This is a genomic window from Streptomyces sp. NPDC058773 (genome assembly GCF_042746015.1).
Lineage (GTDB): Bacteria > Actinomycetota > Actinomycetes > Streptomycetales > Streptomycetaceae > Streptomyces.
Map to the genome: position 1 here is coordinate 1 of NZ_JBHYPE010000047.1, position 52,185 is coordinate 52,185.

At 73.5% G+C, this 52,185-nt stretch carries 47 protein-coding genes and 1 riboswitch; of the genes, 22 read left to right on the forward strand and 25 right to left on the reverse strand.

Annotated features, from left to right (window positions below; translation table 11 throughout):
• Positions 1-61: 61 nt before the first annotated feature.
• Together ACFW5B_RS29270 and ACFW5B_RS29275 are read right to left on the reverse strand one after the other, a co-directional pair.
• Positions 62-1,699 (reverse strand): cation acetate symporter, encoded by a 1,638-nt coding sequence (locus ACFW5B_RS29270; RefSeq protein ID WP_386445956.1) that lies wholly within the window; start codon positions 1,697-1,699, stop codon positions 62-64.
• Positions 1,696-2,040 (reverse strand): DUF485 domain-containing protein, encoded by a 345-nt coding sequence (locus ACFW5B_RS29275; protein WP_386445959.1) that lies wholly within the window; start codon positions 2,038-2,040, stop codon positions 1,696-1,698. Before ACFW5B_RS29275 ends, ACFW5B_RS29270 begins: the two co-directional genes overlap by 4 nt.
• Before the next feature lie 573 nt (positions 2,041-2,613).
• On the opposite strand from ACFW5B_RS29275, the gene ACFW5B_RS29280 reads away from it, so the two are divergent.
• Positions 2,614-4,128, forward strand: a complete 1,515-nt coding sequence (locus ACFW5B_RS29280) for a S8 family serine peptidase (RefSeq protein ID WP_386445962.1) — start codon at positions 2,614-2,616, stop codon at positions 4,126-4,128.
• A 135-nt stretch (positions 4,129-4,263) separates the two neighbouring features.
• On the opposite strand, the gene ACFW5B_RS29285 is transcribed toward ACFW5B_RS29280, so the two are convergent.
• The 7 genes from ACFW5B_RS29285 to ACFW5B_RS29315 form a co-directional block, all read right to left on the reverse strand.
• Entirely contained in the window at positions 4,264-5,991 is a 1,728-nt protein-coding gene (locus tag ACFW5B_RS29285; RefSeq protein WP_386445965.1) for a TIGR03086 family metal-binding protein, read from the reverse strand.
• A gap of 103 nt (positions 5,992-6,094) precedes the next feature.
• Positions 6,095-6,802 carry a lysoplasmalogenase gene (locus tag ACFW5B_RS29290; protein WP_386445967.1) on the reverse strand — a complete coding sequence of 236 codons (708 nt, stop codon included), beginning with the start codon at positions 6,800-6,802 and terminating at the stop codon, positions 6,095-6,097.
• Complete coding sequence (locus ACFW5B_RS29295) at positions 6,799-7,710, reverse strand: sterol desaturase family protein (RefSeq protein ID WP_386445969.1); 912 nt, start codon at positions 7,708-7,710, stop codon at positions 6,799-6,801. The genes ACFW5B_RS29290 and ACFW5B_RS29295 overlap by 4 nt, the downstream gene beginning before the upstream one ends.
• A gap of 306 nt (positions 7,711-8,016) precedes the next feature.
• Positions 8,017-9,246 (reverse strand): amidohydrolase family protein, encoded by a 1,230-nt coding sequence (locus tag ACFW5B_RS29300; protein ID WP_386445971.1) that lies wholly within the window; start codon positions 9,244-9,246, stop codon positions 8,017-8,019.
• A complete protein-coding gene (locus tag ACFW5B_RS29305) occupies positions 9,246-10,568 on the reverse strand; it encodes an amidohydrolase family protein (protein WP_386445973.1) in 1,323 nt (440 codons plus the stop codon). The genes ACFW5B_RS29300 and ACFW5B_RS29305 overlap by 1 nt, the downstream gene beginning before the upstream one ends.
• Positions 10,569-10,579: 11 nt before the next feature.
• Positions 10,580-11,473: an SDR family NAD(P)-dependent oxidoreductase gene (locus ACFW5B_RS29310; RefSeq protein WP_386445976.1), complete on the reverse strand. Its 894-nt coding sequence runs from the start codon at positions 11,471-11,473 to the stop codon at positions 10,580-10,582.
• Between the two features lie 82 nt (positions 11,474-11,555).
• Positions 11,556-12,353, reverse strand: a complete 798-nt coding sequence (locus tag ACFW5B_RS29315) for an acetoacetate decarboxylase family protein (protein ID WP_386445979.1) — start codon at positions 12,351-12,353, stop codon at positions 11,556-11,558.
• Between the two features lie 126 nt (positions 12,354-12,479).
• Here ACFW5B_RS29315 and ACFW5B_RS29320 point away from each other — a divergent pair, with 126 nt between their 5' ends.
• The 6 genes from ACFW5B_RS29320 (at position 12,480) to ACFW5B_RS29345 (ending at position 18,385) form a co-directional block, all read left to right on the forward strand.
• Positions 12,480-13,136 carry a TetR/AcrR family transcriptional regulator gene (locus tag ACFW5B_RS29320; RefSeq protein WP_386445981.1) on the forward strand — a complete coding sequence of 219 codons (657 nt, stop codon included), beginning with the start codon at positions 12,480-12,482 and terminating at the stop codon, positions 13,134-13,136.
• Between the two features lie 245 nt (positions 13,137-13,381).
• Entirely contained in the window at positions 13,382-14,413 is a 1,032-nt protein-coding gene (locus ACFW5B_RS29325) for a DEDDh family exonuclease (protein ID WP_386445984.1), read from the forward strand.
• A 63-nt stretch (positions 14,414-14,476) separates the two neighbouring features.
• Entirely contained in the window at positions 14,477-14,710 is a 234-nt protein-coding gene (locus ACFW5B_RS29330; protein WP_006606380.1) for a hypothetical protein, read from the forward strand.
• A gap of 177 nt (positions 14,711-14,887) precedes the next feature.
• Positions 14,888-15,784: an SURF1 family protein gene (locus ACFW5B_RS29335; protein ID WP_386445988.1), complete on the forward strand. Its 897-nt coding sequence runs from the start codon at positions 14,888-14,890 to the stop codon at positions 15,782-15,784.
• A gap of 55 nt (positions 15,785-15,839) precedes the next feature.
• On the forward strand, positions 15,840-17,624 hold the full coding sequence (locus ACFW5B_RS29340) for a glycoside hydrolase family 15 protein (protein ID WP_386445991.1): 1,785 nt from the start codon (positions 15,840-15,842) through the stop codon (positions 17,622-17,624).
• Between the two features lie 5 nt (positions 17,625-17,629).
• Positions 17,630-18,385, forward strand: a complete 756-nt coding sequence (locus tag ACFW5B_RS29345; RefSeq protein WP_386445993.1) for an SDR family oxidoreductase — start codon at positions 17,630-17,632, stop codon at positions 18,383-18,385.
• 125 nt (positions 18,386-18,510) lie between these two features.
• On the opposite strand, the gene amaP is transcribed toward ACFW5B_RS29345, so the two are convergent.
• The 5 genes from amaP to ACFW5B_RS29370 are packed head-to-tail and all read right to left on the reverse strand — an operon-like array spanning position 18,511 to position 20,895.
• Positions 18,511-19,110 (reverse strand): alkaline shock response membrane anchor protein AmaP, encoded by a 600-nt coding sequence (amaP, locus tag ACFW5B_RS29350; RefSeq protein ID WP_386445996.1) that lies wholly within the window; start codon positions 19,108-19,110, stop codon positions 18,511-18,513.
• 7 nt (positions 19,111-19,117) lie between these two features.
• Complete coding sequence (locus ACFW5B_RS29355) at positions 19,118-19,810, reverse strand: DUF6286 domain-containing protein (protein ID WP_386445999.1); 693 nt, start codon at positions 19,808-19,810, stop codon at positions 19,118-19,120.
• A complete protein-coding gene (locus ACFW5B_RS29360) occupies positions 19,807-20,199 on the reverse strand; it encodes a hypothetical protein (RefSeq protein WP_386446002.1) in 393 nt (130 codons plus the stop codon). Before ACFW5B_RS29360 ends, ACFW5B_RS29355 begins: the two co-directional genes overlap by 4 nt.
• Before the next feature lie 6 nt (positions 20,200-20,205).
• The gene (locus ACFW5B_RS29365; protein WP_386446004.1) at positions 20,206-20,400 is read right to left on the reverse strand and encodes a hypothetical protein; all 195 of its coding nucleotides are present in this window, start codon (positions 20,398-20,400) and stop codon (positions 20,206-20,208) included.
• A gap of 36 nt (positions 20,401-20,436) precedes the next feature.
• Positions 20,437-20,895, reverse strand: a complete 459-nt coding sequence (locus ACFW5B_RS29370; RefSeq protein ID WP_386446006.1) for an Asp23/Gls24 family envelope stress response protein — start codon at positions 20,893-20,895, stop codon at positions 20,437-20,439.
• Positions 20,896-21,113: 218 nt separating this feature from the next.
• On the opposite strand from ACFW5B_RS29370, the gene ACFW5B_RS29375 reads away from it, so the two are divergent.
• Positions 21,114-21,848 (forward strand): hypothetical protein, encoded by a 735-nt coding sequence (locus ACFW5B_RS29375; protein WP_386446009.1) that lies wholly within the window; start codon positions 21,114-21,116, stop codon positions 21,846-21,848.
• Positions 21,849-21,927: 79 nt separating this feature from the next.
• Here the strand turns inward: ACFW5B_RS29375 and ACFW5B_RS29380 are convergent, their stop codons facing one another.
• From ACFW5B_RS29380 to ACFW5B_RS29405, 6 genes are all read right to left on the reverse strand, one after another.
• Entirely contained in the window at positions 21,928-22,707 is a 780-nt protein-coding gene (locus ACFW5B_RS29380; protein ID WP_386446012.1) for an enoyl-CoA hydratase/isomerase family protein, read from the reverse strand.
• A 113-nt stretch (positions 22,708-22,820) separates the two neighbouring features.
• Positions 22,821-23,042: a helix-turn-helix domain-containing protein gene (locus ACFW5B_RS29385; protein WP_176604217.1), complete on the reverse strand. Its 222-nt coding sequence runs from the start codon at positions 23,040-23,042 to the stop codon at positions 22,821-22,823.
• A 335-nt stretch (positions 23,043-23,377) separates the two neighbouring features.
• A complete protein-coding gene (locus ACFW5B_RS29390) occupies positions 23,378-24,976 on the reverse strand; it encodes an ABC-F family ATP-binding cassette domain-containing protein (RefSeq protein ID WP_386446016.1) in 1,599 nt (532 codons plus the stop codon).
• Positions 24,977-25,469: 493 nt separating this feature from the next.
• Positions 25,470-26,915 carry a hypothetical protein gene (locus ACFW5B_RS29395; RefSeq protein WP_386446019.1) on the reverse strand — a complete coding sequence of 482 codons (1,446 nt, stop codon included), beginning with the start codon at positions 26,913-26,915 and terminating at the stop codon, positions 25,470-25,472.
• Between the two features lie 266 nt (positions 26,916-27,181).
• The gene (locus ACFW5B_RS29400) at positions 27,182-28,309 is read right to left on the reverse strand and encodes an alpha/beta hydrolase (protein ID WP_386446022.1); all 1,128 of its coding nucleotides are present in this window, start codon (positions 28,307-28,309) and stop codon (positions 27,182-27,184) included.
• Positions 28,310-28,449: 140 nt separating this feature from the next.
• Positions 28,450-29,118: a class II aldolase/adducin family protein gene (locus ACFW5B_RS29405; protein WP_386446025.1), complete on the reverse strand. Its 669-nt coding sequence runs from the start codon at positions 29,116-29,118 to the stop codon at positions 28,450-28,452.
• Between the two features lie 402 nt (positions 29,119-29,520).
• Between ACFW5B_RS29405 and ACFW5B_RS29410 the strand changes: the two genes are divergently transcribed.
• A complete protein-coding gene (locus ACFW5B_RS29410) occupies positions 29,521-30,780 on the forward strand; it encodes an inorganic phosphate transporter (RefSeq protein ID WP_386446028.1) in 1,260 nt (419 codons plus the stop codon).
• 21 nt (positions 30,781-30,801) lie between these two features.
• The gene (locus ACFW5B_RS29415; protein WP_386446030.1) at positions 30,802-31,038 is read left to right on the forward strand and encodes a hypothetical protein; all 237 of its coding nucleotides are present in this window, start codon (positions 30,802-30,804) and stop codon (positions 31,036-31,038) included.
• 46 nt (positions 31,039-31,084) lie between these two features.
• Here the strand turns inward: ACFW5B_RS29415 and ACFW5B_RS29420 are convergent, their stop codons facing one another.
• Genes ACFW5B_RS29420 through ACFW5B_RS29430 form a run of 3 tightly spaced genes read right to left on the reverse strand, consistent with a single transcriptional unit; the run spans position 31,085 to position 35,540 of the window.
• Positions 31,085-32,479: an extracellular solute-binding protein gene (locus tag ACFW5B_RS29420; protein ID WP_386446033.1), complete on the reverse strand. Its 1,395-nt coding sequence runs from the start codon at positions 32,477-32,479 to the stop codon at positions 31,085-31,087.
• Positions 32,476-35,097, reverse strand: a complete 2,622-nt coding sequence (locus ACFW5B_RS29425) for a caspase family protein (protein WP_386446036.1) — start codon at positions 35,095-35,097, stop codon at positions 32,476-32,478. The genes ACFW5B_RS29420 and ACFW5B_RS29425 overlap by 4 nt, the downstream gene beginning before the upstream one ends.
• Positions 35,098-35,102: 5 nt before the next feature.
• On the reverse strand, positions 35,103-35,540 hold the full coding sequence (locus ACFW5B_RS29430; protein ID WP_386446039.1) for a hypothetical protein: 438 nt from the start codon (positions 35,538-35,540) through the stop codon (positions 35,103-35,105).
• Positions 35,541-35,743: 203 nt separating this feature from the next.
• Positions 35,744-35,895: riboswitch (cobalamin riboswitch) on the forward strand.
• 153 nt (positions 35,896-36,048) lie between these two features.
• Between ACFW5B_RS29430 and ACFW5B_RS29435 the strand changes: the two genes are divergently transcribed.
• From ACFW5B_RS29435 to cobC, 8 genes are all read left to right on the forward strand, one after another.
• Positions 36,049-37,059, forward strand: a complete 1,011-nt coding sequence (locus ACFW5B_RS29435; protein ID WP_386446042.1) for a cobalamin biosynthesis protein — start codon at positions 36,049-36,051, stop codon at positions 37,057-37,059.
• Positions 37,056-38,675, forward strand: a complete 1,620-nt coding sequence (locus ACFW5B_RS29440) for a cobyric acid synthase (protein WP_386446045.1) — start codon at positions 37,056-37,058, stop codon at positions 38,673-38,675. The genes ACFW5B_RS29435 and ACFW5B_RS29440 overlap by 4 nt, the downstream gene beginning before the upstream one ends.
• A 55-nt stretch (positions 38,676-38,730) precedes the next feature.
• Positions 38,731-40,842, forward strand: coding sequence for a putative cobaltochelatase (locus tag ACFW5B_RS29445; protein ID WP_386446048.1), 2,112 nt, complete (start codon positions 38,731-38,733; stop codon positions 40,840-40,842).
• Positions 40,842-41,438, forward strand: coding sequence for a cob(I)yrinic acid a,c-diamide adenosyltransferase (gene cobO / locus ACFW5B_RS29450; protein ID WP_386446051.1), 597 nt, complete (start codon positions 40,842-40,844; stop codon positions 41,436-41,438). Before ACFW5B_RS29445 ends, cobO begins: the two co-directional genes overlap by 1 nt.
• Positions 41,439-41,454: 16 nt before the next feature.
• Positions 41,455-42,852 (forward strand): cobyrinate a,c-diamide synthase, encoded by a 1,398-nt coding sequence (locus tag ACFW5B_RS29455; RefSeq protein WP_386446054.1) that lies wholly within the window; start codon positions 41,455-41,457, stop codon positions 42,850-42,852.
• A 97-nt stretch (positions 42,853-42,949) separates the two neighbouring features.
• The gene (locus ACFW5B_RS29460) at positions 42,950-43,555 is read left to right on the forward strand and encodes a cobalamin biosynthesis protein (RefSeq protein WP_386446057.1); all 606 of its coding nucleotides are present in this window, start codon (positions 42,950-42,952) and stop codon (positions 43,553-43,555) included.
• Positions 43,552-44,454, forward strand: coding sequence for a sirohydrochlorin chelatase (locus ACFW5B_RS29465; protein WP_386446060.1), 903 nt, complete (start codon positions 43,552-43,554; stop codon positions 44,452-44,454). The genes ACFW5B_RS29460 and ACFW5B_RS29465 overlap by 4 nt, the downstream gene beginning before the upstream one ends.
• 2 nt (positions 44,455-44,456) lie before the next feature.
• Positions 44,457-45,536, forward strand: a complete 1,080-nt coding sequence (gene cobC / locus ACFW5B_RS29470; protein ID WP_386446062.1) for an Rv2231c family pyridoxal phosphate-dependent protein CobC — start codon at positions 44,457-44,459, stop codon at positions 45,534-45,536.
• Positions 45,537-45,725: 189 nt separating this feature from the next.
• Here the strand turns inward: cobC and ACFW5B_RS29475 are convergent, their stop codons facing one another.
• Both ACFW5B_RS29475 and ACFW5B_RS29480 read right to left on the reverse strand, forming a co-directional pair.
• Positions 45,726-46,718, reverse strand: a complete 993-nt coding sequence (locus ACFW5B_RS29475; RefSeq protein ID WP_386446076.1) for an SCO1860 family LAETG-anchored protein — start codon at positions 46,716-46,718, stop codon at positions 45,726-45,728.
• Between the two features lie 287 nt (positions 46,719-47,005).
• Entirely contained in the window at positions 47,006-48,097 is a 1,092-nt protein-coding gene (locus ACFW5B_RS29480) for an amidohydrolase family protein (RefSeq protein ID WP_386446079.1), read from the reverse strand.
• A 608-nt stretch (positions 48,098-48,705) separates the two neighbouring features.
• On the opposite strand from ACFW5B_RS29480, the gene ectA reads away from it, so the two are divergent.
• From ectA to thpD, 4 genes are all read left to right on the forward strand, one after another.
• Positions 48,706-49,272, forward strand: coding sequence for a diaminobutyrate acetyltransferase (ectA, locus tag ACFW5B_RS29485; protein ID WP_386446065.1), 567 nt, complete (start codon positions 48,706-48,708; stop codon positions 49,270-49,272).
• 135 nt (positions 49,273-49,407) lie between these two features.
• Entirely contained in the window at positions 49,408-50,676 is a 1,269-nt protein-coding gene (gene ectB, locus ACFW5B_RS29490; RefSeq protein WP_386446067.1) for a diaminobutyrate--2-oxoglutarate transaminase, read from the forward strand.
• Positions 50,677-50,731: 55 nt separating this feature from the next.
• Complete coding sequence (locus tag ACFW5B_RS29495) at positions 50,732-51,148, forward strand: ectoine synthase (protein ID WP_386446070.1); 417 nt, start codon at positions 50,732-50,734, stop codon at positions 51,146-51,148.
• 91 nt (positions 51,149-51,239) lie between these two features.
• Positions 51,240-52,139, forward strand: a complete 900-nt coding sequence (thpD, locus tag ACFW5B_RS29500; RefSeq protein WP_386446073.1) for an ectoine hydroxylase — start codon at positions 51,240-51,242, stop codon at positions 52,137-52,139.
• The last annotated feature ends 46 nt before the right edge of the window (positions 52,140-52,185 follow it).

The following is a 52,185-nucleotide window of genomic DNA, read 5'->3' on the forward strand; positions in this document are numbered from 1 at the left end:
GTCGTAGGGATCTACGACGCCGCCCCGCCCGGCCCTGGAGGGACGCCTCAGCCGGAGTGCCTCAGTGGGCGCCGGTCCCGGTCAGCGAGCGGACCTCCAGTTCGGCGTACTTCCCGGCGTCCGGTTCCTCCTTCGACAGCAGCGAGCCCAGCCAGCCGAGCAGGAAGCCCAGCGGGATGGAGATCAGCCCCGGGTTCTCCAGCGGGAAGAAGCCGAAGTCCGCGCCGGGGAACATCGAGGTCTCCTTGCCGGAGACGACCGGGGAGAAGAGCACCAGGAAGACCGAGGAGGCGAGGCCTCCGTAGATGGACCACAGCGCGCCCCGGGTGGTGAAGCGCTTCCAGAAGAGGCTGTAGAGGAGCGTCGGGAGGTTGGCGGAGGCGGCGACCGCGAAGGCGAGCGCCACCAGACCGGCGACGTTCAGTCCGCGGGCGAAGACGCCCAGCACGATCGCGACCGCGCCGATGCCGACGGTCGCCCAGCGGGCCGCGCCGACCTCTTCCTTCTCGGTGGCCTCGCCCTTGCGGAGGACGTTGACGTACAGGTCGTGGGCGAAGGACGAGGACGAGGCGAGGGTGAGGCCGGCGACCACCGCGAGGATGGTGGCGAAGGCGACGGCGGAGATCACGGCGAGCAGGATGGCGCCGCCGGTGGAGCCGGCACCGCCGCCGATCGCCTCGGCGAGGAGGGGTGCCGCGGTGTTGCCCGCCTTGTTGGAGGCGGTGATCGTCTCCGGCTTCAGAAGGGCCGCGGCGCCGAAGCCCAGCGCGATGGTCATCAGGTAGAAGACGCCGATGATGCCGATCGCCCAGTTCACGGACTTCCGGGCGGCCTTGGCGGTGGGGACCGTGTAGAAGCGGATGAGGATGTGCGGCAGGCCCGCGGTGCCCAGGACGAGGGCGAGGCCCAGCGAGATGAAGTCGATCTTCGAGGTGGCGGTGGCGCCGTATTTGAGGCCCGGCTCCAGGAAGGCGGCGCCCTTGCCGCTGTTCTCGGCGGCGGCGCCGAGCAGCGTCGAGAGGTTGAAGTGGAACTTCAGCGCCACCAGGAAGGTGATCAGCAGGGTGCCGGCGATCAGCAGCACCGCCTTGACCATCTGGACCCAGGTGGTGCCCTTCATGCCGCCGATGGTGACGTAGAGGATCATCACGATGCCGACGAGGACGACGACCAGGATCTTGCCCGCCTCGCTGGTGATGCCCAGGAGCAGGGTGACCAGGGCGCCCGCACCGGCCATCTGGGCGAGCAGGTAGAAGATCGAGACGACGATGGTGGAGGTCCCGGCGGCCGTACGGACCGGGCGCTGGCGCATCCGGTAGGCAAGGACGTCGCCCATGGTGAACCGGCCGGAGTTGCGCAGCGGTTCGGCGACCAGCAGCAGCGCGACGAGCCAGGCGACCAGGAAGCCGATGGAGTACAGGAAGCCGTCGTAGCCGAAGAGGGCGATGGCGCCGGCGATGCCCAGGAAGGACGCGGCGGACATGTAGTCGCCGGAGATGGCGAGCCCGTTCTGGAATCCGCTGAATTGCCGGCCGCCGGCGTAGAAGTCCTCCGCGCCCTTGGTCTGCCGGCCGGCCCAGACCGTGAGGCCGAGGGTGACGGCGACGAAGGCGGCGAAGAGGGTGATGATCAGGGTCCGGTGCTCGCCCGCCCCGCCGGCCGCGAGCTGCTGCACGAGCGGCTGCTGAGTGAGGTTCATGCGTCGCCCTCCAGGCGGGACTTGATGGCCTCGGCCTTCGGGTCGAGCCTGGCGGCGGCGTGCCGGGAGTACCACCAGGCGATGAGGAAGGTCGTCGCGAACTGGGCGATGCCGAGCACGAAGGCGACATTGAGGTGGCCGGCGACCTTGATGGCCATGAAGCCGCCGGCGTAGCTCGACAGCAGCACGTAGCCGAGGTACCAGAGGACGAAGGCGACGGTCAGCGGGAAGGCGAACGAGCGGTGTGCGCGGCGGAGTTCATCGAATTCCGGGCTCGACTGCACCTGGCGGTAGTCGGGCGGCTCATGCGTCCCCGGGTCGAGGGTCGGTGCGGCACTCACGGGCTCTCCTGACACGAAGGGGCGGATTACCGGGGACCGGTCGGGGGCCGCGCGGGCGGGCCGGACCGGCCGTAAGGCACAGACGAGTGATCTGGATCACGCATCGTAGAGGTGTGGCTCACGATCCGACAGGGGGGTGTTGGTTGAATCCCAGAAGAAACCGGGGGAATGCCCGCACCGGCCGCCACCGCGCGCGGGGCGCTTCGTTGTGCCCGGTGTGAATCCGCCGCCCCAGCAGGCCCCGCAGCCACCCGGTCCCCGTCGGCGCCCGTACGGCAGCATCCGGCTGCCGGCGCCGCTCGCCGTCCCCCCGTCCGAGCCCCGGCCGGGGACCGCCACGGCCGCCCGCCGCTGGTACGGCCCACGGGTCGCACTGCCCCCGCTGAGCATCACCACCCTCCGGCGTCACGGCTGACGCACTGTCAATTCCGGCCCGCTGACAGGTTTTCGCCCCGCTTTTTTCCACTTTCCATTGCTGTCCGCGAGTGATCGCCGATAACTTCACGTCTCACTGCATCCGCCCGTGCGCAATCCGTGCCCGGGCGGTCTCACGGATGATGTGGAGTCTTATCCATGGCACATCCCCGATCCAGACGCGTGCGGGCGCTGGCCGTACCGCTCGGACTGGCTCTGACGGCGTCGCTCGGATTCCTGCCGAACGCGGCCACCGCCGCGCCCCAGGACTCCGCCCCGGCCGCGGCGGCCTCGGCCGACGGCCCGCTGCTCTCGTACGTCGTGAACACCACGCCCGGCCACGCCACCGTCGGCAAGGTCCAGAAGGCGATAGCCCACGCCGGCGGGAAGGTGGTCACCGCCCATGAGCAGATAGGTGTGATCGTCGTCCACTCTGCCGACCCGCAGTTCGCCGCCACCATGCGGACGGTGCCGGGTGTGCAGTCGGCGGGCGCGACCCGTACCGCGCCGCTCAAGGCGCAGGGCACCACGGACATCGGTAAGCCGCAGAAGGTCGATCTGCCGAAGTCCCAGCTCAAGGCGGCCGGCCGGGCGGCGAAGGCGAACGGCGAGGAGCCGCTGGAGCCGTTGCAGTGGGATCTGCCCGCCATCAAGGCCGACAAGGCCGCGAAGGTGAACCCGGGCAGCAAGAACGTCACCGTCGCCGTCATCGACACCGGCGTGGACGACACCCACCCCGATCTGAAGCCCAACTTCTCCGCGAAGCAGTCCGCCAACTGCGTGGGCGGCGTGCCCGATACGTCCAAGGGCTCCTGGCGCCCCTGGAACCCGGACGAGGACTACCACGGCACGCATGTCGCGGGCACGATCGCCGCGGCCCGCAACGGCGTCGGCGTGGCCGGGATCGCCCCGGGCGTGAAGATCTCCGCTCTCAAGGTCAGCGAGCCGGAGACGAGCCTCTTCTACGCGGAGAGCGTCGTCTGCGCCTTCGTCTTCGCTGCCGACCACGGTGTCGAGGTCACCAACAACAGCTATTACGTCGACCCGTGGATGTTCAACTGCAAGGACGACGCCGACCAGGCCGCGATCATCGACGCGGTCGGCCGGGCGGCGGGCTACGCCCAGCGCAAGGGCGTGATCAATGTCGCGGCGGCGGGCAACTCCAACATGGACCTGGGGGCCGCCAAGCTCACCGACAGCTCCAGCCCGAACGACACCACGCCCGTCGAGCGCACCGTCACCCCGAAGACCTGCTGGGACGTGCCCACGCAGCTCCCGGGCACGGTGACGGTCGCGGCGACCGGCGTGCAGAAGCTCAAGTCGTACTACTCGAACTACGGCCTCAACCAGATCGATGTGGCCGCGCCGGGCGGTGACTCGAAGCAGGTGCCCGAGCTGCCCGCCAAGCACGGCAACATCCTCTCCACCATGCCGGGCGGCGACTGGGCCTACCTGGCCGGCACGTCCATGGCGAGCCCGCATGTCGCGGGTGTCGCGGCGCTGCTCAAGAGCGCCCACCCGAAGGCGAGCCCGCAGGAGCTCCAGTGGCTCCTGAAGGAGCAGGCGGACAACCCCGGCTGCCCCACGGGTGACACCACCTGCACCGGCACCAAGCATGTCAACAGCCACTTCGGCTACGGCATCGTCGATGCGCTGGATGCGGTGAAGAAGTAACTCCCCGCCGGTGACGGCAGGTGGGAGGAGGGCCGGGTGAGCGGCACCCGGCCCTCCTTCGTGTCGTCCGGGGGCGGGCCCCCGGTGGGCCGGTCAGACCAGGCTCGTGGGCCGTCAGGCCGGAGCCGTCGCCCGTCAGGCCGGGTCGCGGCCGAGGAAGGCGGCCAGCCGGTCCGTGGCGCTCGCGCCGGGCGGGGCGGGGCGTTCCGGGGCGAACGAGCTGCCCTCGGTGCGCGGTGCGGCGTCGTAGATCCGGTGCGCCGCGGCCAGGGTCTCCTCGGCGGCCTCCGGGGCCAGCGCGGTGGGGGCACCGGTCGCCCGCGCCAAGTCCCAGCCATGGGCGAGGAGTTCGACCACGACCTGCTGGACGATCATCGCGCCGGGCGCCTCGTACGGCCCGTAGGTGCGATGCAGCATCCCGGTGCCGGTGAAGGCGGCGCGGGCGGCGCGTACCGAGTCCGCGAAGGCGGCGGCGTGGTCGTCGCCGAGGTGGTCGGCGGTGTGGTCGCCGCGCGGTGCGTCCTCGGCGATGGAGGCGGCCATCAGGTTCTCCCACACCATGTGGTCGAGCAGCTCCCGTACGGTCCACCCCGCGCACGGGGTCGGCAGCGCGAGATCCTCGGGCCGTACGGCGGCGACCAGGGCGGCGACGTCCCGGGTCACCGCCTCGTAGGCGCGCAGCACCCGGTCCGGGTCGGTGCCGTCGAACGCGGAGCGGTCCAGCGCGTACGGCCGGGGGTGAGCACGCAGCGCGGCCGTCGTCCAGGTGCCCGCGGTGCCCCAGCGGGGCGGCGCGGGGCGGCCGGTGACCGTGCACAGCAGCTGCCAGTAGCGCTCGACCGCCGGCTCGGCGGCGGCCTCCAGCTGCTCCCGCAGCCGGGCGCGGGCCGCCGGGCCGTCCTCGGCGGGCGGGTCGGCGGTGCCGGTCTGGGTGGGAAGCCAGGCGGCGACCAGTTCGGCGATGACGGGCTCGGCGGCCGGGGAGTCCGGGGCGATCCCGGCCGCGACGGCCGCTTCACCGCGTACCCGCATCAACTCCGCGACCCGCACGGCGTCTTGCTGCTGAGCGGCCGGGCCGGGGGTGCCGGTGGCGGGTGTGCGCTCAGGGGCGGGCGGCCCGCTCGTGGCGTCCGGAGCCCCGTTCGCGGGCGGCCCGCTCGTACCGTCCGCCGCCGCGTTACCGGGCGGCTCCCCGAGGGCGGCCGGCGCCGCCACCCCCGGTGCCGTACGCGCGCTGTACTCGGCCAACCGGCGCAGCGCCGCCCGTGGTTCCGGCTCGCGGACCAGGGCGGCCAGTTCGATCCAGGCGCCGATCTGCTCGGGGGTGGGGTCGTCGGGGAGGTCGGGGGTGGCGGCCAGCAGACCGCTGCGGTAGGCGGGGGCGTCCACCCCGTCGAGGGCGTCCTCGACGAAGTCCGTGATGATCCGGCGGCGCTCCCGGGCCGACAGCCGGGCCAGTGCGGTCATGTGCGGCAGCTCCTCTGCTGCGCTGCCCCGCGCGGCCACCGAACGCAGCACGGCGGACTGCAGCCGCAGGGTGCGGATCTGCGCGTCCAGCGCGTCCGCCCACTGCGCCGCCGTCTCGGCGAGCGATGGGGGTCCCCCCATGCCGTTCGGACCATGGGGGAGCTCGCGGTGCAGCACGGACCGGATGTCCGCCAGGCCGACGCCCAGTTCGCGCAGGCTGCGCACGATCTCCAGGCGGGCCGGGGCGTCCGGGCCGTAGAGCCGGTAGCCCGCGGGGGTGCGGGCGGCGGGCGGCAGCAGGTCCTGGTCCGACCAACTGCGCAGGGTCTTGACCGTGACACCGGTCAGCCGTGCCAGTTCGCCGATGGTGAGCAGGCCTGTGCCGTCCTCGTTCATGCCCTCACTCTCGGGTCTCCCCCGGAGGGAGACTCAAGCCGCGGTCGGTCCGGCGGCCGACGGGCACGCCGTCCGCGGGGCCGGGCCTACGCCCTACGTGCCTTCACGGGGCGCCCGCCGCCCGGAGTTCCCGGTTCCGCGCCGGCGTGGGCCGTGGAGCCGCGGCGGCGGACCGCAGCACCCCGTCGGCCAGCGCCCACTGGGCCGCGACATAGGTGAGCATGATCCAGAACTGCGGGGCCGGGAGCTGCGGCCAGTGCGCGATACCGCTCGCGATCAAGGTGTCGGAGAGCAGGAACAGCAGCCCGCCCGCCGCGGCCCACACGCCCGCCCGGAGCGCGCCGAACGCCATCCCGGTGAGCAGCAGGCTGTAGCCGGCGACCGGAATCCGCAGGTCCGCCGGGAGGTCCGGCCACAGCAGCACCACCGTGCCGGTCAGCAGGACGGCGTACCCGGCACCGGCCACTGCGGTCCGGCCCCGCCGGCCGGCCGCGGGAGCCGCCCCGTGCCGGGCGAACAGCAGCAGATAGCAGACGTGTCCCGCGGCGAACGAGCCCATGCCCACCAGGAAGGCGAGGTCCCCGCCGATCTGGAGGAAGGTGTCGCCGCCACAGCCGAAGAGGAGCGCGCCGGCCAGCAGCGGCGGTCCGCCGCGCGCCAGCACATAGCAGACCAGCACCGGCATCAGCACGGGCTTGGTGACCTGCACGACGGGCAGCACGCCCCCGAGCAGCGCCCCGAGGTGCACGACACCCAGCAGGACGAACGCCCACAGCAGCGGTGGGACGGCCCGCGGCCACCGTGCGGTCACGCGGCCGGCTCCTCGACGGAGGCGCCCGCCCGGTCCCCGGCCGGTTCCGCCTTCCGGGCCTGCGCCGCGGCGATCCGCTCAGCCGGCTGCCAGCCCGGTCCGCGGAAGACCCGCCCGGCGCGCTCGCGCCAGCTGTCCGCGGCCCGTATGTCCCGCGCGATGGCGACGTACTCATGGGTGGCGACCCGTACCGGGTTGAAGGTCTCGATGTTCTTGGTGAGCCCGTAGACCGGCCGCTCGGTCTCCGGGACGAACGAGCCGAACATCCGGTCCCAGATGATCAGGATCCCGCCGAAGTTGCGGTCCAGGTAGCCGCCCTGGGAGGCGTGGTGGACGCGGTGGTGGGACGGGGTGTTGAGCACGAACTCGACGGGCCGGGGCAGCTTGTCGATCCGCTCGGTGTGCACCCAGAACTGGTAGAGGAGGTTGACACCGGAGGTGAAGGCGATCGCGGCCGGGTGGACGCCGAGGGCGACCATCGGGACGTAGAACGGCCAGACGGTCCAGGTCGTCCAGGGCTGCCGGAGCGCGGTGGTGAGGTTGAACTTCTTGCTGGAGTGGTGCACCACGTGGCAGGCCCACAGGATGCGGATGACGTGGTGGCCGCGGTGCGACCAGTAGTAGAAGAAGTCCTGTGCCAGCAGCATCAGGAGCAGCGTCCACCACAGCACGGGCACCCGCAGCGGGGTGAGTTCGTAGACCGCGGCGTAGATCGCCACGATGGGTATCTTCCACAGCGCGTCGAACACGAGGCTGCCCAGCCCCATGCCGACGCTGGTGGCGGCGTCCTTCGCCTCGTAGCCCTCCGCGTCCTCGTCGGGATGCAGGCGGTAGCTCACCATCTCCACGACAGTGAGCAGGACGAAGGCGGGTACGGACCACAACACGACATCGGGCAGGTGCGGCATGTCCCGCACCATAAGGGCGCCGACGGGGGTGCCGCTAGGGGTTGTTACTGAGAAGTATGTAAGACGTGCCGTCAGCGGGGTCGCCGCGTCCGCCGCCGGGTGAGCGTCGGTGCGGACGGCGCGGCGACGGAGACGGCGGAGCGGGCGCGGCTGCTGGGCCAGGTGTGCGGTCCCGGGCGTGCTGTGACGGGACCGCGCACCTGGCGGTGTTGCGGCGGCGGCAAATCCCCGGTCATCGGCCGAGGCCGGTGCGGCCGTCGCCGAGGGGGCCCGCGCCGCGTGGCGCCCGTGCGTCCGGGCCGCCGTTCACCACACCCGCACCGACCCGCCCGGTGCGAACGCCGGGCTGGTGACGTCCGGGGGGATCGTTTCCAGCGGCCGGGCGAGGTCGGTGATCCTCGGGCCGACGCGGGCGGCGACGGGGGCCAGGCGGGCGAGGTCGAAGCCGTAGACGTGCGCGGCGTTGGTGCCGAGCATGGCGGCGGTCTCGGCGGGCGGGACGCCGGCGTAGGCGAGGCGGAGGGCCTCGCGGGAGTGCGGGTGGGTGCCTTCGTCGTGCGGGTAGTCGCTGCCCCACATGATCTTGTCGAGGCCGATCCGGTGGCGGAGCGGGACCTCGTGCGGGCGCATGAAGCTGGCGCCCACGAAGCAGTGGTCGCGCCAGATGCCGGCCGGGGAGTCGCCCATGGACTCGGCCAGGCCGACGCCGAACCTGGCCTCGGCGGTGGCGGTCCGGGACGCGGCCGCTGCCATCCGCCCGTGGTAGTAGTCCAGCATGTCCAGGACGCCGGGAATCCAGCCGGAGCCCTGTTCGGTGAGGACCAGGCGGAGCCCGGGGTGGCGGCGGAAGGCGCCGCCGAAGATCAGGTGCCACAGGGCCCGGTGGGAGAACCAGGTCGTCTCGACCATGAAGACGGCGCGGGCGGCGGGTTCGTCGCCCAGTGGCGGGGAGGCCGATCCGCCGTGGTGGTTGACGGGCACGTCCAGTTCCGCACAGACCGCCCACAGCGGGTCGTACGCCCCGGAGTGCAGCTCGGGGAGGCCGGAGCCGGGCGGGGTGCCGGGGAGCATGATGCCGCCGGTGAGCCCGGCCTCCTTGGTGCGGCGGACCTCCCGTACGGCCGCGTCGACGTCGTTCAGCAGGATCTGGGCGACGCCGGCCCTCCGGCCGGGGGCCTCGGCGCAGAAGTCGGCGAGCCAGCGGTTGTGGGCACGCAGGCCCGCCCAGCGCTGCTCGGACTCCGTACGGCTCGGCGCCGGGGCCATGAGGGCGGCGCTCGGGAAGAACGGCGGGATGGTGTTCGGGAAGACGACCTCGGCGACGATGCCGTCGGCTTCCAGTTCGGCCAGCCGACGGGCGGAGTTCCAGTTGCGGTCGGCGGTGTCGGCGAGCAGGTCCTCGTGCGGGTTCACATAGGACGCCGCCCAGGCGTCGAAGTCCTCGTGGTAGCGGGACTCCAGATACGGCCGGTAGTCGAGGAGGTCGGCGCCGGCGTGGCAGTCGGCGGAGATCACGGTGTAGCGGTCGTCGGTCATCACTGCGCCCCCAGTACCGGGAAGTCGTGGCCGGTCAGCCAGTGGCGGCCCACCTCGCGGGAGCGGGCCCAGGAGGCTTCGACCGCCAACTGGTCGGCGCTCTGGCCGAGTTCGGCCGGGGTGGGGCCGATACGGCGGACCAGCGGGGCCAGCCGCGCGGCGTCGAAGCCGAAGGCCTCCGCGGCGGACAGACCGAGCATCCGGCGGGTCTCGGCGACCGGGATGTCGTGGAAGGTCTTCCGCAGCCAGCCGCGGGTGTCGGGCCAGGTGCCCTCGGGGTGCGGGAAGTCGCTGCCCCAGAGGATGTTGCCGACGCCGATCTCGTAACGCTGGGCGAGTTCCCGGCGTTTGGTGTTGGTGGCGCAGACGAAGACCTGCCGGTCCAGGTACTCGTGCGGTGCACGGGTGAGCGCGGCGAACGGGGAGAGCTTCTTGCCGCCGTGCGCGCCCAGATAGAGGCGGTCCATGAACCACAGGAGATTGGGCAGCCACCAGCAGCCGGACTCGGCGATCCCGAACCGCAGCCCCGGATGGCGTTCGAAGACACCGGACCAGAGCAGGAACCACAGCGGGCGCGCGGGCCACCAGGTCACCTCGGAGACATAGATCCCGAGGTGGTCGCCGTACTCGTGGCGGGGTGCGGCCCCGGAGTGGGTCAGCACCGGCATCGCGCACTCGGCGGCCGCCGCCCACACCGGGTCGTAACGGCGCTCGTGGTACGGCTCCTTGTCGACCCACATGGACGGGATCATCAGGGCGCCGAGCCCGGACTCCTTGGCACGGTGTATCTCGGCCACGACCCGGTCCGTTTCGGCGGTGACCGGTAACAGGGCCACACCACAGTGCCGTTCGGGGTGTGCGGAGACGAAGTCGGCGAGCCAGCGGTTGTGCGCCTGCGCCCCCGCCATGCCGAGGTCGGGGTCCTGGTCGCCGGAGAGGCCCAGGCCGACGCCGAAGGGGGCGGCGGTGCCGCTGTCGACGGCGTCCGCGTCCGGGAAGACGACCTCCGCCGCCACCCCGTCGCCGTCGAGTTCCTTCAGGCGCTGCGCCGGGTCCCAGCCGCCGCGCAGCCCCTCCTCGTGGTCGCGGAACCACTGGGCGGCGAAGGCCTCGTTGCGGATGCCGAGGCGGGTGGCCGCCGCCCGGCGGGCGTCCCGCTCGCCGAGGAACGCGTCGAAGGCGCGGTGGAAGCGGGACTCCAGGTAGGGGCGGTACTCCTCGGTGGGGAGCCCGGCGTGGCAGTCGGAGGAGATGATCAGGTACGGGTCGTGCGGGCCGGGGCGGGTGTCCGGCCGGTCCGTGGGGAGCTGTGGGTCCGTCATGGCGACCTCCCTCAGTCGTCCGGGTCGAGGATGAAGTGCTCCAGGTAGGCGGGGGCGGAGCGGTCGAGCATCGAGGCCGAGCGCGCCCGGATCTGCGCGTCGGTGTGCGCACTGGGCGGCAGCAGCCAGAAGCGGCCGGCCCGGACGCCGTCGACGACCTGCGCCGCGACCTCCTCGACGGGGGTGAAGGCGACCTCCTTCCCGGCCTCCTTCATCGCCGCCTCCCACTGCGCCAGGCTGCGGTACGGCGTCCGGCGCGGCCGGGCCTTGGCGTAACGCGCGGGCCGGTTGCGGTGCGACTCCCACAGGCCGGTACGGAGCATGTGCGGGCCGGGGAAGAGCACCGAGGCACCGATGGGGGCGCCTTCGGCCGTGAGGTGGGCGTGCAGCGACTCGGTCATGGTCACCACGGCCGCCTTGGTGACGGCGTAGACGGACGCGGTGGGCAGCGGCGCGACGCCGCCGTCCGTCGAGGAGGTGTTGACGACGTGGCCGGGTTCGCCGGCCGCCAGCATCCGGGGCAGAAAGCACTGGATGCCGTGGAAGACGCCCCAGACGTTCACCGCGAACGCCCAGGCCCAGTCGTTGGGCTCGTGCTCCCACATCCGCCCCTCGGCGCCGGAGCCCACCCCCGCGTTGTTGCACAGCAGATGGACCGCGCCGAAGGACTCGTACGCGGCGTCGGCGAGGGCGGCGACCTCCGCGCGCACCCCGACATCAACGGTGCGCGCCACCACCTGGGCGCCCTCCGCGGTCAGCTCGCCGGCGGCGGCCCGCAGCGGCTCCTCCTCCACGTCCGCGAGGACCACCCGCAGCCCCTCCGCGGCGAAGCGGCGCGCCATGGCCAGGCCGATTCCGCTCGCGGCGCCGGTGACGACCGCGACCTGTCCCGCTGTCAGCTCCATGCCCGCTCACCCCTCCGTGCCGCTCGGTCCGGCCGTTTCTCCGGCCGGTGTTCCCGGAGTTGCCCTACGGGGGGACACGGCATCAGGCGCTCCCCTCGGGCGGCCCGTCCAGGAGCTGCTGCGGATCGTCGTAGCGCTGGTGGATGTACGGCAGCAGGGACTCCGCACCGACCCGCTCGACGACCTGGCCCTGCTGGTCGCTGGTCTTCTCGCCGAGGGTCAGGTCGACGAGGGCGCGCACGGGGAGGTCGGCGACCGGGTCGTACATCGACTCGCGGAGGACGACATCGCCGGTGATCCGCTCCAGCGCGCGGACCTTCTCGTGGCGCAGGCAGTGCACCAGCACCGGGTCGAGGTCGAACCCCGAACCGTCCACCGCGGGCAGGAACTTGAAGTAGAAGTCGGTCTTCCGGGCCGGCTCGGGGAGCGGCAGCGGTCCGCTCACCGCGCCGCGTACCTCGACGAAGGCGATGCCGTGCCGGGCGAGCGCGGCGCGTACGACCGGACCGTCGCGCTCGACGGTGACCTCGCCGAGCTTCTTGGGTTCGCCGAAGACCTCCCGGCCGCCGGTCAGGGCCCGCTCATGGGTCATCGGCATGACGAGCGGATACCAGCCCTCGACGCCGCGGTGTGCGGCCGCGACGGCCACCGAACCGGCGCCCAGGGGGTAGCCGGGCAGCTTGACCGTGCTGATGCTCACCCGGACCAGCGGGCGGCCGGTGGGTTCGAGGGGCGGCGGCAGCACGGCCGCGACCGCGTCCGGGTCGGTCTCCCACACGGCGGTCACACCGGTGGACCAGATCTCGGGGAGCCGGGAACTCGCGGTGCGGGCCGCGGTGATCTCCGCCGCGGTGCGCGCTCCGTAGCGTATGCGGGCCATGGCGTACCACCCTTTGTCGTCGGTGACTTGCGGGGGTCGTGCGAGGCGTCTGTAACACTGTTACACCGAGCGGGATGAAGGGTAAAGAGCCGTGTGAGCACGGGAGTTGAGGGATGGTGGGGGAAGATGACACGTACCGCGCTGACCGGCGAGGACATCCTGACGGCCGCCGCCAGGCTGGTCCGGGCGGACGGTCCCGGCGCACTGACCATGCGCCGTCTCGCCACGGAACTGGGCACCGCCGTCACGTCCATCTACTGGCACGTCGGCAACCGCGAATCGCTGCTGGACGCCCTCGTCGAGCGCACCGTCCGCGAGATGGGCGAGATCCGCCCCACCGGGGACACCCCGCACGCCCGCATCGTGTCGGTCGCCCGCGCGCTGCACGCGGCGCTGCGCGAGCGCCCGCAGCTGATCGCGATGGTGCACGAACGCGGCCTGACGGAGCGGATGTTCCTGCCGGCGCAGCAGGCGCTGGTCCATGAGATGCACGCCGCCGGGCTGCGCGGCGAGACGGCCGCCGAGGCGGTGCGCGCGGTCCAGTTCCAGGTCGTCGGCTTCGTCCTGGTCGAGCGCAACCGCGAGCGGTCCCCCGCACAGCATCCGAGCGAGGGCGAGCTGTGGGACTCCCCCACCGCCGGGCACGATCCGGCACTGGCCCGCGCGCTGGCCGGCCCGGTCGACACCGGGCGGCTGTTCAGCGTTTCGCTGGAGGCGCTGGTGGGGTCGCTGATGTCTTGGGGGGTCGGCGGGGCGGGAGGGTCGGGGGTGGGGCCCGCATAGTTTTTTCCCCGCCGCCCACCCCCCTTCGGGGGGTGGGCGGGTACGGGAGCGCACCCCAGCACCCCAGCACCCCCACCGCCCCACCGCCCCACCGCCCCACCGCCACCCTCGACCCGAGCTGCGGCACCCACACCCCGTCAACTCCCCCGCCCGCCCGCAAACTGCGGGGTTGCCAGGTATGTGAAGCTCCGGCGCGTCCGAGGCGGTTCGGTGGCTGTCAGTGGTGGCCCGTATCCTCAGGGACCATGCTCGAAGACCGCATGGCAGCAGCCGCCGACCCGATCGCGCCGAAGATCGGGCAGCAGCCGGGCCCGCAGACGCCGCCGTCTCCCTGGCCGCCCGCGTATCCCCAGGGGTACGCGGTGGTCGACGTGGAGACCACGGGCCTGGCCCGCGACGACCGGATCATCTCGGCAGCCGTGTACCAACTCGACGCGCAGGGCGAGGTCCAGGACCAGTGGTACACCCTCGTCAACCCGGAGCGGGACCCGGGACCGGTCTGGATCCACGGGCTCACGAGCGCCGTGCTCGCCGACGCCCCGCTCTTCCCGGAGATCGTCCCGGAGCTGTCCCGGCGCCTTGAGGACCGGGTACTGGTCGCGCACAACGCCATGTTCGACTGGTCGATGATCGCCCGCGAGTACGCCCGCGCCGCCGCGACCGCGCCGGTGCAGCAGCGGCTGTGCACCATCGCACTGTCCAAGGAGCTGCGGCTCCCGCTGCCCAACCACAAGCTGGAGTCCCTCGCCGCCCATTACGGCGTGGTGCAGGAGCGCGCCCACCACGCGCTGGACGACGCCCGGGTGCTGGCCGAGGCGTTCCGCCCCAGCCTGCGGCGGGCCGCGCGGGAGAATCTGCGGCTGCCGCTGCTGAGCTGCCAGCCGCTGACGGAGTGGTCCGACACCCCCGCGCCCCGGCAGCACGCCTCCGCCGCGTCCTACCGCCCCACGTCCTGGCGCCCGTCCCGTAAGCGCCCGGCCTGCCCGTACCCCAACCCGGGGCGTTACGAGTCCGGCGGCCGGCTCGTCCAGGGCATGCGGGTCGCCTTCTCGGGTGACACCTCCGTGGACCGCGAGCTGCTGGAGGACCGGGCGATCGAGGCCGGGCTGCACGTCGCCACGAGCGTGTCCCGGCTGACCAGCCTGCTGGTGACCAACGACCCCGACTCCCGGACCTCGAAGACCGCCAAGGCCGCCTCGTTCGGCACGGTCGTGATCGACGAGGCGGCCTTCATGCAACTGCTGCAGGACGTGGCGCCGGCGCCTGCGTCCGGGTGAAGCCCGCCCAACACACCCGCCGGCAGCACGCCGCACGCGGGCGGCGCCCGCACGCTGTGGCGCATGGCACGTTGTGAGGTCTGCGGAAACGAATACGGCATGACGTTCGAGGTGCACGCGCAGGGCGCCGTGCACGTCTTCGACTGCTTCGCCTGCGCCATCCACCGCATGGCGCCGATCTGTGAGCACTGCCGGTGCCAGATCATCGGGCAGGGCGTCGAGGCCGACCAGAAGTGGTACTGCGGTGCGCACTGCGCCCGCTCGGACGGCCGGGTGGGCATCGTCGACCGGGTCTGAACGCGGGACCCGGCCGCCGAGCCGGGCACCACCGGACCAGGCCCCGCCCACCGGACCGGAACGCGTACCGAACCCGCCCACCGGACCGGCAGGGCCGCCCACGACAAAGCCACCTCCCCGGCCACCACCGGGGACCCCCGGCTCGGTGGTCGCGGCGCCCCAGGTACCGTCGAGGCCGTGTACCGCTTCCTGTTGTCCCGGCAGTGGGTGATCCTCACCCTCGTGGGTCTCGTGCTGATCCCCGTCATGATCAAGCTGGGCTACTGGCAGCTTCACCGCCATGAGCACAAGGTGGCGCAGAACCAGCTGATCGGGCGCAACCTGGTCGCCCGCCCGGTTCCGGTCACCGCGCTGACCGCGCCCGGCCGGGAGCTGCCCCGGCACGACATGTGGCGCCGGGTCTCCGCCACCGGCACCTACGACACCGCGCACGAGGTCGTGGTCCGCCAGCGCACCGCCGCCGACGAGCAGAGCATCGGCTATTACGTCCTCACCCCGCTGGTCCTCGACGGCGGCAAGTCCGTGCTGGTCAACCGCGGCTGGATCTCGGCGGGCAACGACCTCACCAGGTTCCCGGACGTCCCGGCCGCACCCCGGGGCAAGGTCACCGTGACCGGCCGGATGATGGCCGACGAGACCACCGCCGGCAGCGGCATCAAGGACACCAAGGGCCTGCCCGCCCGCCAGGTCATGCTGATCAACAGCACCGAGCAGGCGAAGCGGACCGGCCGGCCGGTGCTCGGCGGCTACATCGAGCAGACGGCTCCCGAGCCCGCCCACGGCACCCCGGAGCTGGTCCCCGCGCCGGACCACGACTCCATCGGCCCGCACTTGGCGTATGCGATCCAGTGGTGGCTGTTCGCCGCGGCGGTGCCGGTCGGATGGGTCGTGCTGGTCCGGCGGGAGCGCCGCGACCGGCTGGCGGCCGCCGGAGAGGCCGCGGCCGAAGCGACCACCGCGGAGGACCGGGAGCCCGGGGCCTCGCCGGACGTCGGGCGGACTGCGGAACCCGCCGGTTCCGGGGAGACTGAGGCGACCGGCGACACCGCGGCGCCGGCCCCGGCCAACCCGTAGCCCGGACGGCGGTCACCGCCGCGTAGCGCTTCCTCCGGGCGGGAAGGGGCGCTGAGTGCACCCACGTATCGAGGACTATGCGCTCATCGGCGATCTGCAGACCGCCGCACTCGTCGGCCGCGACGGGTCCATCGACTGGCTGTGCCTGCCGCGCTTCGACTCCGCCGCCTGCTTCGCCGCACTCCTCGGCGGCAAGGACAACGGCCACTGGGGGCTCGCCCCCCGGTCCTCCGACGCCCGCGCCCAGCGCTCCTACCGCGGCGACTCGCTGATCCTCGACACCGTCTGGGAGACCCCGACCGGCAGTGCCCGGGTCACCGACTTCATGCCGCAGCGGGACCGGGCGCCCGACCTCGTACGGATCGTCGAGGGGCTCAGCGGCAGTGTCGAGATGCGCGGGGTGCTGCGGCTGCGGTTCGACTACGGGCGGCTGGTGCCCTGGGTGCGCGCCACCGAGGGCTGCCGGGTGGCGATCGCCGGGCCGGACTCCGTGTGGCTGCGCACCCCGGCCGAAAGCAGCACCTACGGCAAGGACTTCAGCACCCGTTCGGACTTCACGGTGGCCGCGGGCGAGCGCACCGCGTTCGTGCTGACCTGGCACCCCTCCCACGAGCCCCGGCCGACCCAGATCGAGCCGTTCACCGCGCTCCAGGACACCCTGGACGACTGGCACGCCTGGTCCGCGCGCTGCCGCTACAACGGCCCGTACCGCGAGGCCGTGATCCGCTCGCTGATCACCCTCAAGGCCCTCACCTACGGGCCCACCGGCGGCATCGTGGCGGCCCCCACCACTTCACTGCCCGAGGAGCTGGGCGGCGTGCGCAACTGGGACTACCGCTACTGCTGGCTGCGTGACGCCAGCCTCACCCTGAACTCGCTGCTCCAGGCCGGGTATCTGGAGGAGGCCGGGGCCTGGCGGGACTGGCTGCTGCGCGCGGTGGCCGGTGCCCCCGACGATCTGCAGATCATGTACGGGCTGGCCGGTGAGCGGCGGCTGCCGGAGGCCGAGCTGCCGTGGCTGACCGGGTACTGCGACTCGGCGCCCGTACGCATCGGCAACGCCGCCGTCGAGCAGCGTCAGCTCGATGTCTACGGCGAGGTCCTCGACTCCTTCCACATCGCCCGCGCCGCCGGGCTGCCGGCCGAGCCGCACGCCTGGAACATCCAGCGGGCGCTGATGGACTACCTGGAGTCCACCTGGCGCGACCCCGACGAGGGGCTGTGGGAGATCCGCGGGCCGCGCCGGCACTTCGTGCACTCCAAGGTCATGGCCTGGGTCGCGGCCGACCGGGTGGTACGGGCGATCGAGGGGTACCCCAGGTTCGGCGGGGACCTCGACCGCTGGCGGGCGATGCGCGACGAGGTCCACCGCGAGGTGTGCGAGCGCGGCTACGACGCCGGCCGCGGCACCTTCACCCAGTTCTACGGCTCCCGGGAGCTGGACGCGGCGACGCTGCTGATCCCCCGCGTCGGCTTCCTCCCGGCGGACGACCCCCGGGTCCTCGGCACCATCGACACGGTGCGCCGGGAGCTGTCGCACGACGGTCTGGTACGCCGTTACAGCACCGAGGGCATCTCGGTCGACGGGCTGCCGGGCGGCGAGGGCACCTTCCTGGTCTGCTCGTTCTGGCTCGCCGACGCGCTCCAGCTGAGCGGGCGGCGGGACGAGGCGCAGGAGCTGTTCGAGCGGCTGCTGGGGCTGCGCAACGACCTGGGGCTGCTCTCCGAGGAGTACGACCCGGCCGCCCGGCGCCAGCTGGGCAACTTCCCGCAGGCCTTCAGCCACATCGGCCTGGTGGGGACCGCCTTCGGCCTCCAGGACGGGGCACGGGCACACTAGGGGCCATGGATCTTGGACTCACCGACCGGACGTACCTCGTCACCGGGGCGACCCGCGGCCTCGGCTTCGCCACCGCCCGTGAACTGGTCGCCGACGGCGCCCATGTCGTGATCACCGGACGCTCCGAGGAGAGCGCGGCCGCGGCGGCCGCCTCGCTCGGCGACCGGGCCCTGGGGGTGGCGGCCGACAACGCCGTAGCGGATACCCCCGGCCGTCTGCTGGCGGCGGCCCGGGAGCACTTCGGCCGGCTGGACGGGGTGCTGATCAGCGTGGGCGGCCCGGCGCCCGGCACCGCCGCCGACAACACCGACGAGCAGTGGCAGGCGGCCTTCGAGTCGGTCTTCCTCGGCGCGGTGCGGCTGGCCCGCGCGGCCGCCGCCGAGCTGCCCGAGGGCGGTGTGATCGGCTTCGTGCTGTCCGGTTCGGTGCACGAGCCGATCGCCGGCCTGACCATCTCCAACGGGCTCCGCCCCGGCCTCGCCGGCTTCGCCAAGTCGCTCGCCGACGAGCTGGGCCCGCGCGGCATCCGCGTCCTCGGCATCCTGCCCGGCCGGATCGCCACCGACCGGATGACCCAGCTCGACGCGCTGTCCGGCGACCCGGAGGGCTCCCGCGCCCGCAACTGCGCGTCGATCCCGCTGGGCCGCTACGGCACCCCGGAGGAGTTCGGCAAGGCCGCGGCCTTTCTGCTGTCCCCGGCCGCGTCGTACGTCAACGGTGTGATGGTGCCGGTGGACGGCGGGGCCCGGCGCGGGTTCTGACGCGGTGCCGGACGGCGGCTCGGCTCCGGGGGCCGGCCCGGGGACGTCCGGGCCGCCCAACTGCCGCGTTCGGAGCGTCTGCACGACTCGCTCGGACCGCCGCCCCTCTGACCCGCTCGGACCGCCTAACTGACCCGTTCGGGCCGGTGCTTGACCGCGCGCAGCCGGGCCTCGGCCGGCAGCCGGTCGAGGCCGGCCGAGCGGCGGGCGTGCGCCACCGCCTCGTCCGACAGCCGCCGGACGACGGTCCCCGGGTCGGCGTGCGGCGCCAGCGCAAGCACGGCCCGCACCTGGGGTTCGCTCCGGCGGCCGGTCAGCAGCACCCCGGCCCCGTCGACGCCGTTCATCGCCTCCGATTCGGCCGTGAGGGCGGCCTCCAGGGCCCGGCCGCGCAGCTGGGCACCCTCGCCGTCGCCGCTGTCGACGAGGATCGCGTGCAGCCGGTGGCGGCGGAGCTGGGTCAGCAGCCACCACAGCATCAGCAGTACGAAGACGGCCAGCGTGGCGATGACGACCGGCCACCACCAGCCCTGGTCCGTCCAGCGGGTGCGCTGCCGCGCGGGGAGCAGCACCTGGTCGGGGCGCGACCAGGGCCAGCCGGCGGGCAGCTGCCACTTCGCGGCCAGGCCGAAGCCGCCGAGCAGCGCCAGACCGCCCGCGCCGAACAGCACCACACCGGTCAGGCCGAGCAGCACCCGGTTGACCGTTCCGCGGCCTCTGCGCATCGCTCGCTCACCTCTTCTTCGGGCGCCGGACGTCCACGGTCAGGCGGAGTTCGCGGGCCAGGCCCAGCTGCCGCAGCCCCTCGGCGAGCGAGACGTCGAGATCGGCGCGGACCTCGTCCAGCTCGCGGAAGTGCGAGACGGCGTGCGCCTTGGCCTTGCGCCGGCTGACGGCCACCCGTACGGACTGGACGCCGGCCACCTCCATGGCACGGTCGCGCAGCACCAGCGCGGCGGCCGCACGGTCCAGCCCGGCCCGGATGTCCGGCGCCGCCCGCCGCATCGGCAGCACCTGGCGCAGTCCGGGCGTGACGGCCGAGACGATCAGCCAGACGCCGAGCACCACGGCGACCGCGGCGGCGCCCAGGACCCAGGGGTTGTCGAGGTGACGGGTGGCCAGTTCGCGGGCGAGCCGCCGGCGCCAGGCCATCGCGGGGCGGCCGGCGCGCACCGCGGCCACGTCGTAGAGCAGCAGGCCCGCGGCGGCCAGCAGCACCAGCGCCACCAGGGCGGCCGGCAGCCGGCGCGCCGACCAGAAGCGCCGCACCCGTTCGTGTCCGGCGGTGCCGGTGGCCGGGGCGTCCGCGTCGGACGGTGTGGGCCCGTCGGCGTCGGACGGTACCGGCCCGTCCGCGTCACCGGGCGTCTTGTCGAGCGTGGGCAGCCGCCGGGTCGCGGGCGGCTCGGGCTCCGCGTCGCTCATCGCACCCTCCCGCGCTCTGTACGGTCCAGCAGCGGGGAGTGCAGCCGCTCGACCTCCACCGCGACCTCGGGCACCGTCATGTTGGCCAACGCGGTCACCCGCTCGGTGACCCGACGGCGCACCACCCGGCACTGTCCGCCGATGTCGGAGGGGTAGCCCAGCTCCACGGCGATCCGTACCCGGGCCTCGCCGAAGTTGTGGCGGTCGTCGCGCCGGTGCACGGTGACCGTCGCATGGGCGTCGGTACGGGCGCGCGGGGACTCCCCGCGCAGCGCCTCCCGGGCGGCCCGTGCGGCGATCTTCGCCACCACCCGGTCGGCGATTCTGGTCGCGCCGCGCTCACCTGCCGGTACGGCGGTGGCGGCGGCGGCCGGGGTCACCGTCGCCACCCGGCCTCACCGCCGCCGCTCGCGGTCGCCGCCGCGCGGACGGAAGAACTCGCCGGCCTCCAGGTCCCCGTCGAGGAACCTGCCGGCCACGAACCCGATGGCGCCCAGCGCCGCCACCAGGAGGAAAGCGCCGAAGCCACCGAAGTATCCGGCGAAGCCCAGCGCCATACCGGCCAAGAGGCCGCCCACGGCCATGCTCATCGTGCGCTCCTTCGCTGCCACTCCGGACGGGTCCGGCTACTGGAGCCGCGGCTCCGATTCCTCTTCTTCGTCTGCCTCGTCGGGCAGCTTGACGTCGCTGACCGCGATATTGACCTCGACGACCTCCAGGCCCGTCATCCGCTCCACTGCGGAGATGACGTTCTCCCGGACGGACCGCGCGACGTCGGCGATGGCGACGCCGTAGTCGACCACGATCTCCAGGTCCAGCGCGGTCTGCACCTCGCCGACCTCGGCCTTGACGCCGCGGGTCGCGGTCGCGGACCTGCCGCCGCCGGGCACCCGGTCCCGGACGGCGCCGAGCGTACGGGCGAGGCCGCTGCCCATGGCATGCACGCCGAGGACGTCCCGGGCGGCCAGGCCCGCGATCTTCTCCACGACACCGTCGGCGATGGTGGTCCGCCCCCGGGTCGCGGGATCGCCGCCACCCCGTTTGGCGGGTGTCCTGGGCTCTGCGTGCTGCTGACTCTCGCTCATCGCCGTATCCCTTTCCGCGGGGAGAAGCGGTCCGCCCGCTCCGTTCCCCACAGTAGGCCGGGTCCTGCCGGACCGCTCCGGGGATGTGGCAGGCGAGTGCTCCATACGGCGCCGCCGGGCGCACCGCCCTGCCGTACGGGCGGGTCTGCGGCAGGCTGGGGGTGGCCCTGGACGGGCCGGGAAAGGGTCCGTGGGTCTTCCGGGAAAGGGGTGACGCGGTGGCCGTGAACCAGTGGGCGCAGGCGGTCCGGACGCAGCTCGGCATCGGCCGGGTGCTGCCGCTCGGCGGCCCCGCGGACGGCTCCTGGATCACCGAGCAAGCGGCGGCCGGGGCGCTGCGGGCGGCCGCCGGGACCCCGGCCGGGGTCCGCATCGGCGCGCTGCGGCTGTCCGTCGCCGATCCCGATCACGCCCCGGAACCGGCGGTGCCGGCGCCGCCGAGCGCCCTGCCGCCCGGCCCGCTGCGGATCACGGCGGACTTCGCCGCGGTCGCCGACCGGCCGCTGCCAGTGCTCGCCGACCAGGTGCGCGCGGCGCTGCTGGAGGCGTCGATCCGCGATCTGGGGCTGGTGGTGGGCGTGGTGGATCTGCGGGTCAGCGGCCTGCTGGAGGCGGACGGGGCCACGGCGGAGACCGCGCCGTCCGGTTCCGCTCCCCCGGAGGACGTGCCGCCCGCCGCGCCCCCTGGCGACGACCGGACCGGTGCGTCGCAGGAGGGTCCGGCGAGCCTCGCCGCCATCGCACGGCGGGTCGCGGGCGTCGCCCGGCTGACCTCGGTGCTCGGCGGTTCCCGTCCCGTACGGCTCACCGACGGACATGCGCTGATCCAGCTGGCGACCGCGCCCGGCCACCGGGCGCTGGATGTCGCCTCCGCGGTACGACAGGCGGTGGCGGCCGCGCCGCCCGCGACCTCGGTCGCCGTGCTGGTCACGGCGGTGGAGCGGAACCGGTGAGCCGCCCGGCCGGCCCGTACATGACGGCGCGGCAGGGCGGCTCAGGGACGGGTCAAAGGGTGCGGTGGCGCCGCGGGAGCTACTCCCCCACGCCCGCGAGGTCACGCAGCCGGCGCGCCTGGGCGGCCCGTTCGGCGCGACGCTGCTCCTCGTACGTACGGCCCGCGGCACCGGCCAGCAGGGCCTTGGTCTCGATGACGGCATCGCGCGGCGCGGCGGTGAGCGCGGCCGCCAAGTCGGCCACGGTGGCGTCGAGTTGGTCGCCGGGCACCACGAGGTTGGCGAGCCCGGTCCGCTCGGCCTCCTCGGCGTGCACGAAGCGCCCGGTGGCGCAGATCTCCAGCGCACGGGCGTAGCCCACCAGCCCGACCAGGGGGTGGGTACCGGTCAGATCCGGTACGAGTCCCAGGCTGGTCTCGCGCATGGCGAACTGGACGTCCGGCGCGACCACGCGCAGATCGCAGGCGAGCGCGAGCTGGAACCCGGCGCCGATGGCGTGCCCCTGCACAGCGGCGATGGACACCAGGTCGGTGCGCCGCCACCAGGTGAACGCCTCCTGGTACTCGGCAATCGTGGCGTCCAGTGCGTCGTCCGTGCCGCGCGCCAGATCGATGAACGACGGCTCGCCGTCGAAGCCTTCGGGCGTGAACGCCTGACGGTCGAGGCCCGCGGAGAAGGACTTGCCCTCACCGCGCAGCACCGCGATCCGTACGCTTCCCGGCAGCAGCGACCCCGCTTCGGCGAGCGCCCGCCACATGGCGGGTGACTGCGCATTCCGCTTGGCCGCGTTGGCGAGGGTCACCGTGGCGATCTCACCGTCCACGGTGAGTCGCACACCGTCCTTGTCGAGCAGAGTCATGAGCGCCTCCGAGTCAGCCAGCCGCACCTGCGTGCGTAAGTGACTGCACGGTAACCTCCCGGTCGACTGCTCGGCCGACCGGGGGGACACCGCTGTACCCGGAGTCGCGGCCGTCAGGCCGATGTGGCCTTCTTGCCCCTCGTGGCTCCGCCGCGACCGCGCAGGACCACACCGGATTCACTGAGCATCCGGTGCACGAATCCGTAGGAGCGGCCGGTTTCCTCGGCCAGCGCCCGGATGCTCGCACCGGAGTCGTACTTCTTCTTCAGGTCTGCCGCGAGCTTCTCGCGCGCGGCGCCGGTTACCCGGCTGCCCTTCTTCAGAGTCTCGGCCACCCGTGCCTCCTCGTGGGAAGTGCGCTCTGGACTCTCATGATCACCCCTCCCCGGCTTCCTGGCCACCCATTCCGCACAGTCGATACGACATCGTTTGCCGGCGAAGGCCCGGTCACACGACCCGGAAGGCCCGATTCCGGCTGCGCGGAAAGCCGCCCGTTCCGGGGCGCCCGCGAGAAGTGGCAGGTCAGGTGGTGTGCGGCGGAAAAGGCGACGGCCGGGCCCGAAGGACCCGGCCGTAGGCCGCAGGCTCGCCGGTGTACGAGCCGTTCTCACTCAGATGATGGATCACACGTAGGCCGAATGATCCAGACGGCATGATCCTTTCGCCGCGGTCAGGCCAGCGCGACCAGATCCGCGTAGTCCTGGCCCCACAGGTCCTCGACGCCGTCGGGCAGCAGGATGATGCGCTCCGGCTCCAGCGCGTCCACCGCGCCCTCGTCGTGCGTCACCAGGACCACCGCGCCCGTGAAGGTGTGCAGCGCGCCGAGGATCTCCTCGCGGCTGGCCGGGTCGAGGTTGTTGGTGGGCTCGTCGAGCAGCAGGACATTGGCGGAGGACACGACCAGGGTCGCCAGGGCGAGCCGGGTCTTCTCACCGCCGGAGAGCACCCCGGCGGGCTTGTCCACGTCGTCGCCGGAGAAGAGGAAGGACCCCAGGGTCTTGCGGATGGCGACCAGGTCCATGTCCGGGGCGGCCGAGCGCATGTTCTCCAGGACCGTGCGGTCCGGGTCCAGGGTCTCGTGCTCCTGGGCGTAGTAGCCGAGCTTGAGGCCGTGGCCGGGGCGGACCTCGCCGGTGTCCGGCTGCTCGACGCCGGCCAGCAGCCGCAGCAGGGTGGTCTTGCCCGCGCCGTTGAGGCCGAGGATGACGACCCGGGAGCCCTTGTCGATGGCCAGGTCGACGTCGGTGAAGATCTCCAGGGAGCCGTAGGACTTCGACAGGCCCTCGGCGGTCAGCGGGGTCTTGCCGCACGGTGCCGGGTCCGGGAAGCGCAGCTTGGCGACCTTGTCCGCGGCGCGCACCGCCTCCAGACCGGCCAGCAGCTTGTCCGCACGCTTGGCCATGTTCTGCGCGGCGACCGTCTTGGTGGCCTTGGCCCGCATCTTGTCGGCCTGGGTGTTGAGCGCCGCGGCCTTCTTCTCGGCGTTCGCCCGCTCGCGCTTGCGGCGCTTCTCGTCGGCCTCGCGCTGCTGCTGGTAGAGCTTCCAGCCCATGTTGTAGACGTCGATCTGCGAGCGGTTGGCGTCGAGGTAGAAGACCTTGTTGACGACCGTCTCGACCAGGTCGACGTCGTGGGAGATCACGATGAAGCCGCCGCGGTAGGTCTTGAGGTAGTCGCGCAGCCAGACGATGGAGTCGGCGTCGAGGTGGTTGGTCGGCTCGTCGAGCAGCAGGATGTCGGAGTCCGAGAACAGGATGCGGGCCAGCTCGACGCGGCGGCGCTGACCGCCGGAGAGGGTGTGCAGCGGCTGGCCGAGGATGCGGTCGGGCAGACCGAGGCTGGCGGCGATGGTCGCGGCCTCGGCCTCGGCGGCGTACCCGCCCTTGGTCAGGAACTCGGTCTCCAGGCGCTCGTACTTCTTCATCGCCTTTTCGCGGGTGGCGCCCTTGCCGTTGGCCATCCGGTCCTCGTTCTCCCGCATCTTGCGGAGCACGGTGTCCAGATCGCGGGCGGACAGGATGCGGTCGCGGGCGAGGACGTCGAGGTCGCCGGTGCGCGGGTCCTGCGGCAGATAGCCGACCTGGCCACCACGGGTGACCGAGCCGGAGGCGGGCATGCCCTCGCCGGCCAGGACCTTGGTCAGGGTGGTCTTGCCGGCGCCGTTACGGCCGACCAGGCCGATGCGGTCGCCCCTGGCGATACGGAAGGACGCGGACTCGATGAGGATGCGGGCGCCGGCGCGCAGCTCGAGGCCGGAGGCGGTGATCACGGAAAAGCTCCAGGGCAGGAAGACGGCGGATGGGACGGTCGGAGAGCGGGCTGCGCCGTCTAATGAACCCAAGGGAGAACTGCCATGGGAGGCAGTCTAACGGCCCCGCGCAAGTAGTTTTCGGCTGCGCTGTGCTTCTGTCCCACGTTTTCGGCTGCCCCGCCGTGGTGGTTGTTCGCCGTTGCCCGCGGCGGGCCAGGTGGTTTGTGGGTGCGGTGACGGGCCTCCGGTGGGGGGAGTTGTTCAGGTGGGCGGGGGCTGGCCGCCGTGAGCAGTTTCACTGCGGCCACGAGCCGCACCCGACCACCCAGGGGAACCCCCACCGGCCTTCTTCCCGCCCATCCACGGGAGGGGACGGGCCGGAGGCCCGTCTCCGCACCCCGACAGCCCCGCGCAGCGGACACCGCCCGCCTCAGGCGCAACGGCGGGGGCACCGCGAAGCGGGCCCACAACGGCGAGCAACAACCACGGCGGGACAGCCGAAAACGTGGGATCAAACACCACCCGTGTGGACTTGGAACGCCGCCCGCCGTACCGCCTTCGCCAGGGCCGGGTCCGGGTGGGCCGCGGCCAGGGCCACGAGAACCTGGACGGTCCGGGGGTGTCCGACGGCGCGGACCTCCTCCAGGAGGCGCGGAACCGAGCCCTGGACCGCCGAGTCGAGGTGGCGTACGAGGAGTTGGGTCTCACCGTGGTCGGCGACGGCCGCCGCCGTGTCCACCCACAGCCAGGTCGACTCCTCGCGGGTGAGCACATCGGGGGCGGTCTCCGGGTCGCCGCCCTCGTGCTCGACCAGCCACAGCAGGGCGTACGGACGCAGCCCCGGCTCGTCGGCCGCGGCCCGTACGGCGGCCTCGGCCGGTGCGCCGACCGCCCGCAGCGCCTCGAAGGACAGACCGCGCAGCAGCGCGTCCTCGCCGCGGGCCACGGTCAGCAGTTCCTCGACGGCGGCGCCGACGGAGCGGGCGGCGAGCCAGGCGCGGTATTCGGCGCGGGCCGGTCCCGGGGTGAGCCGGGCGCAGCCGCGGAGCATCGCCTCCGCGGACTGCTCGATGTGGCCGGCCGGGCTCTGCGCGGCGACGCAGATCTGCTCCAGCTTGACCCACACCGACCAGTTGCCGAGCGGCGTCAGCTGCGCCTCGGCGCCCTCGTGCGCGGCCTCCGCGCCATCCGGCGGCACCAGTGCTCCGACGGTCCGCAGGGCGTCCAGCGCCCAGTCCAGCAGCACGGCCAGCGACGCCCCCGCGGCGTCGCCGGCGGCCGCGGCCTGGTTGTCGGAGCCCGGTCCCGCCGGGTCCTGGCCGTAGGGGACCTCGCAGCGCTCGGTGCGGAGTTCGGCTACGCGCTGGTCGAGCATGTCGAGCAGCACCGGGAGCCGTACCGGGCCGGCCGACAGATGCAGCAGGGACAGCAACTGCGGCAGCGCCTCGACGACTTCGGCGACTATCGCGGGGCCGGCGGCGGCCGGTGCCGGGCGGGCCAGCGACCAGGCGTCGAAGAGCGCGACCCAGCCGCGCAGCACGGCGGTGTCGTCGCGGTCCCAGGCGCGCAGCCGCCAGCCGGGGCGGGCGAGGCCGTCGTGGAGTTCGACGAGTCCGGCCAGCCGGGCCCGGTCCCAGTCGGTGCGGACCTGTTGCGGTGTCAGGCCCAGGGCTTCGGCGGCGCGTTCCGCGTCGGCCGCCGGCAGCGCTCCGTCGGGGCCGGCGCGCAGGCTGCCGCCGGCCGCGCCGGCACCGACGCTGTCGGCCCAGCGGGCGAGCCGGGCGGCGCCGGCCAGTACGGCACGGGCCTGGCGGGCCAGTTCCGCGGGCGGCGGCGTGCCCTCGGGCGGGCGGGGCGCCGGGCGCTTGGTCCGGGTTGTCACCGCCCGGCGGGCGGCCGCAACCGGTTGACGGGGGACGAGTCGGAGCCGGGAGTCGCGCGGAGTACGGGACGTCACAGGAGCAGTGTTGCCGCTGTCGGCCCGAAAGCCCAATCGGAACCCGGCTCGCGGTCCGCCACGGGCCCTTCATCTCACCGCCCCATCCCTGATGGGAGGAGTTGTCCCCCCGTATACCTGGGAGCCGTCGGGAGGGCCGGGCCCGGTGGAGAGGGCAGCGGAGGGAAGGGAAGCGGGGAGGAAGCGGAGCGGGAAGTGGAGGGGTGCCGGGACGGGGCGGACCGGCCGGGCCGTACGGGCGGCGGCCGTTCGGTCGTGAGCGGGGTCTACATCAGCGGTGTGAGGAAGCGCCGCAGTGCCTCCTCGTAGCCCGACGGATCGGCGTTCCACATCGCGGCGTGCGGGGCGTGCGGGACCGGCTGCAGTGTGATCAGATCGGCCCGGCGGGCGGCGAACGAGCGGGACGCCGTCCAGGGGGCGATCAGGTCGTCCGGCCCGTGGAAGAGCAGGGTGGGAACGTCCAGCTCGTCCGGGTCGACGGCGTCGGCGGGGCGGTCGAGGGGCAGACCGGTGCGGCCCTCGGCGGCGCGTACCACCAGGGGCAGCAGGGCCCGCGGGACCCGCCCGGCGGCGGCCAGTGCGCGGACGGTGGCGTGCCGGTCGAGGACCGGGGAGTCCAGGACGAGGCCGCTGATCCGGTCGCGCAGCGCGGAGTGGGTGGCGGCGCGCAGGGCCATGGTCGCGCCGGTGGACCAGCCGTGGAGGACGACGTTGCGGGCGCCGTAGCGCAGGGCGTAGCGGATCGCCGCGTCCAGGTCGCGCCATTCGGTGTCGCCGAGGTGGTTGATGCCGTCGACGGTGCGCGGGGCGCCGAGGTCGTTGCGGTAGGACAGCGCGAGGACCGGGAGCCGGTGGCGGTGCAGGAACGGCATGACCACCATGGGGTGTTCGCGGGTGGTGCCCAGGCCGTGCGCGGCGATGACCCAGGTGTCGCGTACGCCGGGGACGAACCACCCCGGGAGGGGGCCGAGTTCGCCGGGGATGTCGACATCGGCGCAGTCGAGGCCGAGGGCGTCGCGGGGGTTGCCGAGGTGCACCTGCGGGGTGAGCCGCATCCGGTTGCCCGGCGCGAGGGTGCCGTGGGTGACCCGTACCAGGCGGCGGACGACCGCGTCGGCGGGGTGCGGGACGCCGTGGACGACGTCGCCGATCACCGCATGGCAGCCGGAGCCGGTGAGCCCGTAGGTGCCGGGGCGCAGGGTCGCCAGGCTGCGGGTGAGGGCGATGCGCTCCTCGGTGACGGAGTGCACGGTGAGGCGGGAGTCGCCCGGGAACGGCTGGTCCGGCGACGGTTTCAGGGCAATGTCACTGGCGTACCGGCCGACCGCCACGGCGGCCGCCCCGGCACCGATCACGGTGAGGGCGGCCACGGCCGCCGCAGTACCCAGGCGCACCTCCTCAGTGTGCGCAGCGGTGCCGGGCGCGGCCACCGGGCGGAGTCGGGCGGGTGACCGGCCGGGTCCGGCCGCCCCGGAGCGGCGGCCTGGTCTGGAGCGGCGGACGGGGTGCCGCCCGGCTGACGGGGCGGGCGGGGTCAGCCCGGGCGGCCGCCCTGCTGGCCGTAGCCGCGCAGCTGTGCGGCGGCCGCATCGAGCTGACCGGCCGACAACAGATGCGGAGTGAGGCCCGGCACGGAGTTCGCGGTGAGCCAGACCCGGCACATCCACTCCAGCTGGGCGGTGCGGTCCAGCGCCTGGTCGAGGCTGTCCCCGTAGGTGAGGGTGCCGTGGTTCTGCAGCAGACAGCCGGTGCGGTCGCGCAGCGCCTCGCCCATGTGCACGGCGAGCTCGTCGCTGCCGTACAGGGCGTAGGGGGCGACGCGGACGGGGCCGCCGAGCGCCGCGGCCATGTAGTGGACCGGCGGGAGTTCGGGGACGAGGGTGGAGACGGCGGTGGCGTACGGGGCGTGGGTGTGGACGACGGCGGTGGCCGTGGTGTCGCGGTAGACCGTCAGATGCATCGGGAGTTCGCTGGTGGGCCGGAGCGCGCCGATGATCTGGCGGCCTTCGAGGTCGACCGCGGTGAGGTCGCCGGGCCGGAGCCGGTCGTAGGGGACACCGCTGGGGGTGACCAGGATCAGGTCCCTGAGGCGGCGTGAGACATTGCCCGAGGTGCCGACGACCAGGCCGTCGGTGACCGTGCGGCGGGCGGTGGCGACCAGGTCACCCCAGGCGGCGGCGAGGTCGTCGGTGTGGTCCTTCATGGGTCCTCCGGCGCGGTGCGGCGAGAACGGACGTGGTGCGCGACACCGTACGAGCGGGCCGGGGCACCGTACGCCGGGGGCCCGCCCGGCCGCTATCCGCCATCCAGGGACACCTACGCTGATGCCGGGCATTGACCTGATTTGATCCTCCTTGGCCTGACTCGCCTCTACGGTCGAGGTGGCCACGGGGGACGGCTCGTCCGCCGGGCGGGCCCACGGGGACGGGGCGACACCCCATAGCTCAGCGGCTTCGCCAACGGGTGAGGCGGAAGTGACACCGGGGGCATCTCCGCGTGAACACTGCGGTGGTGTCATCACCAGGCCCGTCCCAGTTCACTTTCCGTTCACCCGCTCTCCGTACGGTCCCAGCGACACTGACCTTCGAACTGATTGCCTGGGTGAATGGAACACATCACGCTTCTCATCGGGATCGTGATCGTCACGGCCTTGGTGTTCGACTTTACGAACGGCTTCCACGACACGGCCAACGCGATGGCCACCACCATTTCCACCGGGGCATTGCGACCCAAGACCGCGGTGGCGATGTCGGCAGTCCTCAACCTCGTCGGCGCGTTCCTGTCCGTGGAGGTGGCCAAGACCATCTCCGGGGGGATCATCGACGAAACCGCCGGCATCAGACCTGAAGTGATCTTCGCCGGCCTGGTCGGCGCGATCGTCTGGAATCTGCTGACCTGGCTCGCCGGTCTTCCCTCCAGCTCTTCGCACGCCCTCTTCGGCGGTCTGATCGGCGCGACCGTGGTGTCCGTCGGCACCCACGGCGTGCACGCCGACGCCGTCGTGATGAAGGTCCTGATCCCCGCGGTGGCCGCCCCGGTCGTCGCCGGTCTGGCCGCGCTGGCGGCGACCCGGCTCACCTACCGGCTGACCCGCAATCGCGACGAGGCGGACACCGCCAAGGGCTACCGCGCGGGGCAGATCGCCTCCGCCGCCCTGGTCTCCCTCGCCCACGGCACCAACGACGCCCAGAAGACGATGGGTGTGATCACCCTCGCGCTGATCACCGGCGGGGTGGTCGCCCCGCACGCCGACCCGCCGCTGTGGGTCATCGCCTCGGCCGGTGTGGCCATCGCGCTCGGTACGTACCTGGGCGGCTGGCGGATCATCCGCACCATGGGCAAGGGCATCACCGACATCCAGCCGCCGCAGGGCTTCGCCGCCCAGACCGGCGCCGCGGCCACCATCCTGGCCTCCTCCCACCTCGGCTTCGCGCTCTCCACCACCCAGGTCTGCTCCGGCGCCGTCATGGGCTCGGGCCTGGGCCGCAAGGGCGGCGTGGTGCGCTGGTCCACGGCCGGCCGGATGGTCCTCGCCTGGGGGCTGACGCTGCCGGCCGCCGGTGCGGTCGCGGCGGGCGCCGCGTTCCTGGCGGGCCAGGGCGACTGGGGCGTGGCGGCGGTGGCGGTGCTCGGACTGGGCATCTGCGGCGCGATCTGGGCCGCCTCCCGGCGCAAGCCCGTCGACCACACCAATGTCAACGAGGGCCCGGCCGCCGAGCCGGCCGGTGTGGTCACCGCCGCGCTGCGCACCGTCTCCCCGCCCCCGGCGGGCCAGCAGGCCCCGGAGGCCACTGACGCACCGGCCGAGTCCGGCGCCCCCACGACACCCGCCCCGCGCGCCAAGGCCGCGTCGGTCACCCGCTAGCTGATCACCTAAAGGAACTCCATGAGCATCGACTGGGCAGCTCTCAGCCAGGTTTTCGGCGTCACCCTCGGGGTGACGGTGGGGATCGTGGGCCTGTTCACCGTCGGCATCGCCGGCACCTCCCGCAAGACGGTCCAGGAAGGTGCGGCGGCCGCGGTCGCCGCACCGGGTGCCGGTGCACGGGCCGGCGCGATGGCCGCCTTCGCCGTCTGCGCGATGGCGGTGGCCTACGGGATCTTTCTGATCGTCGCCGGCTGACACAGCGGCACGACGGACCGGGTGAGGCGCCCGGCGGAGCACGGCATCAGCCGTCGTCCGCCGGGCGCCTCGTCCGTTGTTCGCCCCGGCCGCCGAGCGCGTCATCGGCCTCCCGGGCCAGCCGGTCGGCGATGGCGGTGCTGCCACGGCCGTTGAGGTAGGCGGACACCCCGAGCTGTACGACCTTGCTGAAGGTCTGGTAGTGCGCACTGCGCGGGCGGGGTGCGGCCGCCAGCAGCGCCTCGTGCAGCGTGCCGGGGTCCGGCCGGGGCTCCGGCCGCCCCGGGGCGCCGTGCTCACCGCGTTCCGCGCCGCCGGGCGGCAGCGGGCAGTGCGGGGCCGTGGCCGCCTGCCGGTACGCCGAGTCGCGGGTGGCCGCGAAACCCCGCTCCAGCAGACAGCGTTCGCTGCCGGGGCCGGTCAGCGCCTCGATCAGGGAGCGGGCGCCCTCCGGACGGGTGCTGTGGGCCGAGATCGCGAGGTTCTGCCCGCCCAGTACGGACAGCCGCTTGCCATCGGCGCGGGCCGGCAGCTGGGTGATCTCGAACTCCCTGCCGGGCCTGAGCTTCTCGGCGACCGAGGCGTATGCGACCGGCCAGTTGCGCATGAACAGCGCGCGGCCGTCGGCGAACCAGCGGCGGCTCTCCGTCTCGTCCATCGTGGTGGCCTCGTGCGGCATGATCGAGTCGAGCCGGAGTTTGAGGTCGGCGATGCCCTGCTGGAGCGCGCCGATCTGCCCGCCCTTGGTGAAGCTGGTGGCGTCCGGGTCGCCGCCGTTGCCCCACGCCGACTCCAGGGTGTTGACGGTCAGCCCCTCGTAGGGACGCAGCTGGGCGACCATGCCGTACATCGTGGGCGGCTTCTTCCGGTGCTCCCTGGCAGCCTCCCGGGCGGCCTCGCGGTTGTGGGCCGCTGCCACCTCGGTGGCGGCCTCCCGCAGCTCGCTCCAGGTGGACGGGGCGCCGCGGTGGTACCGGCGGAGGATGTCCTTGCGGTAGTAGAGCAGCCCGGCGTCGGTGTTGAAGGGCACGCCCCACACCTTGCCGTCGTACTGCACGGTCTTGGCCACGCTGTCCAGGAAGTCGCCGTCCAGGCTCGTGGCCCAGGGGCGGATCACGCCCGCCTCGGCGAACTCCGCGGTCCAGGCGACATCGAGGTTGAGCACGTCGTAGCCGCCGTTGCCGGACTGGCCGGCCGCCAGCAGCTGGCTGCGCTGGCCGTCGGCGGTGTCCGGGAGCTTGACGATCCGGACGGTGCGGCCGGTGCGCCGCTCCCAGGCGTGGATCAGCTCCTGCCGGACGCCGGAGCTGCTGAGGTCGCTGCCGGTGGCGAGCACGATCGCGCCCTTCTCCGGGACGAGTTGGCCGTCCGCCGTGCAGCCGCTCGTGGCCAGCGCCAGGGTCAGGGCGGCCAGGGCGGCGGCGCGTGGTGGGCGGGTCATCGGTCCCCCTTGGCAGCCGTGCCGATGGAGGCGATCCGCCCGGCCAGGGTGTCGACGGCCTGCGGTCCGCCGGACACGCACTGCCCGTGGGAGGCGTCGGCCAGCCGCTGGAGGGCGAAGGTGTCGCAGCCGGTCTCGCCCAGCACCAGCGCCAGGACGGGCACCCCGGGCTGCTCCTCGACGAGGGCGCCGAGGGTGCGTTCCACGCCCGCCGCGCGCCCGCCCGTGCCGTCGTCCTGGTCGAGGATCAGCACGATGGCCTTGTTGGCGGCGGGTGACTTCTTCATCCTGCGGAGCGCGCGGGTCAGCGCCTCCTCCATCGCGGCGCCGTGCTCGACCAGTTCGCCGCCCGCGATCCGGTCCAGGGCGGCCCGGCCGGGGGCCGGTGACGCGCTGCCGAGCGGGACGAGTTCCCGCACCGCGTCGGGGTCGGTCGGGTGCGCGCGGTCCGGGAAGGCCCACAGGCCGTAGGTGTGGCGGGGGCCGACCATCTCCAGGGCGCGGCCGGCCGCGCGCAGGGCGGTCGGGAGCCGGCCGCCGTCCGCCATGGAGGTGGAGGTGTCGAGGAGGATCAGCACCTGGCTGGTTTTCTGTGCCTTGTCGTAGCCGTCCAGCACCTGGGACACCTGGTCCGGGTCCGCGCGGAAGGGGACGGCCGGGGCGGCCGGGGTGGCCTCCGCGCGGCTGTCCAGCAGCGGTGAGCCGGTTCCCGGGCCGCTGTCCGACACCCCGCGGTAGCCCTGGGCGGTGAGCGTGCGCCCGCCGCCGTCCGGGGCGCGCAGCCAGGTCGCGAAGCGGGCCACCGCGGCCTTCCGCGGGGTGGCGTCCGTGGTGCCGCGCCAGCCGACCCGGATCAGGGGGTGGTCGAGGGCGGGGACGTTGCGGGGGTAGTAGGCGATGTAGCGGTCGCGGAGCGGGAGCGGGGCGTCCAGGGCCGGGCAACTGCCGACGGCGCGGCCCAGGTTGTAGTCGGCGAGGGACTTCTCCGAGACCAGGGGCGCGGACCTCGTACGGTCGACGGAGCCGGCGCCGTCCGCGTCGGGGCGCAGCGAACACAGCAGTTCGGTGCTGCCCGCGAACTGGCTGCCCGGGGCGGACAGCCGCTCCTCCGCCTGCCGGGCGCGAGCGGGGTCGGGCACACCGGACGACGCGGGGTCCGCGCCGTCGTGGGCGAGGTAGAGACCGAGGGTGTGCAGCAGTCCGGTGCCGGAGAGCACCGGGCTCGGCCGCAGCAGCCGCAGGTCGTGGTGGTCGCGGTCGGTGGCGGTGAGCAGTTGCCGCCAGGAGGCTCCGGCCGGTTCGACGTCGTCCGGGCGCCGGCCCGCCGGGATGCCGACGACCAGGGGGGTGTAGGCGACCGGGGCGCCGTAGTGCAGGGTCGCCGGGGAGTCCTTGGCGGGCATACCGCGGCGGGCCTCGTCGTAGTCGGCGGTGGATTCGGGGATCCAGATGTCGGGCTGCGGTCCGGTCCGGTAGAGGGGGTCGGTGCCCTTGTCGCCCGCTTCGCCCTTCCCGGTGCCGTGGGCCGCGCCCTGCCAGCGGGCGGCGGCCGCGAAGCCCTGGTCGACCTGGTCCCGGGCGGCTGAGTAGACGGTGATCTGGGCACGCCGGCAGCCGTCGGGGAGGTCGCCCTCGCCGTCGAGGGGGCGGGTGTTGGCGTCGGACATCTCGTAGTCGAAGGCCGCCCGGCGCAGCGCGGGTTCGGCCTCGGGGGCGGTGAGCAGCCGCAGTTCGAGGGCGGGCGGGCAGGCCTCGGTGCCGTGCGGGAGGCAGAGCAGGGCGACACCCGCGCCGGCCGGGACGAGAACGGTCGCCAGCACCATCAGGATGCGGAACCAGTGCCGCACCGAGGCGTTGAGCCGGCGGCGCAGGCGGATCCGCAGCGGGGTGGGCGGCCGGACCCCGGGGGTGGCGAAGGACAGGATGACGTCGTCGACGGTGTTCTGCTTGGCCGAGCGGGGCTCCCAGACGTCGCCCATCGGGGTGCGCTCACCGGCCAGTTGCCCCCGCAGCTCCCGGACGAGGTCCTCGAAGGTGACGAACGGCTTGCCGGGGACGCCCTGTTCCAGGGTCTGCCGCAGGGCGCGGGTGAAGAGGGTGCCGCCGGTGGGCTCCTCGCCGCTGAAGATACGGCGGTTGGGCTGCGCGGCCATCAGCAGCGACATCGGGGTGCGGCAGAGGTGGAAGGCCTCCCCGGCGTTGCCGGCGTAACAGCACTCCAGGACGATCACGATCCGGTCGGCCCGTGCGTTGTCCAAGTAGGGCAGCACCATGTCCTGCCAGGAGACGGTCTTGTGGCGCCGTTCCGACGCGCCGACCATGAGCTGGAGGTTGCCGCCGTCCCGGCCCACCCGGCCGTGGCCGCTGAAGTACACCAGCAGCAGTCCGCGGGCCTCCTGGGTGACGGCGTCCAGGGCCTGTTCGACCTCCCACGGCTCCTGGGGGCGGCAGATGACGACCTCGCCCTTGGTGAACAGGTCGGTGCCGGGGGCGAGCAGGACGCGTTCCAGCTCCTGGGGGTTGTCCCGTACGGCGGGCAGCGGCCGCAGGTGCCGGTAGTCGTCGACGCAGATCAGCAGCGCCCGGTTGACCTTGCCCCGTGCGTCGTATTCGGACATCCGGCTCAGTCCCCGGCGGTGCTGCCGCTCCCGTTCGCCGGGCTGCCGGGATCGGGGTGTCCGGGGGCCGGGGCGTCCGGCCCCTGGTCGCCGAGTGCGCGCAGGGCGCCGTCCCCGTCGGCGACCGCCACCGCGGGCCGTTCGCCGGTGTCGCGTTCCTCCTTGCGGCGGCGCAGCCACTCGCGCAGCGCGATTCCCATGCTCTTGGAGATCTCGGCGGCGACCGCGCCGACCACGACCAGGATCAGGTCGTCGACGCCGATGGCCATGTCGCCGGGGCCCTCGTCGCGCTCCACCGCCGGCCGGAGTTCCCAGTCGTGCGGCCGGCCGTTCAGCCAGGGCTCGCGCTCCAGCCACGCCTTGAGGTCCTCGGCGTCCTGGTCAGGATTGTTGGTGCCCGAGATCCTGATACGGATCTCATGACGGTCAGCGCGCTGCGGCATCCCCCGGCCCCCTTCCGGCGGCCCCGTCGCCGCCGTGCACCAGATAGTGACGCGGGATCAGGTCCGCGGGCAACCGTCCGTGACCTCTCTGCCACGCTGTGGCGTGCACCACAGCGCCTGCAGCGGGGCTGCGCTGCAGGTCAAGGGTGAGTTGACGGGCGTTCGCGGGCCGTGGTGGACTGCCGGGGCCATTCGGCGACAGCTGAGGAAGTCCGGTGCGAATCCGGCGCGGTCCCGCCACTGTCACCGGGGAGCGTTCCTCCAGCGGAGGCCACGGTCCAGTACGCGCACGTCATCACGGCGTACGCGGGACGGGAAGGCCGGAGGACACGCCGATCCGGGAGCCAGGAGACTCGTGTCGCCGTCACGTCGAGCCAGGGCGCGGACCCTGAGTGAGGACATACCGTCATGCCCGGCTGCCCGTCGAGATCCCCTCTGCCCGCTGTCGCAGGTCTCCTCCGAGGCCGGGCGGCACGTCACGAACTCGCCCTGGCTGCGGTCTGATCCGGTGCGCGGCGAACACGCGGGATATGCGTGCGGCGCGGCCCTCGGCTTTCTCGGTGACCTGATCGCGGCAGACCCCCGGCGCGGCCATCCGGTGGCCGCGTTCGGCCGGGCCGCGGGCGCCGTCGAACGCCGGCTGTGGCGCGACCACCGTGCCTTCGGGGCGGCGCACACCGTGCTGTGCGCGGGCGGTGCCGCGGCCGGCGCCGCGCTGCTGCGGCGTGCCGTGCGGGGTTCGGCTTCCGCTTCTCCGCTGTCGCTCCGTGGTGGTGCGGGGGTCGCGCTGACCGCGGCGACGGTCTGGGCCGTGCTGGGCGGCACCTCGCTCGGCCGGGAGGCGCGGGCCGTCGGCGGGGCGCTGACGGCGGGTGACCTGGACGTGGCTCGGGAGCGGCTGCCGCATCTGTGCGGGCGCGATCCGCAGGCGCTGGACGGGCCGCAGATGGCCCGTGCGGTGGTGGAGTCGGTCGCCGAGAACACCTCCGACGCGGTGGTCGGCGCCCTGGTATGGGGCGCGTTGGGCGGAGTGCCCGGCTTGGTGGCGTTCCGCGCGGTGAACACCCTGGACGCGATGGTGGGGCACAAGTCGCCGCGCTACCGCCGCTTCGGCTGGGCCGCGGCCCGGCTCGACGACCTCGCCGGCTGGCCCGGCTCCCGGCTGACCGCCGCGCTGACCGTGCTCGCGGGCCCCGACCGGCGCGGTGCGCTGCGGGCCTGGCGGGCGGACGGAGCTGCCCATCCGAGCCCCAACGCGGGCCCGGTGGAGGCGTCGTTCGCGGGTGCGCTGGGCGTACGGCTGGGCGGCACACTGGCGTACGGCGGGCGGGTGGAGCACCGTCCGGTGCTGAACGGCGCGGCACCGCCGGTGGCGGTGGACGACATCGAGCGCGCGGTGCGGCTCTCCCGCCGGGTGAGTGTGCTGGCGCTGGCGACGACGGTGGCGGCGCGACTGGTGGCCGGTGCGGCCACACGGGCACGGGTGCCGGGGTCCCGGCGCGGGAGGAGGAACCGGTGAACGGGCGGGGCAAGGCATCCGGCGGGGCCGTCGGCGGCGGGCTGCTGGTGGCCGGGACGACGTCGGACGCCGGCAAGAGCGTGGTGACGGCGGGCATCTGCCGCTGGCTGGTCCGGCAGGGCGTCCGGGTGGCGCCCTTCAAGGCACAGAACATGTCGCTGAATTCGTTCGTCACCCGTGAGGGCGCGGAGATCGGACGGGCCCAGGCGATGCAGGCGGCCGCGGCGCGGGTGGAGCCGACCGCGCTGATGAACCCCGTGCTGCTCAAGCCGGGCGGCGACCGCAGCAGCCAGGTGGTGCTGCTGGGGAAGCCGGTGGGGGAGCTGAGTGCCCGGGGGTACTTCGGGGAGTCCGGGGGGTCGTCCCCCGGGGAGACGCCGTACGCGGGCGGGCGGGAGCAGTTGCTCGGCACGGTGACCGACTGCCTGGCCGAGCTGCGGCGTACCCATGACGCGGTGATCTGCGAGGGCGCCGGCAGTCCCGCCGAGATCAATCTGCGGCGTACCGACATCGTGAACATGGGCCTCGCACGGGCCGCCCGTATCCCGGCGGTCGTGGTCGGTGACATCGACCGCGGCGGGGTGTTCGCCTCGTTCTTCGGCACCACCGCACTGCTGTCCAAAGAGGACCAGGCCCTGGTCGCCGGGTATCTGGTCAACAAGTTCCGCGGCGATGTGACGCTGCTGGAGCCGGGCCTGGAGATGCTGCGCGGCCTCACGGGGCGGCAGACGCTGGGCGTGCTGCCCTTCGCGCACGGGCTCGGCATCGACGAGGAGGACGGGATGGGGGTCCCCCCTGCTCGAACGAAGTCGAGAGCTTGGGGGAGGGTGTCGCTGCGCGGCGCGGTGCGCGAGAGCGTGGTCGCGCCGCCGCACGGCGCGGATGTACTGCGGGTCGCGGTCTGTGCCGTACCGCTGATGTCGAACTTCACGGACGTGGACGCGCTGGCCGCCGAACCGGGCGTGGTGGTGCGGTTCGTGGACCGCGCCGAGGAGCTGGCCGACGCCGATCTGGTGGTGCTGCCGGGGACCCGGGGCACGGTCCGGGCGCTGGCGTGGCTGCGGGAGCGCGGTCTGGCGGACGCGATCGCCCGGCGGGCCGCCGAGGGGCGCCCGGTGCTGGGCATCTGCGGCGGCTTCCAGATGCTGGGCGAGCGCATCGAGGACGAGGTCGAGTCGAAGGCGGGCGTGGTCGACGGGCTGGGGCTGCTGCCCGTACGGGTGCGGTTCGCGGCGGAGAAGACGCTCGCGCGGCCGGCCGGCGAGGCGCTGGGCGAGCCGGTGGAGGGCTACGAGATCCACCACGGTGTCGCCGAAGTGACCGGCGGGGAGGAAGAGTTCCTGGACGGCTGCCGGGCCGGCTCCGTATGGGGCACGCACTGGCACGGGTCCCTGGAGAGCGACGGCTTCCGCCGGGCCTTCCTGCGGCGGGTCGCGGCGGACGCGGGGCGGGCGTTCGTCCCGGCCCCCGACACCCGTTTCGGCGTGCTGCGCGAGGAACAGCTGGACCGGCTGGGCGATCTGATCGAGGAGCACGCGGATACCGGCGCGCTGCTGCGGCTGATCGAGGAAGGGGTGCCGGAGGGACTGCCGTTCGTGCCTCCGGGGGCGCCATGAGGGGTACGCACAGGACGAATACGGAGCTCGACGGCGACGTGGAGGACGACACAGCATGACGACCGCGCACAACACGACCCCGCAGTACCCCTTCACCGCGGTGGTCGGGATGGCTGATCTGCGGCTCGCGCTGCTGCTGAACGCGGTGAGCCCCGCGGTCGGCGGGGTGCTGGTCCGGGGCGAGAAGGGCACCGCCAAGAGCACCGCCGTCCGGGCGCTGTCGGCGCTGATGCCGGCCGTGGACGTGATCAGCGGCTGCCGCTTCGCCTGCGCCCCGGCCGCGCCGGACCCCGGCTGTCCCGACGGGCCGCACGGGACGGGCGGCGTCGAGGAGCGCCCGACGCGGATGGTCGAACTTCCCGTCGGCGCCTCGGAGGACCGGCTGGTCGGCGCGCTGGACATCGAGCGGGCGCTGTCGGAGGGCGTGAAGGCGTTCGAGCCGGGCCTGCTGGCGGACGCGCACCGCGGCATCCTGTACGTCGACGAGGTCAATCTGCTCCATGACCACCTCGTGGACCTGCTGCTGGACGCGGCCGCCATGGGTGCCTCGTACGTGGAGCGCGAGGGCGTCTCCGTACGGCACGCGGCCCGCTTCCTGCTCGTCGGGACGATGAACCCCGAAGAGGGCGAGCTGCGGCCGCAGTTGCTGGACCGCTTCGGGCTCACGGTCGAGGTGGCTGCCTCCCGCGAGCCCGACGAGCGGGTTTCGGTGGTCCGGCGGCGGCTGGCCTACGACGCCGATCCGGCGGGTTTCGCGGCGGAGTGGGCGGCCGAGGAGGACGCGCTGCGCGCGCGGATCGCCGCGGCCCGGGAGCTGCTGCCGCGGGTGACGCTGGGCGACGCGGCGCTCCGGCAGATCGCGGCGACCTGCGCCGCGTTCGAGGTGGACGGGATGCGCGCGGACATCGTGATGGCGCGTACCGCCACCGCGCTGGCCGCGTGGGCGGGGCGGACGGACGTCCTGGAGGAGGACGTCCGTCAGGCCGCGCTGCTGGCGCTGCCGCACCGCCGGCGCCGCAACCCCTTCGACGCCCCGGGCCTGGACGAGGACAAACTCGACCGGACGCTGGAGGAGTTCGCCCCGGACGAGAGCACGGACGAGAGCACCGGCGAGGGCGCGGACGGCGACGACGACCCGGAACCGGACGGGCCGGACGGCGGGGGCGGTCCGGACGGCGGCGGGCTGCCGCCGCAGGACGGCGGACCGGAGGAGGCCGAACTCCCGCACCAGCAGGATCGGGAGGCCCCACAGCCGCCGCCGGCCCCCGAGCAGCCCGAACGCGCCGGGCAGCCCGAGCCCGAGAGCGCGCCCCAGGGCGCCGCGGCCGGGGAGATGCCGGCGGTCGGCGCCGCCGAGCCGTTCCGCACCCGGCGGCTCGACGTACCGGGCCTGGGCGAGGGCGCGGACGGCCGCCGCTCGCGGGCCCGTACCGCCCACGGCCGGACGACCGGCGCCCGCCGCCCCCACGGCGCGCTCGGCAAGCTGCATCTGTCGGCGACCGTGCAGGCCGCGGCACCGCACCAGCGGGCCCGTGGCCGCAGCGGCCGGGGACTGCTGGTGCGCCGGGACGATCTGCGCGAGGCGGTGCGCGAGGGACGGGAGGGCAATCTGGTCCTGTTCGTCGTGGACGCCTCCGGTTCGATGGCGGCACGGAAGCGGATGAGCGCGGTCAAGGGCGCGGTGCTCTCGCTGCTGCTGGACGCCTACCAGCGGCGCGACAAGATCGGCCTGATCACCTTCCGCGGCAGCGGCGCCGAGCTGGCGCTGCCCCCGACGTCCTCGGTCGAGGCGGGTGCCGCGCGGCTGGAGCAGCTGCCGACGGGCGGCCGTACCCCGCTGTCCGAGGGTCTGCTGCGGGCCCATGAGGTGCTGCGGGTGGAGCGGATGCGGGACGCCTCGCGGCGGCCGCTGCTGGTGGTCGTCACCGACGGCCGGGCGACCGGCGGCCCGGAGCCGGTGGTGCGCGCGGGCCGCGCGGCCCGGCTGCTGGCCGCCGAGGGGACCGCCTCGGTGGTCGTGGACTGTGAGGCGGGTCCGGTGCGGCTGGGCCTCGCGGGCGAGCTGGCCCGCGAGCTGCAGGGCACCGCGGTCACCCTCGACGAACTGCGCGCGGACAGTTTCTCCGCGCTCGTACGGACCGTGCAGGGCAACAGGAAGGCCGCGTAATGCCGCAGGGACAGCCGTCCGTCGTACCGAACGACGGGCTCACCACCCGCCAGCGCCGCAACCGTCCGCTGGTGTTCGTCCACACCGGCCAGGGCAAGGGCAAGTCCACCGCCGCCTTCGGGCTGGCGCTGCGCGCCTGGAACCAGGGCTGGCCGGTCGGGGTGTTCCAGTTCGTGAAGTCGGCGAAGTGGAAGGTCGGCGAGGAGCGGGCGCTGAAGGTGCTCGGGGAGTCCGGTGAGGGCGGCACCGTCGCCTGGCACAAGATGGGCGAGGGCTGGTCCTGGGTGCAGCGCGACATCGCCTCCAGCGAGGACGCGGCACGCGAGGGCTGGGAGCAGGTCAAGCGGGACCTGGCCGCCGAGACCTACAAGCTGCTGGTGCTGGACGAGTTCGCCTACCCGCTGAAGTGGGGCTGGATCGACACCGACGAGGTGGTGTCGGCGCTGCGCGACCGCCCCGGCACCCAGCACGTCGTCATCACCGGGCGGGGCGCCCCCGAGGCGCTGCTGGACTTCGCCGATCTGGTGACGGACATGACCAAGGTCAAGCACCCCATGGACGCGGGCCAGAAGGGCCAGCGGGGCATCGAATGGTGAGCGAGGTGGGCGGCGCATGAGCAACGGCGCGATCCCGCGGCTGGTGATCGCCGCGCCCTCGTCCGGCGCGGGGAAGACGACCGTGGCCACCGGCCTGATGGCGGCGTTCGCCGAGGCCGGTCTCACGGTGTCGCCGCACAAGGTCGGCCCGGACTACATCGATCCGGGCTACCACTCCCTGGCCACCGGCCGCCCCGGCCGCAATCTGGACGCCTATCTGTGCGGGCCGGACCGGATCGCGCCGCTGTTTCTGCACGGGGCGGCGGGCGCCGATCTCGCGCTGGTCGAGGGTGTGATGGGGCTGTTCGACGGGGCGTCCGGAAGGGGCGAACTGTCCTCGACGGCGCAGGTGGCGAAGCTGCTGCGGGCACCGGTGGTGCTGGTGGTGGACGCGTCCTCGCAGTCCCGGTCGGTGGCCGCGCTGGTGCACGGCTTCGCCTCCTGGGACCCGGAGGTGCGGCTGGCCGGGGTGATCCTCAACAAGGTCGGCTCGGACCGCCACGAGGAGCTGCTGCGGGAGGCGATGGACTCCTCCGGTGTGCCGGTGCTGGGCGCGCTGCGCCGGGACGGCCGGGCCGGTACGCCCTCCCGGCACCTGGGCCTGGTGCCGGTCGCCGAACGGCGCTCCGAGGCCGTGGAGTCGGTGGCCGAACTCGCCGCGCGGGTCCGCGAGGGCTGCGACCTGGAGGCGCTGCTGGCGCTGGCCCGTACGGTGCCGGAGCTGCCGGACGCGGCCTGGGACCCGGCCGCGGAACTCGCACCGGCCGAGGGGACGGCCGCCCTTGAGAAGCCGCTGATCGCCGTCGCGGGCGGCGCCGCCTTCACCTTCTCGTACGCCGAACACGCCGAGCTGCTGGCCGCCGCGGGCGCCGAGGTCGCCCCCTTCGACCCGCTGCGGGACGAAGAACTCCCGCCCGGCACCCAGGGGTTGGTGATCGGCGGCGGCTTCCCCGAGATGTATGCGCCGGACCTGTCGGCGAACGCCCCGCTGCGCACCGCGGTCGCGGCGCTGGCCGCCTCCGGGGCACCGGTCTCCGCCGAGTGCGCCGGACTGCTCTACCTGTCCCGCTCCCTCGACGGCAAGCCCATGTGCGGAGTCCTGCCCGCCGAGGCCCGGATGACCGAACGGCTCACCCTCGGCTACCGCGAGGCGGTGGCCCTGTCGGACAACGCCCTGGCCACGGCCGGCACCCGGGTACGCGGCCACGAATTCCACCGCACGACCCTGGAACCGGGCGCGGGCGCAGCCCCGGCCTGGGGCCTGACACACCCGGAACGACGCCTGGAGGGCTTCGTGTCCGGCGGGGTGCACGCCTCGTACCTGCATCTGCACTGGGCGGCCGAACCCGCACTGGCCGGACGGCTGGCGGCGAGCGCGGCGCGGCGCGCGCCGGTCCGGGGCGCGGCGCGATGAACGGCGGCGGAGGTGGCGGGGCGGCCGGCGTCTTCGGCCGTGCCGTCCGTGCCACGCCCGGCCCGGACCGCGCCGTCGGCCGAGGAGCCGTGGCGCCATGAAGCACCCGGCGCCCGACAGGTCCGGCCGTGCCGCACCGCTGGTCGTCGGCGTGGGGGCGCGACCGGGTGTCCCGGTGGCCGAGGTGCTGGAGCTGATCGCGGACGCGCGGGCGGCGGCGGGGTGTGCGGACCGGACGGTCGTGGCGCTGGCGACGGTCGCGGCGCGGGCCGCGGAGCCGGGGCTGGTGGCGGCGGCGCGGCGGCTGGGGGTGCCGTTGCGGTCGTTTCCGGCGGCGGATCTGGCGGCGGTGGCGGTGCCCGGTGCGTCCGCGGTCGTGGCGGCCGCCGTCGGGACGCCGAGCGTGGCCGAGGCGGCGGCGCTGCTGGCCTCCGGGCCGGGCGCCGAACTGCTCGCCGGGAAGCGGAAGTCGGCGCCGCGCGGCCGGCCGGCCCGGGCGACCTGTGCGCTGGCCGGGCCCGCTGTAACGGACAGCGGTGCCGTTACCGCTGGTAGGGAGGGAGCGGCCAGCGACCGCTTCTCCGCTGCGGATATCGTCTTGACCTCTCCCAACCCGCCCCGCCGTGGCCCGGATCGGTGGACGGCGGTCGCCGGCGACCCGGCGCCCGGCAGCGGACCCACCGGCACCAAGGAGACCTCGTGACCACCCCTCCCGCACTGCTCATCGCCGGTCACGGCAGCCGAGACGAAGGCGGGGCGCACGCCCTGCGCGCCCTGGTGCGCCTGCTCCGTGAGCGCCACCCGGACGTGCCGGTCGCCGCCGGATTCTTCGGTGCCCCGGACTCGCCGATGCCGCTGGACGCCGCCATCGACGGTCTGGTCGAGGGAGGCGCGACCCGGCTCGCCGTCATACCGCTGCTGACGGCCCCGACCGGGCCGGTCCCGGACGCGCTGCCCACGGTGCTGGCGCGGGCGGCGGAGCGCCACTCCGACCTGGTGCACGCCTGCGGCGACGAGCTGGGCCCGCACCCCGCGCTGCTCGACGTGCTGGAGCAGCGGCTGGACGAGGCGCTGGGCAGCGGCGCCCGCCGGCCCGCCGACCGGGCCCGCACCACGGTGCTGCTGGTGGGCCGCGGCGCGGTCGATCCGCATGCCAACGCCGAGGTGGCGCGGGCCGCGCGGCTGCTGTGGGAGGGGCGCGGCTTCGCGGGCGTGGAGACCGCGTTCGTCGCGCAGGCGGCCCCGGACGTCCCGGCCGGCCTCGACCGGTGCCAGAAGCTGGGGGCGGTGGGCGCCGGCGAGCCGGGCCGGATCGTGGTGCTGCCCTACTTCCTCCTCCCCGGCGGGCCGGTCGAACGGCTGCACATGCAGGCCGAGGGCTGGGCGGCGGCGCACCCCGGCATCGATGTCTTCGGCGCCGACGTGATCGGCCCGGAGCCCGCGGTGGTCGACGTGATCATGGATCGCTACCACGCGACGGTGGCGGCCGCACCGCGGCTCGGCGGCGCGCCGTGCGAGGACCGGGCGGCGGCGGAGGACGCCCGGACCGCGCACGGCTCGGCACCGGACGCCACGGTGACCACGGGCGCCGGGGACCGGTGAGCATGCCCCCGCGCACCGCGTCCGTACGTCTCGACGCCGCCCCGCCGCCCGGACCCGACCTGCGGCACCACGGCGACGCCGAGGTGCGGGGCGCGGACGCCGGGCTGACGGACCTGGCGGTCAATGTCCGCACGGGCACTCCCCCGGCCTGGCTCAAGGCCCGGATCGCCGCGTCGCTGGACGGGCTCGCCGCGTACCCCGACGGCCGCGCGGCGCGCCGGGCGGTGGCGGCGCGGCACGGTCTGCCGGTGGAGCGGGTGCTGCTCACCTCGGGGGCCGCGGAGGCGTTCGTGCTGCTCGCGCGCGCCGTGGCGGCGCGCCGGCCGGTGGTGGTGCATCCGCAGTTCACCGAGCCCGAGGCGGCGCTGCGGGACGCCGGGCACGAGGTCGGGCGGGTGCTGCTGGACGCCCGGGACGGTTTCCGGCTGGAGCCGGCCGCGGTGCCGGAGGACGCCGATCTGGTCGTCGTCGGCAACCCCACCAACCCCACTTCGGTCCTGCACCCCGCGAAGACGCTGGCCTCTCTGGCGCGGCCGGGCCGGACGCTGGTGGTGGACGAGGCGTTCATGGACGCGGTGCCCGGTGAGCGGGCGGCGCTGGCCGGGCGGACGGATCTGCCGGGGCTGGTGGTGCTGCGCAGCCTCACCAAGACCTGGGGGCTGGCCGGGCTGCGGATCGGCTATGTGCTGGCCGCTCCGGAGACCGTCGCCGCCCTGGAGCGGGCCCAGCCGCTGTGGCCGGTCTCCAGTCCCGCGCTGGCCGCCGCGGAGGCGTGCTGTACGCCCCGGGCGCTGGCCGAGGCAGCCGCGGCGGCCGAGGAGATCGCCGCGGACCGGGCGCATCTGCTGGCCCGGCTGGGCGGCCTCCCGCAGATCCGGACGGCCGGCCCGGCGGCGGGCCCGTTCGTGCTGGTCCGGCTGGCGGACGCGGACCGGGTGCGGGCCAAGCTGCGGGACCGCGGCTTCGCGGTGCGCCGTGGTGACACCTTCCCCGGTCTGGGCCCCGACTGGCTGCGGCTCGCGGTGCGTGACCGGGCCACGACGGACCGCTTCGTGACGGCGCTGGGCGAGGTGCTCGGATAGCGGCGCCGCCGACGGCGTACCCGGGGCCCGCCGGCCCGCGGGCGGACCCCGCCGGGTCCCCCGCGCACCATGCCCGGCGGGGACCCGGCGAGGGTGGGGTGTGCCGCACGGTCCGCGGCCCGTACGGCACACCCGGGCCGTACTCCGCGCGCGACGCCCCCACAGCACCGGCGCGGTGTACGGGGTCGGTCAGCCGCGGCCGCCCTGCGGCGCGGTGGTGCGGCGCCGGCGGGCGAAGAGCGTCGCCCCGGCGCCCGTGACCAGCAGCAGGGCGGCGCCGCCGGCGAGGTACGGGGTGGCCGAGCTGCCGCCGGTCTCCGCGAGGTTCTGGGTGTGGGTCCCGGAGCCCGTCTGCGTCACCTCGGTGCCCTTGCCGCCGCCGGTGGTACCGCCGGTGGTCTCGCCGCCCGTCGAGCCGCCGCCCGTCTGCCCGCCGCTCGTGCCGCCGGAGCCGCCGTCCTCGGGCGCCTTGCCGCGCGGCGCGGTGCAGGTGGCCTTGGCCAGGGTGACCCCGCCGTGCACCTCGGCGACGTTCAGTTTCAGCGGGTTGAGCGAGACATTGAGGTCGAGGGCGGTGGCCGCGGCGCCCTTGGACGTGACGTTCTTCCTGGACAGGTCGAGCCGCACCCGGCCCACCCCCGGGACCTTGAGGTCCGTCGTGCCGCCCGCGGTGAGCGTGACCTTCTTGCCCAGAACGCGCACGGTCCCCAGCACATTCGACTCGGCCCGCGGCCGCGCGCCCGCCTCGCAGACCGCCTTGGCGGTGACCTGCTCCACCTCGATCACGGACAGCAGCGGCAGACCGGGCAGATGCACCTTCGCCCGGACGACGTTGGCGTAGCCCTCGGACTTGCGGCGGTCGGCGGTGGCCCGTGCGGTGGCGGCGTCGGCGCGCAGCACGCTGAACGGCCGGCCCCGGTCGATGCCGTCGAGCTTGACGGTGAGCGCCGTCTTGTTGGCGGAGGCCGGGGCGTGCACCTCGTTGAGGGCGACGTTCAGCGGGACGTCGACCGTCTTGTTGAGCAGCCCGACGTTCACGCCGGTACGCAGCACGACCGCGTCGGCGGTGCCACGGGCCGGGCCATGGTCTCCGGTGGCATGCGCGGGGACGGCGCCGAGCAGGACGGCGGGACCGGCCGTGAGCGCGCCGGCGGCGAGGGCCGCGGCCAGGCGTCGGGGCATGCCGAAGGAGGAGGTGGGACTGGTGGACACGTGTGTGGAACCCTCACAGGAGAAATGGCGCCGCCGGCCGGGCCAATGGGGGACATCGCGCCGGCCGACGGCATCGACCCGCACATCGTGTCCGCACCGAGGGTGAACGGGCAGCCACGTGGCGTCAGTTCATCCCAAAGGGTGGTTTCCGTGCCTTTATTCGATTCGTGCGACATCGGGCATCACGCCCGCCACAGCCGCCCCACCTCCCGGGTGACCCGCGTTGACCGGGCGGGTTCACCGGGCCCCTGGCGCGGCTACCCCACGATCCGCCCCCGCAGCACCACCCGGCGCGGTGCGGCCAGCGCCCGGACGTCCTCGCGCGGATCGCTCCCGTAGACCACCAGGTCCGCCGGGGCGCCCTCGGTGAGGCCGGGGCGGCCGAGCCAGTCCCGGGCGCCCCAGGTGGTGGCGGAGAGCGCCGCCACGGCGGGCAGCCCGGCCCGGGTCAGCTCGACGACCTCCTCGGCGACCAGGCCGTGGGCGAGCGAGCCGCCGGCGTCCGTGCCGGCGAAGACCGGCACTCCGGCGTCGTAGGCCGCACGGACGGTGTCGTAGCGGCGGTCGTGCAGCCGCCGCATGTGGTCCGCCCAGCGCGGGAACTTCGCCGCACCGCCGTCCGCGAGCCGCGGGAAGGTGGCGATGTTGACGAGCGTGGGGACGATGGCCACCCCGCGCTCGGCGAACAGCGGGATGGTTTCCTCGGTGAGCCCGGTGGCGTGCTCGATGCAGTCGATACCGGCCTCGACGAGCGGGGCGAGGGTCTCCTCGGCGAAGCAGTGCGCGGTGACCCGGGCACCCAGCCGGTGGGCCTCGGCGATGGCCGCCTCGACCGCCCCCTGGGGCCAGCAGGCCGCCAGATCGCCCGTGGAGCGGTCGATCCAGTCGCCGACGAGCTTGACCCAGCCGTCGCCGCGCCGGGCCTCCTGGGCGACGTACGCGACCAGGTCCTCCGGCTCGATCTCGTGCGCGTAGTTGCGGATGTAGCGCTTGGTACGGGCGATGTGGCGGCCGGCGCGGATGATCCGCGGCAGGTCCTCGCGGTCGTCGACCCAGCGGGTGTCGGAGGGCGATCCGGCGTCCCGGATCAGCAGGGTGCCGGCGTCACGGTCGGTGAGCGCCTGCTTTTCGCTGGTGGGGGCGTCCACCGGCCCGTGTGCGTCCAGGCCCACATGACAGTGGGCGTCGACCAGGCCCGGCAGGACCCAGCCCGTCACGGTGGTGGCATCCCGTGCCACCACCGGCCGGTCGAACGTCACCCGGCCGTCGACCACCCACAGCTCGTCGCGCACCTCGTCCGGACCGACGAGGACCCTCCCCTTGAAGTGCAGCACCGCACCTTCACTCATGGACGTCATACCGGCACTGTAGGCGGCGCGGCGCGCCGGGCGGCCACTACGGCCGAAACCGTTGAGCGAGGTCTTTCCCCCGTCGTTTCACCGGAAATCCGGTGCCCCGCCGGGCACGGCCAAAGGCTGCTTCTCCGGGCACTCTCCGTACTGCTTCCGCCACCCGGGCCGCACCGTTCTCCGTGCGTTCTCCGCAACTCCGGGTACGTTTCCCGCGACCTTCCCCGAGATCGTCTCGCGCGCCTTCTCGCGGGTCTTGTCACGATCCTGCCGCGTAGGTTTCATGGGGCTGCCGCCCGGCCTTCCGGCGGCGAATTCCCAATTCCTCAGAAGTACAGCTTCCCGTATTCTTCTGCCCGCTTTTCCGCACCTCAAACGCCACGATTTTGCTGGCGCAAGTTCCGTAATTCGGACGGATCTCATGGACGTTACGGAGCTGTGACCGACTACACAACGTGTCCGTTTCACCCCGAACCTCCTGGTCAAATCGGGACATCTCGCGGTGGCATCGCGCGTACGGGCGCCCCCGCGCGATAACACATCTTCGCCGCTTCCGTAACCCCTGCCCGCGATGCAATTTCCTTTTTCCCTGGGTAAATTTAATTTCCATGACCGCCGCACAAGCAGACCATGCAGGTGCCCGAAGCGATATCAGAGAATTTCCGGAGGGCTTCAAGCTCGACACCCCACGCGTGGAGGACGGAGCCGCGATCTGGCGCATCGCCCGAGACTCGAAGGCGCTGGATCTCAACTCCTCGTACAGCTACCTCCTGTGGTGTCGCGACTTCGCCGCCACCTCCGTCGTCGCCCGTGACGCGGAGGGCGAGCCGGCCGCCTTCATCACCGGATACCTCCGCCCCGAGCACCCGGAGACCCTCGTCGTCTGGCAGGTCGCCGTCGACGACGCGCACCGTGGGCAGGGACTGGCGGCCGCACTCCTGGACGGGCTCACCACCCGGGCCAGGGACGAGCTGGGCGTACGTTTCGTCGAGACCACCGTGACCCCCGACAACACCGCATCCAACCGGTTGTTCGCGTCCTTCGCCGAGCGGCACTCAGTGCCGCTGAAGAGCGAGGTGCTCTTTGACGCAGGGCTGTTCCCCGAGCAGGGCCACGAGCCGGAGGTACTGCACCTCATCGGCCCGCTGGAGCCACCGGCCCGCCCGGGGCGCTGACGCACCCAGGACCGCGCGGCGACGGCGCCGCAGCGGCCATGCGGAACCCGGCACCACACCCTGTGACACCGCCGGAACCGCCCAGCCCCCAACAGACTTCCTCACCTTTCGCCACTCATCTCCCAGGAGCATGCTGTGACCATCACCCAGCCCGACCTGAGCGTCTTCGAGACCGTGGAGTCGGAGGTGCGCAGCTACTGCCGTAGCTGGCCCACCGTCTTCGACCGCGCGCAGGGCAGCCGCATGACCGACGAGGACGGCCACACCTACCTCGACTTCTTCGCCGGGGCCGGGTCGCTCAACTACGGCCACAACAACCCCGTCCTCAAACGCGCCCTGATCGACTACATCGAGCGGGACGGCGTCACCCACGGCCTGGACATGTCCACCACGGCCAAGCGGGCCTTCCTGGAGTCGTTCCAGAACATCATCCTGCGGCCGCGCGACCTGCCCTACAAGGTCATGTTCCCGGGCCCGACGGGCGCCAACTCCGTCGAGGCCGCGCTGAAACTGGCCCGTAAGGTCAAGGGCCGCGAGTCGATCGTGTCCTTCACCAACGCCTTCCACGGCATGTCGCTGGGCGCGCTGGCGGTCACCGGTAACTCCATGAAGCGGGCCGGCGCCGGTATCCCGCTGGTGCACGGCACCCCGATGCCGTTCGACAACTACCTCGACGGCACCTACCCGGACTTCCTGTGGTTCGAGCGGCTGCTGGAGGACCAGGGCTCCGGTCTGAACCGGCCGGCCGCCGTGATCGTCGAGACGGTCCAGGGCGAGGGCGGCATCAACGTCGCCCGTCCCGAGTGGCTGCGCGCCCTCTCCGAGCTGTGCCAGCGCTGGGACATGCTGCTCATCGTCGACGACATCCAGATGGGCTGCGGCCGTACGGGTGCCTTCTTCTCCTTCGAGGAGGCGGGCATCGTGCCGGACATCGTCACCGTCTCGAAGTCCATCAGCGGCTACGGCCTGCCGCTCGCGCTGACCCTGTTCAAGCCGGAGCTGGACATCTGGGAGCCGGGCGAGCACAACGGCACCTTCCGGGGCAACAACCCGGCCTTCGTGACGGCCGCCGCGACGCTGGACACCTACTGGGCCGACGGCCAGATGGAGAAGCAGACCCTCGCCCGCGGTGAGATCGTCGAGGCACACCTCAAGGCCATAGCCGAGGAGCACCCGGACGCCATCGCCGAGTACCGCGGCCGCGGTCTGGTGTGGGGTCTGGAGTGCAACGACAAGCCCCTGGCCGGCAAGATCGCGGCCCGCGCCTTCGAGCTGGGCCTGCTGATCGAGACCTCCGGCCCGGAGAGCGAGGTCGTCAAACTGCTCCCCGCACTGACGACCACCCCCGAGGAACTGGACGAGGGACTCCGCATCCTCGCCCGCGCGGTCCGCGACTGCGCCTGATCGGCCCAACGGCCCCAGAGTTCCTTACCGTTCCACAGAAAGGCACCGAGTCACCGTGATCGTCCGATCCTTCAAGGACATCGAAGGCACCGACCGCCACGTCAAGGCCAAGTCCGGCACGTGGGAGAGCAAGCGCATCATCCTCGCCAAGGAGCGCGTCGGCTTCTCGCTGCACGAGACCACCCTGTACGCCGGGACGGAGACGTCGATGTGGTACGCGAACCACATCGAGGCCGTACTCTGCGTAGAGGGTGAGGCCGAGCTCACGAACGACGAGACCGGCGAGAAGCACACCATCACGCCGGGCACGATGTACCTGCTCGACGGGCACGAGAAGCACACCATGCGGATCAAGGAGGACTTCCGCTGCGTCTGTGTCTTCAACCCGCCGGTCACCGGCCGCGAGGACCACGACGAGAACGGCGTCTACCCGCTGCTCACCGAACCGGAGTCAGAGCCCGAGACGGTCTGAGGCCCCACCGCCTGCCCCGTCCGGCAGCGCTGAGGAAGGCACACACACGCACGTCAGCAGATTCCGTACGAGAGGAGAGGAAGGCAACACCATGACCACCGCACCCGAGCGCACCGCCGACCTGTACCCGACCCGTGGGACCGCAGAGGTCATCACCCCGCGGAAGGACCCGGTGGTGTGGTCGCAGCCCGGAACGGCCGGCCCCTTCGAGCCGTCCGAGCTGAGCGACTTCGAACGCGACGGCTTTTTCGCCATCGGGGAACTGCTCACACCGGAAGAAGTCGCGGTGTACCGCGCCGAGCTGGACCGGCTCGTGCTCGACCCGACGATGCGCGCCGACCCGCGCTCCATCGTCGAGAAGTCGACCCAGAGCGTCCGTTCGGTGTTCGAGATCCACAAGATCAGCGAGGTGTTCGCCAAGCTGGTCTCCGACCCGCGGGTAGTCGGCCGGGCCCGGCAGATTCTGGGCTCGGACGTCTATGTCCACCAGTCGCGGATCAATGTGAAGCCGGGCTTCGGTGCCTCCGGCTTCTACTGGCACTCGGACTTCGAGACCTGGCATGCCGAGGACGGGCTGCCCCACATGCGCACGGTGTCGGTCTCGATCGCGCTGACCGAGAACTACGACACCAACGGCGGCCTGATGATCATGCCCGGCTCCCACCAGCACTTCGTGGGCTGCGAGGGCGCGACGCCGAAGGACAACTACAAGCGTTCGCTGCAGATGCAGGACGCGGGTATCCCGTCGGACGAGGTGCTGACGAAGATGGCGGACAAGCACGGCATCCGTCTCTTCACGGGTAAGGCCGGCTCGGCGACGTGGTTCGACTGCAACGCCATGCACGGCTCGGGCGACAACATCACGCCCTACCCGCGCAGCAATGTCTTCATCGTGTTCAACAGCGTGGACAACGAAGCGGTGGAGCCGTTCGCGGCACCGATCCGGCGCCCGGAGTACATCGGGGCCCGGGACTTCACTCCGGTGCGTTAGGGGACGTTCGCACCGGTGGCGCGGCCGCCGCACAGCTGGTCCGTGC

Bases quoted from the DNA above. Each gene is read 5' to 3' on its own strand.
- ACFW5B_RS29415 (WP_386446030.1), top strand. From the start codon at position 30,802: ATGAGCATCGACTGGGCAGCTCTCAGCCAGGTTTTCGGCGTCACCCTC.
- ACFW5B_RS29480 (WP_386446079.1), bottom strand. From the start codon at position 48,097: ATGAGTGAAGGTGCGGTGCTGCACTTCAAGGGGAGGGTCCTCGTCGGT.
- thpD (WP_386446073.1), top strand. From the start codon at position 51,240: ATGACCACCGCACCCGAGCGCACCGCCGACCTGTACCCGACCCGTGGG.
- ACFW5B_RS29365 (WP_386446004.1), bottom strand. From the start codon at position 20,400: ATGAGCATGGCCGTGGGCGGCCTCTTGGCCGGTATGGCGCTGGGCTTC.
- ACFW5B_RS29460 (WP_386446057.1), top strand. From the start codon at position 42,950: ATGAAGCACCCGGCGCCCGACAGGTCCGGCCGTGCCGCACCGCTGGTC.
- ACFW5B_RS29405 (WP_386446025.1), bottom strand. From the start codon at position 29,118: ATGAAGGACCACACCGACGACCTCGCCGCCGCCTGGGGTGACCTGGTC.
- ACFW5B_RS29380 (WP_386446012.1), bottom strand. From the start codon at position 22,707: ATGACTCTGCTCGACAAGGACGGTGTGCGACTCACCGTGGACGGTGAG.
- cobC (WP_386446062.1), top strand. From the start codon at position 44,457: ATGCCCCCGCGCACCGCGTCCGTACGTCTCGACGCCGCCCCGCCGCCC.
- ACFW5B_RS29295 (WP_386445969.1), bottom strand. From the start codon at position 7,710: ATGCCGCACCTGCCCGATGTCGTGTTGTGGTCCGTACCCGCCTTCGTC.
- ACFW5B_RS29330 (WP_006606380.1), top strand. From the start codon at position 14,477: ATGGCACGTTGTGAGGTCTGCGGAAACGAATACGGCATGACGTTCGAG.
- ACFW5B_RS29310 (WP_386445976.1), bottom strand. From the start codon at position 11,473: ATGGAGCTGACAGCGGGACAGGTCGCGGTCGTCACCGGCGCCGCGAGC.
- ectA (WP_386446065.1), top strand. From the start codon at position 48,706: ATGACCGCCGCACAAGCAGACCATGCAGGTGCCCGAAGCGATATCAGA.
- ACFW5B_RS29410 (WP_386446028.1), top strand. From the start codon at position 29,521: ATGGAACACATCACGCTTCTCATCGGGATCGTGATCGTCACGGCCTTG.
- ACFW5B_RS29280 (WP_386445962.1), top strand. From the start codon at position 2,614: ATGGCACATCCCCGATCCAGACGCGTGCGGGCGCTGGCCGTACCGCTC.
- ACFW5B_RS29300 (WP_386445971.1), bottom strand. From the start codon at position 9,246: ATGACCGACGACCGCTACACCGTGATCTCCGCCGACTGCCACGCCGGC.
- ACFW5B_RS29425 (WP_386446036.1), bottom strand. From the start codon at position 35,097: ATGTCCGAATACGACGCACGGGGCAAGGTCAACCGGGCGCTGCTGATC.
- amaP (WP_386445996.1), bottom strand. From the start codon at position 19,110: ATGCGCAGAGGCCGCGGAACGGTCAACCGGGTGCTGCTCGGCCTGACC.
- ACFW5B_RS29270 (WP_386445956.1), bottom strand. From the start codon at position 1,699: ATGAACCTCACTCAGCAGCCGCTCGTGCAGCAGCTCGCGGCCGGCGGG.
- cobO (WP_386446051.1), top strand. From the start codon at position 40,842: ATGCCGCAGGGACAGCCGTCCGTCGTACCGAACGACGGGCTCACCACC.
- ACFW5B_RS29305 (WP_386445973.1), bottom strand. From the start codon at position 10,568: ATGACGGACCCACAGCTCCCCACGGACCGGCCGGACACCCGCCCCGGC.
- ACFW5B_RS29475 (WP_386446076.1), bottom strand. From the start codon at position 46,718: ATGCCCCGACGCCTGGCCGCGGCCCTCGCCGCCGGCGCGCTCACGGCC.
- ACFW5B_RS29370 (WP_386446006.1), bottom strand. From the start codon at position 20,895: ATGAGCGAGAGTCAGCAGCACGCAGAGCCCAGGACACCCGCCAAACGG.
- ACFW5B_RS29355 (WP_386445999.1), bottom strand. From the start codon at position 19,810: ATGAGCGACGCGGAGCCCGAGCCGCCCGCGACCCGGCGGCTGCCCACG.
- ACFW5B_RS29420 (WP_386446033.1), bottom strand. From the start codon at position 32,479: ATGACCCGCCCACCACGCGCCGCCGCCCTGGCCGCCCTGACCCTGGCG.
- ACFW5B_RS29320 (WP_386445981.1), top strand. From the start codon at position 12,480: ATGACACGTACCGCGCTGACCGGCGAGGACATCCTGACGGCCGCCGCC.
- ACFW5B_RS29455 (WP_386446054.1), top strand. From the start codon at position 41,455: ATGAGCAACGGCGCGATCCCGCGGCTGGTGATCGCCGCGCCCTCGTCC.
- ACFW5B_RS29285 (WP_386445965.1), bottom strand. From the start codon at position 5,991: ATGAACGAGGACGGCACAGGCCTGCTCACCATCGGCGAACTGGCACGG.
- ACFW5B_RS29430 (WP_386446039.1), bottom strand. From the start codon at position 35,540: ATGCCGCAGCGCGCTGACCGTCATGAGATCCGTATCAGGATCTCGGGC.
- ACFW5B_RS29325 (WP_386445984.1), top strand. From the start codon at position 13,382: ATGCTCGAAGACCGCATGGCAGCAGCCGCCGACCCGATCGCGCCGAAG.
- ACFW5B_RS29445 (WP_386446048.1), top strand. From the start codon at position 38,731: ATGACGACCGCGCACAACACGACCCCGCAGTACCCCTTCACCGCGGTG.
- ACFW5B_RS29315 (WP_386445979.1), bottom strand. From the start codon at position 12,353: ATGGCCCGCATACGCTACGGAGCGCGCACCGCGGCGGAGATCACCGCG.
- ACFW5B_RS29345 (WP_386445993.1), top strand. From the start codon at position 17,630: ATGGATCTTGGACTCACCGACCGGACGTACCTCGTCACCGGGGCGACC.